A 55,895-nucleotide genomic window follows, 5' to 3' on the forward strand; every position below is an offset into this window, starting at 1 on the left:
GATCGCGAAGAACGGCACCCCGCGCCACAGGTCGGCGACGATCGCCGCCGGGAACACCGTCGAGGTGTCCGACAGCCAGCTGGTGCCGTAGGAGCCGATGCCGAGGTCGGCGAGGTAACGGGTGATGCCGGTCTGGGAGTTGTAGAGCAGCACCCAGATCGCCGAGGTCAGCACGCCCGACACGGCCCAGGGCGAGAAGACCAGGGCGCGGCCCACGGCCCGCCCCACGAACGTCTGGTTGACGATCAGCGCGAGCGCGAGACCGAACAGCAGTTGCAGCCCGACCTCGACGAACACCCACTTGGCGCTGAAGGTGAGCGTGGACCAGAACAGCGGGTCGTCGGTGAAGAGGTGGACGAAGTTGTCGAAGCCCGCGTATCCGTTCCGCCAGGGCTTGGTGGGGTTGTAGTTCTGCAGGCTGTAGTAGAAGACGCTGATCACCGGGTACGCGATGAAGCCCAGCATCAGCAGGGCCGCCGGCGCGATCAGCAGATAGGGAAGCCTGCGCGGCGTGGCGGAGGCACGGCGCCGCCTCGGTGGCGCGGGCGGTTTCGCCACGGCTGCGGCTTGGGCCATGACTGTTCTCCGTTCGTGTGCGTGTGAAGCGCTTGCCGGTTGCTGTTCGACATTTCGGCCAAGAAAAAATCAGCCCGCGTAGGGGTCCTGCACCCTGCCGGGTCGCGCGAGGAACTCGAAGTCGCAGCCGGTGTCCGCCTGGGTGATCTGCTGGTCGTAGAGGAAGCCGTAGCCCCGCTCGTACCGCGCGGGCGGCGGCGTCCACTCGGCGCGCCGACGCGCCAACTCCTCGTCGTCGACATGGAGATGAAGGGACCGGGCCTCGACGTCGAGGGTGATGGGATCGCCGGTCCTGACCAGCGCGAGCGGCCCCCCGATGTACGACTCGGGCGCCACATGCAGGACGCACGCCCCGTAACTGGTCCCGCTCATCCGCGCGTCGGAGATCCGCACCATGTCCCGCACCCCCTGCTTCAGCAGGTGGTCGGGGATGGGCAGCATCCCGTACTCCGGCATGCCCGGCCCGCCCTTGGGCCCGGCGTTGCGCAGCACCAGCACACTGTCGGCGGTGATGCCCAGTCCAGGGTCGTTGATGGTGCGCTGCATGGTCCTGTAGTCGTCGAAGACCACGGCGGGCCCGGTGTGCTTCAGCAACCGCGGCTCGGCGGCGATGTGCTTGATGACAGCACCGTCCGGACACAGATTCCCGCGCAGCACCGCCACGCCGCCCTCGCGCGCGACGGGGTCGCTCCGCAGCCGGATCACATCGTCGTTGTGCACCTGAGCACCGGCGATCTGCTCGCGCAGGCTGTCGTACGAGACGGTCGGCCGGTCCAGATGCAGCAGATCAGGGATCCGGGACAGGAACCCGGGCAGCCCGCCGGCGAAGTGGAAGTCCTCCATCAGATACGTCTGTCCGCCGGGCCGCACATTGGCCAGCACCGGCACGGTCCGCGCGATCCGGTCGAAGTCGTCCAGCGTCAGCCGCACCCCGGCCCGCCCCGCCATGGCGATCAGATGGATCACGGCGTTGGTGGACCCGCCGAGCCCCAGCACGGTCGTGACGGCGTCCTCGAACGCCTCCCGCGTGAGCACCTGGGAGAGCCGCCGGTCCTTGCGCACCAGCTCCACCGCGACCATCCCGGCCCTGGCGGCCATCCGGTCGTGCCCGGAGTCGACGGCCGGAATGCTGGACGCCCCCGGCACGGTGACCCCGAGCGCCTCGGCGGCGGCGGTGAGCGTGGAGGCGGTCCCCATGGTCATGCAGTGCCCGGGGGACCGGGCGAGCCCGTTCTCCAGCTCCGCCATCTCGCAGTCGCCGATGAGCCCGGCCCGCCGGTCGTCCCAGTACTTCCACATGTCCGTACCGGAGCCGAGCACCTCGTTGCGCCAGTGCCCGGGAAGCATCGGCCCCGCGGGCACGAAGACCGCGGGCAGATCGGCCGAGGCCGCCCCCATGAGCAGCGCGGGCGTGGACTTGTCGCACCCGCCCATCAGCACGGCCCCGTCCACCGGATAGGACCGCAGCAGCTCCTCGGTCTCCATGGCGAGCATGTTCCGGTAGAGCATCGGCGTCGGCTTCTGGAAGGTCTCGCTCAGCGTCGACACGGGAAACTCCAGCGGAAACCCGCCGGCCTGCCACACACCCCGCTTCACGGCCTGCGCACGGTCCCGCAGATGCACATGGCAGGGATTGATGTCGGACCACGTGTTGAGAATCGCGATGACCGGCTTGCCGAGATGCTCCTCGGGCAGATACCCGAGCTGCCGGGTCCGCGCCCGGTGCGAGAACGACCGCAACCCGTCGGTCCCGTACCACTGATGACTGCGTAGCTCCTCCGGCCGCTTCATATGGACCACCCGGAAGCGATGGCGGCGACCTCGGCCCGCTCCCCCTCCGGCAACGGCCGGCTGGGCGGACGCACCTCCCGGCGGCACAGCCCCAGCGAGGCCAGGGCCTCCTTCACCACGGTGACGTTGTTGGCGGAGGCGTCGGCGGCCCGCAGCTCCTCGAAGCGCCGGATCTGCTCCCACACCTTCATGGCGGCCGCGTAGTCACCGGCCCGCAGCGCCTCCAGCATGTTCAGCGAGACAGCGGGAGCGACATTCACCAGCCCGGAGGTGAACCCGGTCGCGCCCGCCGAGAAATACGAGGGCGCGTACGGCTCGGCCAGCCCGGCCACCCACACGAACCGCTCAAGCCCCGCGTCCCGCGCGAACCCGGCGAACCGAGCGGCATCGGCGACGGCGTACTTCACGCCCACCACGTTCGGACAGGCATCGGCCAGCTCGGCCAGCCGCGCCCCCTCCAGCCGCGGATTGCGGATGTACGGCACGACGCCCAGCTCGGGCACGGCCTCGGCGATGGCGCGGTGGTAGTCGACCCACCCGTTCTGCGAGACATACGGATGCACGGGCTGATGCACCATCACCATCGCCGCCCCCACCTCCCGAGCGTGCCGCGCGGAGGCGACGGCCGTGGGCACGTCATGCCCGACGCCCACCAGCACCACGGCCCGATCCCCGCCCTCCTCCATGGTCAGCTCGGTGACGAGCCGGCGCTCCTCGGGGGTGAGGGCGTAGAACTCCCCGGTGTTGCCATTGGGAGTGAGGGTCCTGACACCCCCGTCCAGGAGCCGACGCAGCAGAGCCCGATAGGTGCCCTGGTCGACGGAGCCGTCCTCGGCGAACGGGGTCACCGGGATCGCGACCACGTCGGCCAGGGCGGCCCGCTGGGTCTCGAACGTCGTTGTCATGCCTGACCGTCCTCTCCCTGGGCCTCGGCCGATGCCGGGTAGGCCCGTAGCACGAAGGACGCGATGTGGTCGTGCAGCGCACGCGCGGCGCCGTCGGCGTCGCCCTCCGACGCGAGACGCAGAATCTCCCGGTGCTCGTCGGCCTCGCGCTCCCACGAGGGAGAGGAGGCCCACGCCACGGCCGACACCAGAGCGGCCTGGTCGCGCACCTCGTCGAGCAGCCGCCCGAGCAGCGGATTGCCGCACGGCAGATACAGCGCCCGATGGAACTCCCGGTTCGCCAGCGACCGTTCTGCGGTGTCGTCGGCCGCGTCGGCCCGCTCCAGCGCGTCCCGCGCCGCGTCCAGCGACGCCCCGCGCAGCACGGCCCGCCGCAGCGCCTCCGGCTCCAGCAGCAGCCGTACGTCGTACACCTCGCGCGCCATGTCCGCGTCGACCATGCGCACCGTGACGCCCTTGTACTGGCTCATCACCACCAGCCCGGTCCCGGCCAGCGTCTTGAGCGCCTCCCGCACCGGGGTCTTCGACACCCCGAACTGCGCGGCGAGCTCGGTCTCGACGAGCGCCTGGCCAGGCGTCAACTGCCCGGTGAGAATGCGGCGTTTGATCTCCTCCAGCACGAACTGCGTGCGCGAGGGGATCGGCGTGGGCACAGAGGTCATGCGCGCCTCTCGGATCTGACGTATCGCGTCTCATATATGACGTACGAAGTACGACGCGATGAAGCTAGAAGCGCACCCGTGTTTCGTCAATGCTTCTGACAAAACAAACGTCAGACCGTCCGGCTCTCGCCCTCCACCGCCAGCGAGGTCGGCCCGCCGAACACCGCAGCGGCCCGCTCCCTCGCCGCCTCCCGCGTCAACGAGGGCCCCACATGCGTGATCACCAGCTCGCCCGCACCCTTCGCCCACGCGCCGGCGTCCTCCGGCGTCAGATGCACCTGCCGTTCGCCTTCGCGAGCGGAGTCCACATCCGCCTCGCACAGAAACACATCCGCCCCCCGCGCCAACTCGCCCAGCGCGTCGCACGGCCCGCTGTCCCCCGAGTACGCCAGCACGCTCCCCTGGCACTCCGCCCGCAGCCCGTACGCCTCCACGTCGTGCGCCACCGCCCGCGCGGTCAGCGTCAGATTCCAGTGCCGCACGGAATGCCCGTCGTACAGCGTCCGAAAGTCCAGCACGCCCCTCAGGAAATCCACGTCCGCCCGCCCGAGGAACCCCGCGATCCTGCGGTCGCACCCCTCGGGCGCGTACACCGGAACCGGCCCGGCCGGCGTGACCCCGCCATAGGCGTACGCATAGAAGGCAGCCAGCAGATCCGCACAGTGGTCCGCGTGCAGATGCGAGATCCAGATCGCCGTCAACCGCGCCGGGTCCGTATGCCTCCGCAACTCCGCGAACGTCCCGAACCCGGCGTCCACCCACACCTCCGCCCCACCCCCACGCAACAGATATCCGGAACAGGGCCGGCCCGGCTCCGGGTGCGGCGAGGCGGTACCGAGAACAGTGAGGCTGAGAGGCATGCCGGGAGCGTACGGTTCCACCGGCCGGGGCGGGCGGCGCCATCCCGACGGGGTCGTTCTCGTCGTACGCGACTGCGGGTGGTCGTGGGCTGGTCGCGCAGTTCCCCGCGGCCCCTGACTACGTACACCTGCCCGGCGCCAGAAAGGACCACCCGCACCCGCCCGCGACGAGAAGCCCTCACGCCCATGGGCGCCGGCCAGCCGCCCACGGCAAGAACGCACACCACACACCGTGGGCCCGGAAAGCCGCCGACGGCGAGAAGCCACCACGCACGGTGGGCGTCGGTCAGCCGCCCACGGCGAGAACGCACCACACACCGTGGGCGCCGGCCAGCCGCCCACGGCGAGAACGCACCACACACCGTGGGCGCCGGCCAGCCGCCGACGGCGAGAAGCAGGCACAGCCGGTGGGCCCGGTCAGCCGCCCACGGCGACGAGGCACCACCCACCGCGTGCGTCGGTCAGCCGCCGACGGCGGGAAGGGGACGTGCCGGGGGGTGTCCGCCCGCAGCGGCCGGCGTCCGTCAGGCAGCCACCCTAAGTCCCGACAGAACCGCCGGACCGAGGACGGACACCCCCCGGCGCGGCCCCGACCCACAACCCACCCGGCAGCGCTACGCCCGCCCCCACCGGACACCAGCAGGCCGCCGCAGGCGCCAGACCTCAGCCCCCTACGGCCGCCACCCGGGCGACCGCCCGCTCAGCCCCACCGCCCGATCGAGCAACGACGCATCGTCCCCCACCGCCACCACCGGCCCGAACACCTCACCGCCGCCCTCCTCCGCGGAGGCCCGCAGAAATTCGTAGGCCGCCCCCAACGCCCCCGCGTCCGGCTCGTACGACTGCCCCGTCGCCCGCGCAAGATCCCACCCATGGATGACCAGCTCGTCCACGGCGACCAACCCCGCCACCTCCCCCGGCAGATCCACACCCCCCGCCCGCGTCATCCCCGTCCACGCCGCGGGATCCCGCCACGCCGCGGCCAGTTCCTCCAGCACACGCGGCACCTCCTCCCGCCACCCGTCCCCGACGTCCGGCACGACATCCCCCGGAGGGGTATCGGTCGTCACGCCCAGCTTCTTGCCCGCGGCGTCCCGAAAGGCCACCGACAGCCCGTACAGATGCCCCAGCATGTTCCGCACCGCGTACTCGGGACAGGGCGTCCGCCCCGCCAACTGCTCGTCCCGCACCCCGCCCACCAGCCGCGCCACGACCCGAGCCTGCGGTCCGAGATCGACAACCGTCATGTCACTCATCCACTCATCCACTCCTCCGGAAAAGCCACTCCGGAGAAGAGACCGTCAGCACCCCGAAAACTCATCGCCCCCACCCCAAGGCACCCCCGATCTAGGGCATCTGCCCGATCCCCCCACCCCCGCCTCAGCCCCACGATCACCAGGCATGACCGCCACCACCACCGTGACCGTCCTCAAGCACCGAGACGCGAGCCTCTTCCTCACCGCCGTGGTGATCTCCGGCTTCGGCACCTCGGCCCTCTGGCTGACCTCGGCGATCTGGACCAAGGAACTCACCGGCTCCGACACCCTCGCCGCCCTGTGCATGCTCGCGATGTGGGCCCCCACCCTCGCCGGCCCCGCCCTCGGCACCCTCGCCGACCGCCTCCCCCGCAAGCCCCTGCTGATCGTCACCAACCTGCTCCTGGGCGCGCTCCTGCTCACCCTCCTCACCATCGACACCCCGTCCGACCTGTGGCTCCTCTTCACCGTCCTGACCCTCTACGGCGCCGCAGGGGTGGTCACCGACGCGGCCGAGTCGGCCCTGGTCGCCGGCACCCTCCCCCCAGCCCTCCTCGGCGACTTCAACGGCCTGCGCATGACGGCGAACGAGGGCATGAAACTCCTGGCGCCCCTGGCCGGAGCGGCGCTGTACACCGCACACGGCGCAGAGGCGGTCGCCCTCCTCGACACGGCGAGCTTCATCCTGGCCGCGGCGCTCTACGCCGCACTACGCACGACGCCACCCCACCCACGCACAGCACACCCCCACCCGACGGCAGCCCCTAGCTCCCCCAGCTCCCCCAAGTCCCCCACCTCCCCCAGCTCAGCCAGCTCACCCAGCTCCACCAGGCCCACCAGCTCCGCCCCCGACTCCCCCTGGCGCACCCAGCTCAAAGAAGGCACCCGCCACCTACGCGAGCACCCGGACCTCCGCCACCTCACCCTCGCCGCCGGCTTCACCATGCTGATCGCCGGCGTCAACGGCGCCCTGACGTACGCGGTCGTGGAGTCCCTGGGCCACACCCCCGCCTACGCCGGCACCCTCGCCGCGGCCCAGGGCGCCGGCACGGTCCTCACCGGCCTCGTCTCCGGCCGGGCCCTGCGCCGACTCGGCCCGCACCGCTTCGCCGCGGCCGGCATCGCCCTCACCGCGACGGCCGTCGCCGCGCGCGCGATCCCGTCCGACCCCGTCGCACTGGCCGCCGCGGCGGCCACCGGCGCGGGCCTGCCCTGTGCGCTGATCGCCGCGTTCACCATGGTGCAGCGGGAGACCCCGGACGCCCTGCTCGGCCGTGTGTCGGCGACGGCGAGCACGCTGATGTTCGCCCCGAACGTGGTCGGCCTGGCCGCGGGGGCCGCGCTCGTCGGAGTGCTCCCCCTCGGCCCGCTTCTCGTGGCCCTGGGCCTGACCCTGCTGGGGGCCCTGTCTCAGAGCCCTCTGATCGCCCGGCGCACCGCGTCGAGGTCCCCGTCGGACGCCAACCCGGCGTGATACAGCCGGATCTCGTTCGCCCCCGCCGCTCGCGCCCGCGCCAGGTCACCGGCGAGCCCGGCCGGCCGGCCGCCCATCCCCGCGACGACGGTGAAGTTGGCGGCGACGACCGCCCCCTCCACCCCCTGCTCGACGAACGGCGTCAGCAGTCCGGCCCCCTCCGTGCACGGCACGACGACCCCGTCGGCGACCCGCAGCACATGCCCGGGGTCGACGCCGGCGTTGGCGCCGCAGTGGTAGGACACGGGGTCGGCGTGCAGCAGGACCTGGAACCCCTCGGGCGCGGCGGCCCGGACGGCCGCGACGGCCGTCTCCTGAAGGGTCCGCGCGGTCTCGTCGCGCCACGCGCGCGTGCCCTGCGCCTCGGTCTCCCCGAGGAGTTTCACGACCCCGGCCCAGCCCCCGTCGGAGGGCGCTCCCCGCCACACCGGTTCCAGCGCCTCCCGCACCCGGGCGGCCAGGGCGTCCGGGTCCAGCCCGCGCCCGGCGTACCCGTCGCGGCAGTCGCCGCAGAAGCACAGGGACATCAGGTACTGACCGGCGTCCCCGAGCCCGACGCCGCCGGTCTTGTCGTGCGCGTGCAGATGCGCGAGCCCGTACCAGCCGAGGGACTCCAGCTCCGTACCGGCCGCACCGGGCCGTACGGCGGCCTCGGCGGCGAGATCGACGAGGTACGCGCGGGTGGCGGGCTGGGCGATACAGGGGGCCCACGGGTAGCGGTCGCCGTAGGCGTTGACGACGGACGTCCCCGGATGCTCCGCCCCGAGCCGGGAGTTGTGCGCGAGGACGACCCAGCTGTGCACCTCCAGGCCCGCGTCGGACAGCGCGGCCGCGGCCTCGCCGAAGGCGTCGCCGGGCGCCCAGTCCCCGGCGGGGTGGGGCCGCAGCGCGCGCCCCTCCCACCGGTCGCCGGGGGGATACAGCACGGCGGCGTGCTCGGCGGTGACGACCCGGTGGCGCGGGTGCCGGGGCGTCAGGGCCCGCGTCGAGTGGTACGCGGAGGCGAGCGTGACCTGCCCGACCCCGAGCCCGGCGATCCACCCGGGCGCCTCCGGGTCCCCGTTGACGTCCCAGGGATAGACGAAAGCCGAAGCCTTCACCCGCCCCTCTGCCTCAGCATCCGACGCCTTCATCTGCCCCTCTGCCTCAGTATCCGAAGCCTTCACACGCCCCTCCCCCTCAGCAGTCGACGCCCTCACCCGCCTCTCGCCCCCGGCCCCGGACACCTCCACGCGCCCCTCGCCCCCGGCCGCCGGCCCCGTCACGCGCCCTCCTCCTTCACCAGCGCGTACCCCCGCTCGATCAACTCCGCGAGCCGCCCCACGTGTTCCCCCGTCGGCTCCTGCAACGGCGGCCGCACCTCCCCCACGTCCAGCCCCCTCAGCCGTACCCCGGCCTTGACGAGCGAGACGGCGTATCCGCGCCCCTGGGCGCGCAGTTCGACGAAGGGCCGGAAGAACCCGTCCAGCAGCCGCCGCAGGACCTCCTCGTCGCCCACGCGGAGCGCACGGTGGAACGCCTGGGCGATCTCCGGGGCGAAGCAGAACACGGCGGAGGAGTACAGCGGAACCCCGATGCCCCGGTAGGCGAGCTGCGTCTGCTCGGCCGTCGGCAGCCCGTTGAAGTACAGGAAGTCCCCCGCCGCCTCCTCCCGCACCGCGCTCACGATCCGCTGCATCAGATCGAGGTCCCCGAGCCCGTCCTTGAGCCCGATGATCCCTTCCGTGCGGGCCAGCTCGACGACCGTCTCCGGGGTGAACACGGCGTTGTCCCGCTGGTAGACGACGACGGGCAGGGGCGTGGCGCCCGCGATCTCCCGGTAGTGCCGCAGCAGCCCTTTCTGCCCGGCGACCACGAGGTACGGCGGCATGGCGAGCAGCCCGTCCGCCCCGGCCTCGGCGGCGAGCCGCGCGTACCGGACGGCGAGCGCGGTCCCGTACCCGGCGCCGGCCACGACGGGCACCCGCCCGGCGGTCTCCTCCACCGCGGCCCGGACGCACACGGCGTACTCCTCGGGCGTGAGCGCGTGGAACTCGCCGGTGCCGCAGCAGGCGAACACGGCGGCGGCACCGGCCTCGACACCGGCGCGGACGTGCGCGCGGTAGACGTCGAGGGCGACGGCGCCGTCGGGACCGTAGGCCGTGACGGGGAAGAACAGCGGCCCGCTGGGGATGCCGAGGCGAGCGGCGAGGTCGGCAGGCGTCACAGGCTCTCCCTGGTAAGAGGCGGTCAGTGCAAGCCGTACAGATTCCTGACCGAAGTTTATGGTTATGAACGCAGCTTACGCCACCCTTGACGAGGCGCGTCGATGATCCCTAGCTTGTCCATGGATGTGAATACCGTGCAGCCATACGGCCGTCGACCCCAAGGAGAACCGAGGATGCCAGTGCCTCGCACCGTCCTGCTCACCGGCGCCGCCGGCGGCCTCGGCACCCTCATGCGGGGCCTGCTCCCTGCCTACGGCTACGACCTGCGGCTGATGGACCTGCGCCCGATCGAGGACGCGCCGGAGGCGATCGTCGCGGACCTCGCCGACCGGGACGCCGTGCGCGAGGCCGTCCGGGGCGTCGACGCGATCATCCATCTCGCGGGCATCTCCCTGGAAGCCTCCTTCGACAAGATCCTCAAGGCGAACATCGAGGGCACCTACCACCTCTACGAGGCCGCCCGCGAGGAGGGCGTCGGCCGGATCGTCTTCGCCTCCTCCAACCACGCGGTGGGCTTCACCCCCTGCCCGCGGGGCGACGACCCGCTCATCCCGATCGAGACCCCGCACCGCCCCGACACCTTCTACGGCCTGTCCAAGGCGTTCGGCGAGGACCTCGCCCAGTTCTACTGGGACAAGCACGGCCTGGAGACCGTCTCGGTCCGCATCGGCTCCTGCTTCCCGGAGCCGACCAGCGTGCGCATGCTCTCCCTCTGGATGAGCCCCGCCGACGGCGCCCGCCTCTTCCACGCGGCCCTCACCGCCGAGAACGTCGGCCACACGATCGTCCACGGCTCCTCCGCCAACACCCGCCTGTGGTGGGACCTCACCACCGCCCGCGCCCTCGGCTACGACCCCCAGGACGACTCCGAGCCCTACGCCGAGAAACTCATCGCCGAGCAGGGCGACCTGGACCCCGTCAACGAGGACCACGCCTACCTGGGCGGCCACTTCGTCACGGACCCCCCGATCTGGCCGCACTGACCGACCGGCCCCACGTCACGGGAAGGGGCGGCGGGGGAAAACCGGTAGGCCCCTGCCGCCACGTCCCCTACGCTCCCGCCATGCCCACCCCTCAAGGCTTCGCCTACACGACCGGACAGGACGGCACCGTCCAGATCACCCACCACGGACGCCCCGCCACCACCCTGCGCGGCGCCCGAGCCGCCCGCTTCCTCCAGGAGGTCACCGGGAACCCCCAGCTGACCATGGCCCGCTGGACCGGCAACTACAAGCGCGGCAACGAACGCACCGCCCGCAACCACCCCCGCAACCACCGCTGACCCGATCGGCCCCCGGGTAAGGGAACGGCAAAACCCTCTCGCTCGTTCACCGGGCATGACAGCTATGACCCCCGGCTCGAACATCCCCCTGACCGCCCCCCGCGTGACGGTCGACGTCACCGCCCCGGTGCGGCTGGACGTCTCGGGCCTGCTGCTCACCGCCGACGGCAAGGTGCGCTCCGACGACGACTTCATCTTCTACAACCAGCCGGCCGGCCCCGGCGTGACGTACCGCTCCGGCGGCGGCACCGCCCCCGACGCGATCACGGTCGACACCGCCGCCCTCCCCCCGGGCATCGAGAAGATCGTCGTCACCGCGAGCCCTGACGCGGCCGGCCAGACCTTCCAGGGCATCGAGCCGACGGCCACCATCCGCAACGCCGACGACAACAGCGTCCTGGCGACCTTCACCCCGCCGCAGCTCGGCACCGAGACGGCCCTGGTGATCGTCGAGATCTACCTGCGCAACGGCCAGTGGAAGGCCCGCGCGGTCGGCCAGGGCTACGCCAACGGCCTGGCCGGCATCGCCACGGACTTCGGCGTCTCGGTGGAGGAACCGGCGGCCCCGGCCCAGCCGGCCGCGCCCCCGGCCCCCGCCATGCAGCCCCCGGTCGCCCCGCCGGCCCCGCCGCTGAGCACACCGCCCGCCCCGCAGGCCCCCGCCGCGCCTCCCGCCCCTCCCGCGGCCGCCCCCGGCGCCGGGAAGATCAACCTCGACAAGGGCCGCGTCAGCCTCCAGAAGAACCAGACGGTGTCCCTGGTCAAGGGCGGCCGCCCGCTGCTGTCCCAGGTCAAGATGGGCCTCGGCTGGGAGCCGGCGTACCGCGGCCGGGACATCGACCTCGACGCGTCGGTCATCGCCTACGGCCCGCAGCGCAACCACATCGACAGCTGCTACTTCGGCAAGCTGACCATCGTGGGCGGCGCGATCCGTCACTCCGGCGACAACCTCACCGGTGAGGGCGGCGGCGACGACGAGGTGATCACCGTCGACCTCGGACGGCTGCCGCAGGAGGTCACCGGCCTGGTCTTCACCGTGAACTCCTTCTCCGGCCAGAAGTTCACCGAGGTCGCCAAGGCGTACTGCCGGCTGATGGACGCCGCGACCGGCGAGGAGCTGGTCCGCTTCGACCTCACCAACGCCGAACCGCAGACCGGCGTGATGATGGCCAAGCTGATCCGCCAGTTCTCCGGCGAGTGGGAGATGACGGCGATGGGCGACTTCGTGAAGGCCCGCACCGTCCGCAACATGGTCAAGCCGGCCGCCCAGGCCCTCTAGGCGCACGCACGAGAAGGGCGCCCCTCCGGGGGGCGCCCCTCGCGCGAAACACCTCCACGAAAGCAGCCGCCCACCACGAGAACCGCCCGCCCCGCGGGATGCGCCCCACAGAACGCGCCCCTCGGCGGAGTCACCCAGCAACCCAGAGGACCCGCCCGCAGGAGAGTCACCCCAGCCCCGCGGGAGGCCGACCCACAGCGGAGCCGCCCCAGCGCCCCGCAGGAGGCGGCCCACACGAGAGCCACCCAGCACCCCTCAGGACGCCCGCAGGGAACCCGCCCGCAAGTGAGCCCGGCTCCCCACCCCCTCACCCCCGCGGCCGCAGCCCTTCGCTCAGCAGGCCCACGTACCGCCCGACCAGTTCCTCCTCGCGCTCGGCGAGATCCGAGGCGGTGGCCAGCCCATGGGCCAGTCGCAGGACGTCCAGCGGCTCGACGTCCCGGCGCAGGGTTCCCTCCCGCCGGGCCGCCTCGACCAGCCGCTCGGCCGCGCCGAGCAGCGTGGTGCCGCAGACGGTGGCCGCCGTACCGCCCTCGGTGACGGCGGCCCCCAGCAGCGCCCGCAGTCCGCGGATGCGGATGGTGCCGAGGGCGAGTTCCCGCATCCACTCCGCGAGCGCCTCACCCGGCGGCAGCCGTCCGGCGATCTCGTCGGCGCGGGCCGCGAGCGCCTCGACGCGGTCGACGTAGGCCGCCTCCAGCAGCGCCCGGCGGGTCGGGAAGTGCCGGTAGAGCGTTCCCGAGCCCACCCCGGCCCGCTTGGCGATCTCGTCCAGTGACGCTCCCTCGCCGTGTTCGGCGAAGAGCTCGGCCGCCACCTGGAGCAGCCGCTGATGGTTGCGGCGGGCGTCGGCCCGCTTCGGCACGGCGGCGGTCCCCTCCCGGCCGGTCGGCCGGCCGCCCGCTCCAGGCTGCGACATGTCGGATGCTCCTCACGGACCGGGGACCGTCTCCGCATCCTAGGGGGTGTCCCGCCCCCTGGTCCGTGACCGGCCGGGGTCCCCGGCCGCACGGGCTCAGACCCGCTTGGGCCACCTGGTGTCGTCCACCGCGGCAGCCGCCCCGGAGCACGGAGCGAGGCCCTGACCCGGGCCGACGAAGGTGCGATCGATTCCAGCGATGTACGCCATGATGAATTCCCCCGAATTCGCAGTCGTTTCGCTGGGAGAGACGCGTCGGCGACGGAATTGGCTGCACACTTTCCGGGCCGGACGAAACAGGCCGGATCCGAATGCCGCCGCCGCTCCCCCACCGGGGGCACCGGCTTTCCGCGGCGCCCCCCGAGTTCTCACTCTAGGAGGGCGCCGGCCTCACGGGCGAGCCATTAACGCGGCGTCAGTTCCCTTGCTGGGAACGGGCCTTGAACGCGGCCTTCCGGGCTTCCTTGGCGACCTTCTTGTCCGGGTGCAGCCGGCCCATGGCCTCCAGCACGTCCGCCGTGGCCGGATGGCCGACGCGCCAGGCGGCCGTGAAGAACCCGCTGTGCTGCTCGGCGAGCCCGGCCACGAGCGCCCGCAGCTCCTCGGAGTTGCCCTCGGCGGCGAGCTGCGCGGCGACGGTGTCGATGGTCAGCCAGAGCACCATCGCCTCGGACGGCGGCGGCACGTCCGGCGCGCCGCGCTCGGTCAGCCAGACGCGGGCGAGGCCGCCCAGCTCGGGGTCGTCGAGCACCTCACGCAGCGCGGCCTCGGCCTCCAGGCCGACCAGGGACAGCGCCTGCTGGCAGCGCAGCCGGCGCAGCGGCCCGTCGGCGTCGGCGCCGCGGGCGGCGGCGAGCAGTTCGCGGGCCGCGTCCAGGGGCGCGCGGCGGGCCAGCCACTGCTCGGTCTCGGCCTGCGCGGCCCGCGGCCCGAAGGCGGCGGTGCCGTCGAGGAGCGCGTCGGCGCCCTTGTCGGCGAGTTCTCCGACGGCCGGCGCGCCGTGTCCCGCCTCCAGCAGCCGGTTGCGCAGCCCGTACAGGCCGAGCGGGGTGAGCCGGACCATGCCGTAGCGGGAGACGTCGGTGTCGTCCAGCTGCTCGGCGGCCACCGCCGGGTCGGTGTCGTCGATGTCGGCCATCAGCGCCTCGTCGACCGGCCGGTACTCCACCAGTCCGACGGGGGCGAGGGTCCGGAACTGGTCGTCGAGGCGCATCATCGCGTCGGAGACCTGTTCCAGGACGTCGTCGGTGGGTTCGCCCATGTCGCTGGGGACGATGGCGGAGGCGGCGAGCGCGGGCAGCGGTACGGGCGCCTCGCCGGGGCCGTCCTCGCTGACGGTGAGCAGATAGAGGTTGGCGAGCACGCCGTCGAGGAAGTCGGCCTCGGCCTGCGGGTCCCAGTCGAGCTGGGAGAAGTCGACGGTGCCGCCCTCGTCGAGCGCGTCGACCAGGTCGTCGAGGTCGGGCACGCTCGCGTCGGCGAGCAGGGTCTCCAGGGCGTCCTGCCAGACGGTGAGGACGTCGTGCGGGGAGCCGGAGGTGAGCAGGGCGAGCTCCGCGCCCGCGGCGACGGTGCCGGCCTCCTCGTCGACGATCTCGACGAGCCCGGTGTCGACGGCGACCCGCCATGCCTCGCTGGCGAGGGCCGCGGCGTCGTCGCCGGTGAGCCCGAGCACCTCGGCGGCGGCCGGGAGCTGTGCGTCGGCCAGACCGCCGCCGGCGTCGACGCGGGTGTCGGGGCCGGCCCAGCGGGCGAGCCGGGCGGCCCGGGACAGCACCGGGGTGGTCAGCGCGTCGCGCGCCAGCTCCGCTTCGGACGCGAGCCGCGCCGGGGGCAGGGGGGAGCTGTCTGACATGGGCCTGTTTCTCCTAGGGGCGCCTTGGACGACGTACGACCGCCGGGACGACGTGCGACCGCGGGGACGGCGTACGGCAGTGAGACGGCTGTAACCCGCTCAGCCTAGACGGATTTCCACCCATGCCGCCCGGTTCATCTCCTGGTCAGCTGCCGTACATGGCCGAAACCTTGACAACCGGCGGGCGCAGGCAGGACATTGACGCGCGTAGAAATGGGGGGAACACCTGTACACCGACGCGTTACCCGCGTCACGGTCCAGCCATCGACCCACCCTCGTCCCGGCGCTTCACCACGTCCCCGGAGGGATCCCTTGCCGAGCAAGTCTTCCGCGCGCCTCGCCGCGCTCACCGTCGCCGCCGTGTGCTCCGCGGCGTCCACGGTCGTCCTCACCTCCCCCGCCCACGCCGACGCCGTGCGCATCCACGACATCCAGGGCAGCACCCGCATATCCCCGTACGCGGGCAAGCAGGTCACGGACGTGACCGGAATCGTCACCGGCGTGCGGACCTACGGTTCCTCGAAGGGCTTCTGGATCCAGGACACCCAGGCGGACGCCGACCCGGCCACCAGCGAGGGCGTGTTCGTCTTCACCAGCTCGACGCCCAAGGGGGTGGCGGTCGGCGACCTGGTGAAGGTCTCCGGCACCGTCACCGAGTACGTCCCCGGCGGCACCTCCTCGGGCAACCAGTCGCTGACCGAGATCACCCGCCCCGCCTTCACGGTCCTCTCCAGCGGCAACGCCGTCCCGGCCGCCGTGACGCTGGACGAGGAGTCGGTGCCCGACGCGTACGCCCCGGAGGGCGACCCGGCCGCCAAGGGCTCGGTCAACGGCCTCACGCTGCAGCCGTCGTCGTACGCCCTGGACCTGTACGAGTCCGTGGAGGGCATGAACGTGCGGGTCGCCGACGCCCGCGTGGTGGGCGCCACCGACCCCTACACCGAGCTGTGGGTCACGGTGAAGCCGGAGGAGAACGACAACCGCCGCGGCGGCACGGTCTACGGCTCCTACACCTCCCAGAACGGCGGCCGGATCATGATCCAGTCGCTCGGCAAGCCCGCCGACTTCCCCGTCGCGAACGTCGGCGACACCCTCGCCGGCACCACCGCGGGCCCGCTGGACTACAACCAGTTCGGCGGCTACACCCTCGTCGCGAGCGAGCTCGGCACCCTGGAGAGCGCCGGCCTGGAGCGCGAGACCACGCGCAAGCAGCGCCGCGGCGAGCTGGCGGTGGCGACGTACAACGTCGAGAACCTCGACCCGTCCGACGACACCTTCGCCGCGCACGCCGCCGCGATCGTGAACAACCTCCAGTCGCCCGACATCGTGTCCCTGGAGGAGATCCAGGACAACAACGGCGCGGTCAAGGACGGCACGGTCGCCGCCGACCAGACCATGCAGAAGCTGATCGACGCGATCGTGGCGGCGGGCGGCCCCGCCTACGACTGGCGCTCGATCGACCCGGTGGACCTCGCCGACGGCGGCGAGCCGGGCGGCAACATCCGCCAGGTGTTCCTGTTCAACCCCCAGCGGGTGTCCTTCACCGACCGCGCGGGCGGCGACGCCACCACCGCCGTCGGTGTCGCCGAGGAGCGCGGCAAGGCGGCGCTGACCGTCTCCCCCGGCCGCATCGACCCGGCGAACGCGGCCTGGAGCAACAGCCGCAAGCCGCTGGCCGGCGAGTTCGTCTTCCGCGGCCGCACCGTGATCGTGGTCGCCAACCACTTCAACTCCAAGGGCGGCGACCAGGGCTTCACCTCGCAGTACCAGCCGCCCGCGCGCAGCTCGGAGGTCCAGCGCCACGCGCAGGCGACGGCCGTCAACGCCTTCGTCAAGGACGTCCTCTCCGTGCAGAAGAACGCGAACGTCGTCGTCCTCGGCGACATCAACGACTTCGAGTTCTCCGGCACCACCCGGATCCTCGAGGGCGACGGCGAGCTGTGGTCGGCGATCAAGTCGCTGCCGCGCAGCGAGCGTTACTCGTACGTCTACCAGGGCAACAGCCAGGTGCTGGACCAGATCCTGATCAGCCCCGGCATCAAGCGCGGCTGCGACTTCGAGTACGACAGCGTGCACATCAACGCCGAGTTCAACGACCAGATCAGCGACCACGACCCGCAGGTGCTGCGCTTCCACCCGTAGGTCTCAGCGCGGCACCAGGCCGAGTGCGTGGGTGAAGCGGTCGGCGGTGAACCCGGTCACCCCGGAGTACGTCCGCACCCGCTCCCACTGGTCCGTGGGTGAGCCCACGCCCTCGCCCGGTGCCGCCAGGGCCTCGTCGTAGGCCCGATCGCTCTCCCACTCGGCGTAGTTGAGGACATGGGTGCCGTCGGTGGAGAGATGGAAGTGGGCGGAGATCAGCCCGCGGTGGCCGGCCGGGTCGTCCTGGAGCGCCTTGACGACGGTGTCGATCCAGTCCGGCCGCCGCTCGGCGGCGTGCGGCGCGAAGCCGATCCGCACGACGACGATCAGGCCCGGCACCCGCTCGTCGCCGGCGGCCCGCTCCCGGCTGCGGTGGCGCCGGTAGCGGCCGAGGCCGAGCCGCCGGATGCCGGGTACGGCCGTGTCGATCTCGTCGACGCGCTCCTGCCGGTGCGTCTTCACGAATGCCTCGTACCCGGCCTCGCTCGTCCACGGGGAGTGGTGCAGCAGGGTCGTGCCGTCGTGCCCGGTGTAGACGTGGTAGCCGAGCAGCCCGTCGGCGGGCCAGGGGCGCCGCTCCCAGGTCGCCCCGATGGCCTCGACGGTCCTGCGCTGTTCCTCGGGTCCGCCGACCCGCCAGGTGCTGAAGAAGGGTGCGCCGGCCTCGGCGCGGGTGAGGTCGGGGAGTTCGTCGGTACGGCGGGTCATCGCTGCCTCCGTGGCGGGTCGATCGTCGGGGACGAGACCCAGCCAACAACCTGAAGCGAACGTGAGGTCAAGTCCCGCCGGGCTCCCCCAGCCGCGCCAGCTGCGTCTGGAACCAGTCGAGCCGCGCCTGCAACAGGGCCGCCTCGGCGACGAGTTCGGGCACACCGAGCACATCCGGCGCCCCGGCCCCCGCACCTCCGCCCGCGACCACCCGCAGCCCTTCCCCGGCCAGCCGGGCGAACGCGGCGAGCGACACCGCCGTACGCCCCCGCAGGCACCCCGCGCACGAGGGCGCGAGCGCCCGCCAGCCCGGCCGGCCCCAGCCCGCGTCGGCCAGCGCGACCGCCGCCGCGCCGCAACCGCAGGGACCGGCCGTCGCCGTGCGCACCCGCTGGCGGGCATAGCGGAAGCCGAGCTCGAAGCGGATGTAGCGGCCGAGGACGGCGACCTCCAGCAGGACGGCGGACCGGTGCTCGCCGGTGCACAGCAGCGCCTCGGCGGCGGCGCGGTCGTGCACGCAGTGGAACCCGCAGTCGCAGCGGCGGTGCGGCGGGCGGTGGCGCAGACCGTAGACACAGGAGGCGTCGGCCACGACCCCGTACGGCAGCGCGCCGCCGAGCGACACCCCGGTGAAGGCGGCCCGGGTCCCGTCCTGCGAGAGCACCGGGTGGGCGATCTTGTAGCCGGTCGGCGGCAGCGCCGGACGTTCCTCCGGGAGCCGCAGCCTCATCGAACGGCGGGCACCTCGACGGGTGCCGGACCGTCGGCGTCGACGATCTCCTCGGGCCGCACGATCTCGTCCTCGACGGGGACCGGGTGCTCCTCCGCGACTCCCGTGGCGAGTGCCTTGCCGAGCTTCATGACGCCTCCCATGACCGTTGGCTGCACGGACCGTCCCGGCCATGGTGGCCCATGAGGGGGCGAGTTGGACATAGGGCCTCGACGATTCCACAGCATCGCTTACCCGTACCTCGTAGGAGATTTAAGTGGAGCTTCATCGAGTGCGCGGCCGAGACTACCTCCATGACCCACGCACTCCCTCCCTTCGGCCGCGCCCTCTGCGCGATGATCACCCCCTTCACCGCGTCCGGCGCACTCGACCTGGACGGCGCGCAGCAGCTCGCCGACCGGCTGGTGGCCGAGGGCTGCGACGGCCTCGTCCTGTCCGGCACGACGGGTGAGTCGCCGACCACGTCGGACGCCGAGAAGGCGGCACTGATCGGCGCGGTACGGGAGGCGGTGGGCGACCGGGCGGCCCTGCTGGCGGGCGTCGGCACCTTCGACACCCGCCACAGCGTCGACCTGGCCCTCCAGGCCGAGAAGGCGGGCGCCGACGGCCTGCTCGTGGTCTCGCCGTACTACAGCAAGCCCCCGCAGGACGCCCTGGAGGCCCACTTCCGCGAGATCGCCGACGCCTGCGGCCTCCCGGCCCTGCTCTACGACATCCCCGGCCGCACCGGCACCCGGATCGAGCCGGACACCCTGCTGCGCCTCGCCGAGCATCCGCGCGTCGTCGGCGTCAAGGACTGCTCGTACGACTTCCTGGCGGCCCAGAAGGTGCTGGCCCGCACGGAGTTGGCGTACTACGCGGGCTGCGACGAGCACAACCTCGCCCTGTACGCGGTGGGCGGCGCCGGTTACGTCAGTACGGTGGCCAATGTGATCCCCCGCCATCTGCGCGCCGTCCTGGACACCTTCGACGCGGGCGACACGGCAGGCGCGGCCCGCCTCCAGCAACAGGCCACCGAACTGGTGGAGTTGATGATGTCGGCGGGCCTGCCCGGCGCGGTGACGGCCAAGTCCCTGCTGAACGGCCTGGGTCTCCCGGCAGGCGCCCTGCGCGCCCCGCTGCGCCCCGCCGGCGACGAGGCGGCCACCGGACTGCGCACGGCGTACGACCGCCTGACGAACGCCTGACAGCCCCGCCGGTGGTCAGCCCCCGAACTTCCCCGGCCCGATGAGCAGCACGTGCTCCAGCACATCCTCCAGCGGATCATCCACCTGCCCGATGTTCACCAGCCCCACCCGAGGCCCGTTGTGCGAGGCCGTGTTGTACTCGTCGGCCCAGGCCACCCCCGCCGTCGAGCAGCCCCACACCATCAGGCCGCCCGCGACCACCGCCACCCTCGCCCGCACGTCCGCCATCACTCGACCCCTCGACTCGACACCCAGCCCTGACGCCCTGCCATCCGCCGAACCACCCCCGAGGTCACGCCAAGTAACCCGATCGAGCCAGTACGCTGCGCCACGGCGACGAGAGGAAACGTTCGCCCCGGCAATGGATCCGCCCCTGACCCCACCGGAGATCCGGTGGGGTCAGGGGCGGTCGAGCGATCAGTTGTGGCTGTGCAGGATCTCGTTCAGGCCGCCCCACTCCGCGTTGTTCGGGACCGCCTGGACGGCGCCGGTGACGGAGTTGCGGCGGAAGAGGATGTTGTCGGCGCCGGACAGCTCGCGGGCCTTGACGATCTGGCCGTCGGGGAGGGTGACCTTGGTGCCGGCGGTGAGGTACAGGCCGGCCTCGACGACGCAGTCGTTGCCGAGGGCGATGCCGACGCCGGCCTCGGCGCCGACCAGGGAGCGCTCGCCGATGCGGACGCGCTCCTTGCCGCCGCCGGACAGGGTGCCCATGGTGGAGGCGCCGCCGCCGATGTCCGAGCCGTCGCCGACGACGACACCCTGCGAGATACGGCCCTCGACCATGGAGGTGCCGAGAGTGCCGGCGTTGAAGTTGACGAAGCCCTCGTGCATGACGGTCGTACCCGAGGCGAGGTGGGCGCCCAGGCGCACGCGGTCGGCGTCGGCGATGCGGACGCCCGCCGGGGCGACGTAGTCCGTCATGCGCGGGAACTTGTCCACGCCGAAGACGCTGAGGTGCAGGCCCCGGGCGCGGGCGGCCAGCCGGACCGTCTCCAGGGTGTCGACGGCGACCGGGCCGAGCGAGGTCCAGGCGACGTTGGCCAGCAGGCCGAAGATGCCGTCCAGGTTCTGCTCGTTCGGCTTCACCAGCCGGTGCGAGAGCAGGTGGAGCCGCAGGTAGGCGTCGTGCGTGTCCAGCGGCTTGTCGTCCAGCGAGGAGATGACCGTACGGACCGCCACGACCTCCACGCCGCGGACCTCGTCCTTGCCGAGGGCTTCCACGCCGTGCTCGCCGAGCAGCTCACGGGTGCGCTCGGCGTCCAGACGCTCGGAGCCGGCGGGGCCGGGCTCGGCGCTGAGCTCGGGCGCGGGGAACCAGGTGTCGAGAACGGTGCCGTCGGCGGCGATCGTGGCGAGGCCGGCGGCCACGGCGCCGGTGGTACGAGGAGCAGTCATGAGGGCAACCTAACGTGACGCCCCCCGCCCAGGCGAACCGACCACCCCCCGTCTCACGTGCCGAGCGGCGGACCCACCAGGGAATGCCGCTCACCCCTGTCTCACGAGCCGCGCCACGACGGCGAGAGAGCCGCCGTCCGGCAGGAGCGGGGCGTGGGGGGTGCGGCGCAGCCCGGCGCTTACGCAGTCACCAGCAGACAACAACACACCAACCTGCCGAGCCCCGGACCCGCGCCGGGCTCGCCGCACCCCCCACGCCCCCGACCCACCCACGCACCCCCGCCCCGCACGGCGCCGACGAACGACCCGGAACACCCCACACACGCCCCCAAACCGTTTCACCCCCCACGCAGCACCCGCCCCAGCATCTCCCGCGCGTACTCCTCCTCGTACGGCACCCCGGTCAGCAGAACCTGAAGACACACCCCGTCCATCAGCGCCAGCACCGCACGCGCCGTCACCGGATCGGTCCGCCGGGCCAGCACGTCGATCACGCGCTGCGCCCACTCCGCCGCGACCGGACGCAACGCGGGCCGGCGCAGGGCGGCGAGGTACAGCTCGTACTCCAGCTCCACCCCCGCCCGGTCCCCCCGGAGCCAGTCGCCCATCACGGCCGCGAGGCGCGCGGCCGGATCGGCGTCGGGGTCGTCGAGCCCGGCGCACCCGGCGACCAGCGCGGCGAAGCCCTCCCCGGTCATCTGCCGCAGGGCGGCGACGAGGAGGTCGTCGAGGGTGGCGAAGTGGTACGTCGTGGAGCCGAGCGGCACGTCCGCCTCGGCCGCGACGCTGCGGTGGCTCAGACCGGCGATGCCTTTGGCGCCGACGACCCGGATCGCCGCGTCGATGATCCGCTGCCGCCGCTCGGGGTCGTACCGCCGGGGCATCAGTGGGCACCTCCCGCGTTGAGCACCACGACCCCGACGATGATCAGCGCGATCCCGGCGGCCTTGGCGGTGTTCATCCCCTCCCCGAGGAACAGCATCCCGATGGTGGCGATCGCCGCGGTGCCCACCCCGGACCAGATGGCGTAGGCGGTGCCCACGGAGACGCTCTTGAGCGTCTGGGCGAGCAGCGCGAACGACACCACGTACCCGAGCACCGTCAGCACGGAAGGCAGCATCCTGCTGAAGCCCTCGCTGTACTTCATGGCGGTCGTGGCGGCGACCTCGGCGGCGATGGCCGCGGCAAGCAGCAGATACCCCATGTGTACAAGCGTACCCATCGATGCGTACAGCCGTACACAACGCGTCCGTACCCCTCTACCGGGGCACAGGAAAGGGGCGGCACCCCGAAAGGTGCCGCCCCTGTTCCACGCCGCTCGCGCGTCAGCGCGTCTCAGACGTTGAAGCCCAGCGCCCGCAGCTGCTCACGGCCGTCGTCCGTGATCTTGTCGGGACCCCACGGCGGCATCCAGACCCAGTTGATGCGCAGCTCGTTGACGAGGCCGTCGGTGGCGGACTTGGCCTGGTCCTCGATGACGTCCGTCAGCGGACAGGCCGCCGAGGTCAGGGTCATGTCCACGGTGGCCACGTTCGAGTCGTCGATGTGGATGCCGTAGATCAGCCCGAGGTTGACGACGTCGATGCCCAGCTCGGGGTCGACGACGTCCATCAGGGCCTCGCGGAGCTCCTCCTCCGAGGCCGGCTTCATCTCAGCGGTGTCGCTCATGCCGTCTTCCTTTCGGCGTCGGCCCCGCCCAGGACCTGGGCCGTCGCGTCCTTCCACGCCATCCAGCTCAGGAGGGCGCACTTGACCCGGGCCGGGTACTTGGAGACACCGGCGAACGCGACCGCGTCCTCCAGCACCTCCTCCATCGCGTCGTCGGGCTCGATCTTCCCCTTGGACTGCATCAGCTCCAGGAAGGTCTCCTGGATCCGCTGCGCCTCGGAGAGGTCCTTGCCGACCAGCAGTTCGTTCAGCACGGAGGCCGATGCCTGGCTGATCGAGCAGCCCTGGCCCTCGTACGAGACGTCCTCGATCGTGGTGCCGGCGTACTTCACGCGGAGCGTGATCTCGTCACCGCACGTCGGGTTCACATGGTGCACCTCGGCGTCGCCGTCCCTCAGACCACGCCCGTGCGGGTTCTTGTAGTGGTCCAGGATGACGTCCTGGTACATCGAGTCCAGCTTCACACCCGCTCCTAGCCGAAGAAGTTCCGTACGTGCTCCAGGCCGTCGACCAGTGCGTCGATCTCGGCCGGCGTGGAGTACAGATAGAACGACGCTCGCGTGGTCGCAGGAATTCCGTAGCGGAGGCAGACCGGGCGCGCGCAGTGGTGGCCGACGCGGACCGCGATGCCCTGCTCGTCGAGGACCTGGCCCACGTCGTGCGGGTGGATGTCCCCGAGGGTGAAGGAGATCGCGGCGCCGCGGTCCTCGGCCGTGGTGGGGCCGATGATCCGCAGGTCGGGCACCTCGGCGAGGCGCTTCACCGCGTACTCGGTGAGCGCGTGCTCATGGGCGAGGATCTTGTCCATGCCGATCGAGTTCAGGTAGTCGATCGCCGCGCCCAGGCCCACGGCCTGCGCGATCGGCGGCGTACCCGCCTCGAACTTGTGGGGAGCCGGCGCGTATGTCGAGGAGTGCATCGACACCGTCTCGATCATCTCGCCGCCGCCCAGGAACGGAGGCAGGTCCTCCAGCAGTTCCTGGCGGCCCCACAGCACGCCGATGCCGGTCGGGCCGCACATCTTGTGGCCGGTGAAGGCCACGAAGTCGGCCTGGAGGGCCTGCACGTCCAGCGGCATGTGCGGCGCGGCCTGGGAGGCGTCGACGCAGACCAGCGCGCCGACCTCCTGGGCGCGGCGCACGATCGCCTCGACCGGGTTGAGGGTGCCCAGGATGTTGGAGACCAGCACGAAGGAGACGATCTTCGTCTTCTCGGTGATGATCTCGTCGATGTTGGACAGGTCGAGGCGGCCGTCGTCGGTGAGACCGAACCACTTCAGCTTCGCGCCCGTGCGCTGCGCGAGCAGCTGCCACGGCACGATGTTGGAGTGGTGCTCCATCTCCGTGATGACGATCTCGGTCTCGGAGTCCACCCGGTAGGGCTCGTCGGCCCAGCCGAGCATGTTGGCCACGAGGTTGAGCGACTCGGAGGCGTTCTTGGTGAAGATCACCTCGTCGCGCGAGGGCGCGTTGATGAACTCCGCGACCTTGTCGCGCGCACCCTCGTACAGCGCCGTGGCCTCCTCGGCGAGCACATGCACACCGCGGTGGACGTTGGCGTTGTGCTGCTCGTAGTACTCGGAGAGCACGTCGAGCACCTGGCGCGGCGTCTGCGAGGTCGCCGCGTTGTCCAGGTACACGAGCTTCTTGCCGTCGTGCAGCACCCGGTCGAGGATCGGGAAGTCCTTGCGGAGCGCCTCGGTGTCGAGGAGGCCCGGCAGCTGTGTCACGCGGATACGCCACCCTTCGTGTATGCCTCGTAGCCCTCGGCCTCGAGCTTGTCGGCGAGCTCCGGACCACCGGACTCGACGATCCTGCCGCCCGCGAAGACGTGGACGTGGTCGGGCTTGATGTAGCGGAGGATGCGCGTGTAGTGCGTGATCAGCAGGGTGCCGACCTCACCGGTCTCGCGGACGCGGTTGACGCCCTCGGAGACGATGCGCAGCGCGTCGACGTCCAGGCCGGAGTCGGTCTCGTCGAGGATCGCGATCTTCGGCTTGAGCAGCTCCAGCTGGAGGATCTCGTGGCGCTTCTTCTCACCGCCGGAGAAGCCCTCGTTGACGTTGCGCTCGGCGAAGGAGGGGTCCATGTTGAGGCGCTCCATGGCCTCCTTGACCTCCTTCACCCAGGTGCGCAGCTTGGGGGCCTCGCCGCGGATGGCGGTGGCGGAGGTGCGCAGGAAGTTGGAGACCGAGACGCCGGGGACCTCGACCGGGTACTGCATCGCCAGGAAGACACCCGCGCGGGCGCGCTCGTCGACGGACATCTCCAGGACGTCCTCGCCGTCGAGGGTGACGGTGCCGCCGGTGATCGTGTACTTCGGGTGACCCGCGAGGGAGTAGGCGAGGGTCGACTTGCCGGAGCCGTTGGGGCCCATGATGGCGTGCGTCTCGCCCTGCTTCACGGTGAGGTCGACGCCCTTGAGGATCTCCTTCGTGGCGTTGTCGGCCTCGACGGTGACGTGCAGGTCTCGGATTTCAAGCGTTGCCATGGGTGCCTCAGGACTCCTGGGTGAGGGAGACGAGCACGTCGTCCCCTTCGATCTTTACGGGGTATACGGGGACGGGGCGCGTCGCGGGAAGGCCGGACGGCTTGCCGGTGCGCAGGTCGAAGCTGGAGCCGTGCAGCCAGCACTCGATCTGGCAGTCCTCCACCTCGCCCTCGGACAGCGAGACGTTCGCGTGGGAGCAGATGTCGTGGATCGCGAACACCTCGCCCTCGGTCTGCACGATGGACACGGGCGTGCCGTCGAGTTCCACCCGCTTCGGGGTGTCCTCCTCCAGCTCGCTCAGCCCACAGGCTCGTACGAAGGTCATGCGACCGACGCCTCCAGCTCCTCCTCGATCTTGGCGAGCAGGCGCTCCTCGATGTCGGCGACACCGATCTGCTGGACCAGTTCGGCGAAGAAGCCGCGGACCACCAGGCGGCGGGCCTCGTGCTCCGGGATGCCGCGGGCCATCAGGTAGAAGAGCTGCTCGTCGTCGAAGCGGCCGGTGGCGGAGGCGTGGCCGGCGCCCACGATCTCGCCGGTCTCGATCTCCAGGTTGGGCACCGAGTCGACGCGGGCGCCGTCGGTGAGCACCAGGTTGCGGTTCATCTCGTAGGTGTCGGTGCCCTCGGCCGCGGCCTCGATGAGCACGTCACCGATCCACACCGCGTGCGCGTTGTCGCCCTGGAGCGCGCCCTTGTAGACGACGTTGGACGTGCAGTGCGGGACGTTGTGGGTGACCAGCAGGCGGTGCTCCTGGTGCTGGCCGGCGTCGGTGAAGTACAGACCGAACAGCTCGGCCTCGCCGCCGGGGCCGGCGTAGGTCACGCGCGGGTGCAGGCGCACGACGTCGCCGCCGAAGGTGACGACGACCGACTTGAAGGAGGCGTCGCGGCCGATCAGCGCGTTGTGCTGGGCCACGTGGACGGTCTTGTCGTCCCAGTCCTGCACGGAGACGACGGTCAGCTTGGCGCCGTCCCCGAGGACGTAGTCGACGTTGGCGGCGAGCACGGCGTCACCGGTGTGGTCGATGACGACGACGGCCTCGGCGAACGCGCCCAGCTCGATGACCTGGTGGCCGAAGCGGGTGCCGCCCTCGCCGTGCACGGAGATGCGGATCGGCTCGGTGAGCACGGTCTCCTTGGGCACGGTCACGACCGACGCCTTCTCGAAGGACGTGTACGCCTGGGCGGCGATCCGGTCCACCGGGGTGCCCGCCTTGCCGAGGCGCGCGTCGTCGCGGCCGACGGTCTCGACCGTGACGCCCTCGGGCGCCTGGACGTCGACCTTCACACCGTCGCCGGTGGCGACGGCGGAGCCGTCGTGCAGTCCGCGCAGCCGCTCCAGCGGGGTGAAGCGCCACTCCTCCTCACGGCCGTGCGGGACGGGGAAGTCCGCCACGTCGAAGGACGGGGGCGCGCTCATGCGCGAGACGACGGTCGACTCGGCGGCGACCGCGATCGAGCCGGCGGTGGTGGAGCCCACCGGGATGTTCTGAGCCTCAGCCATGGCTGTCGTTGTGCTCTCTTTCCTACGTCTAGAAATCGGGAGGCTGCTCGAAGGGCGGTCCTTAGCCGACCGCGCCCTCCATCTGCAGCTCGATCAGCCGGTTGAGCTCAAGGGCGTACTCCATGGGCAGCTCCTTGGCGATCGGCTCGACGAAGCCGCGCACGATCATCGCCATCGCCTCGTCCTCGGAGAGACCGCGGCTCATCAGGTAGAAGAGCTGGTCCTCGGAGACCTTGGAGACGGTCGCCTCGTGGCCCATGGACACGTCGTCCTCGCGGACGTCGACGTACGGGTAGGTGTCGGACCGGGAGATGGTGTCGACGAGCAGCGCGTCGCACAGCACGTTCGACTTCGAGCCCGGGGCGCCCTCACCGATCTCGATGAGACCGCGGTAGGAGGTGCGGCCACCGCCGCGCGCCACCGACTTGGAGACGATGTTGGACGAGGTGTTAGGCGCCATGTGGACCATCTTGGCGCCGGCGTCCTGGTGCTGGCCCTCGCCCGCGAAGGCGATGGACAGGGTCTCGCCCTTGGCGTGCTCGCCCATCAGGTAGACGGCCGGGTACTTCATCGTCACCTTGGAGCCGATGTTGCCGTCGATCCACTCCATGGTCGCGCCCTCGTACGCCACGGCGCGCTTGGTGACCAGGTTGTAGACGTTGTTCGACCAGTTCTGGATGGTCGTGTAGCGGCAGCGGGCGTTCTTCTTGACGATGATCTCGACGACCGCGGAGTGCAGCGAGTCCGACTTGTAGATCGGGGCGGTGCAGCCCTCGACGTAGTGCACGTAGGCACCCTCGTCGACGATGATCAGGGTCCGCTCGAACTGGCCCATGTTCTCGGTGTTGATCCGGAAGTAGGCCTGGAGCGGGATCTCCACGTGGACGCCCGGCGGGACGTAGATGAAGGAGCCGCCCGACCACACGGCGGTGTTCAGCGCGGCGAACTTGTTGTCGCCGGCCGGGATGACGGTGCCGAAGTACTCCTTGAAGAGCTCCGGGTGCTCCTTCAGCGCGGTGTCGGTGTCGAGGAAGATGACGCCCTGCTCCTCCAGGTCCTCGCGGATCTGGTGGTAGACGACCTCCGACTCGTACTGGGCGGCGACACCGGCGACGAGGCGCTGCTTCTCGGCCTCCGGGATGCCCAGCTTGTCGTAGGTGTTCTTGATGTCCTCGGGCAGGTCCTCCCAGGACTCCGCCTGCTTCTCCGTGGAGCGCACGAAGTACTTGATGTTGTCGAAGTCGATGCCGGACAGGTCCGAGCCCCAGTTCGGCATGGGCTTCTTCTCGAAGAGCTTCAGGCCCTTGAGGCGCAGCTTGGTCATCCACTCCGGCTCGGACTTCTTGCCCGAGATGTCGCGGACGACGTCCTCGTTCAGACCGCGCCGTGCAGCGGCACCGGCCTCGTCGGAGTCGGCCCAGCCGTACTCGTACTTGCCCAGACCCTCGAGCTCAGGGTGAGCAGTCTCCGTGGGCAGAGTCATGCGGGGTTCCTCCCGGCCGTGCTTGCAGGTGCGTTGTGGGAAATCTTGGGGATGAACGTCGTGCACACGCCGTCACCGTGGGCGATGGTGGCGAGCCGCTGGACGTGGGTCCCGAGCAGCTCGGCGAAGAACTCCGTCTCCGCCTCGCACAGCTGGGGGAACTGCTCCGCGACATGGGCCACCGGGCAGTGGTGCTGGCACAGCTGCTCGCCCTGCTGCCGACCGGGTGCGCTGCGCGCCGTAGCAGCGTACCCGTCGGCGCTGAGGGCCTTGGCCAGGGCTTCGGCCCGCCGGTCGGGGGCCACGCCCTCGACGGCCTTGCGGTAGCTGTCGGCCTGGGCGGCGATGCGGGCGCGGGCGAAGGCGGCGACCGCCTCGCTGCCGCCCTCCTGCTCGGCGATCCAGCGCAGGGCGTCCGCGGCGAGCTTGTCGTACGACTGGTCGAAGGCGTCGCGGCCGCAGTCGGTCAGCGCGAAGACCTTGGCCGGTCGGCCGCGGGTGCGCGTGCCGTAGACCCGCTGTTCACGGGCTTCCACGACGTCGTCGGCGACCAGTGCGTCGAGGTGGCGGCGGACGGCGGCCTGGGTCAGGCCCAGCCGGGAGGCCAGCTCGGCGACGGTCGACGGCCCGTGGTCCAGGATGGACCGCGCGACCCGGTTGCGCGTCGAACGCTCACCGGTCGCTAGCTCCTCCTGAGGGGACCCCGTGGGGGTCTCCCGAGCCTCGCCGACGTTTTTCACAACGTCATTGTTGCGTAATTCGTCAGAGCGGGGCAAGCGGCGTCCGCGCCCGCCGACGGTGCCCTACGTCACTTAGGCATACCTAATCTGACCTGCGAAAACGATCTTTGATCGATCAGAGCCGGGGGTGCCGGACGCGACGAGTTCGCGCACCCCCGCGCCTGAGGGCCGTCGGGCGAACCTAGACTCTGGACCCATGCGAACCGATCCCGTCCTCCAGGTCCAGGCCCTGGTGAAGCGGTACGGCGGCACGACCGCGGTGGACGGCCTCGATCTGGTGGCCCGGCCCGGAGTCACCGCCGTACTCGGACCCAACGGCGCCGGCAAGACGACCACCGTCGAGATGTGCGAGGGCTACCGCAGACCGGACTCCGGGGCGGTGCGCGTGCTGGGTCTCGATCCGGTGCGGCAGGCCCGTGAGCTGCACCCGAGGATCGGGGTGATGCTCCAGTCCGGCGGCGTCTACTCCGGCGCCCGCGCCGAGGAGATGCTGCGCCATGTCGCCCGGCTGCACGCCCACCCGCTGGACGTGGACGCGCTGATCGAGCGCCTCGGCCTCGGCTCCTGCGGCCGCACCTCCTACCGGCGGCTGTCCGGCGGCCAGCAGCAGCGGCTCGCGCTGGCGATGGCGGTCGTGGGCCGCCCCGAACTGGTCTTCCTCGACGAGCCCACCGCCGGCCTCGACCCCCAGGCCCGCCGCGCCACCTGGGACCTCGTGCGCGACCTGCGCTCCGACGGCGTCTCGGTGATCCTCACGACCCACTACATGGACGAGGCCGAGCAGCTCGCCGACGACGTCGCCATCATCGACGCCGGCAAAGTCATCGCCCAGGGCTCCCCCGAGGAGCTGTGCCGCGGCGGCGCCGAGAACACCCTGCGCTTCACCGGCCGCCCCGGCCTCGACGTCGGCTCGCTGCTCAAGGCGCTCCCCGCCGACAGCGCCGCCGCCGAGCTGACCCCGGGCTCCTACCGGGTCACCGGCAAGGTCGACCCCCAGCTGCTGGCCACCGTCACCTCCTGGTGCGCCCAGCACGGTGTGATGCCGGACCGCATCTCGGTCGAGCGGCACACGCTGGAAGACGTCTTCTTGGAGCTGACCGGCAAGGAGCTGCGCTCATGACCACCTACGCGCCCAAGCCGGGAGCCGCGCCCCTGGGCCGCATGATCGCCGCTCAGGCCGCGCTGGAGACGAAGATGCTCCTGCGCAACGGGGAGCAGCTGCTGCTGACGGTGGTGATCCCGACGCTGCTGCTGGTGCTGTTCAGCACGGTGGACATCGTCGACACCGGCGACGGCGAGGCCGTGGACTTCCTCACGCCCGGCGTCCTGGCGCTCGCGGTGATGTCGACCGCGTTCACCGGCCAGGCCATCGCCACCGGCTTCGAGCGCCGCTACGGCGTGCTCAAGCGGCTGGCGTCCTCCCCGCTGCCGCGCTGGGGCCTGATGGCCGCGAAGACGGCGTCCGTGCTGGTCACCGAGGTCCTCCAGGTGCTGCTGGTGACGGCGATCGCCTTCGCGCTGGGCTGGGACCCCCAGGGCAACCCGTTCGCCGTGCTGCTGCTCCTGGTCCTCGGCACGGCCGCCTTCTCCGGGCTCGGCCTGCTGATGGCGGGCACGCTGAAGGCGGAGGCGACGCTGGCGGCCGCCAATCTGGTGTTCCTGCTGCTGCTGGTCGGCGGCGGGGTCGTCGTCCCGCTGGACAAGTTCCCCTCCGGCGTGCAGGACGCGCTCGCCCTGCTGCCCATCTCGGCGCTGTCGGACGGGCTGCGCGACGTGCTCCGGGACGGGGCCGGGATGCCGTGGGCCGACCTGGGGATCCTCGCCGTGTGGTCGGTCGTGGGGCTCGCCGCGGCGGGCCGGTTCTTCCGCTGGGAGTAGGACGTACCGGACCCTCGTGAAAGCGTGCACAAGCGCGCCTTCTACGATGGGGCCGTGCCAAACCTGACCCGCGCCGACGCGGCCGCCGCCGTGCGCAACCCGCTTGCCTTCATCGCCGCGCGCTGGACCCCCACACCCCGGACGGTTCAGCGGGCGGCCCTCGCCGCACTCGTGATGGCGGTCGTCATCGTCGTCACCGGCGGCGCCGTCCGCCTCACCGGCTCCGGCCTGGGCTGCCCCACCTGGCCCAAGTGCACGGAGGACTCGCTGACCGCCACCAGCGAGATGGGCGTGCACGGCGTCATCGAGTTCGGCAACCGCATGCTGACCTACGTCCTGTGCGCCGCCGTCGGCTGGGCGATCATCGCCGCCCGCTCCGCGAAGCCGTACCGGCGCAGCCTGACCCGCCTCGGCTGGGCCCAGTTCTGGATCGTGATGAGCAACGCCGTCCTCGGCGGCATCGTGGTGCTCGTCGGTCTGAACCCGTACACGGTCGCCGCCCACTTCCTTCTCTCCAGCGCGCTGATCGCGGTGGCGACGGTGATGTGGCAGCGCACCCGCGAGGGCGACGCCGGGCCCCGGCCGCTGGTCGGCAAGTCGGTGCAGCAGCTGGTGTGGGCGCTGGTCGCGGTCTCCGCCGTACTGATCGCGGTCGGCACGGTCGTCACCGGCGCGGGCCCGCACGCGGGCGACTCCAGCGAGGTCGAGCGCATGCCGGTGGACTGGGACAACGTCACGGAGATGCACGCCGTCCTGGCCTGGATCACGGTGACGCTGACCTTCGCCCTGTGGTTCGTGCTCAAGGCGGTCGACGCCCCGAAGGGACCGCTGGACCGTACCCGCGAGCTGTTCCTGGTCCTGCTCGCCCAGGGCCTCATCGGCTACGTCCAGTACCTCACCGACCTCCCCGAGATCCTGGTCGGCACCCATATGTTCGGTTCCTGCCTGGTGTGGATCGGCGTACTGCGGGTCCTGCTGTCGCTGCGCGAGCGCCCGGAGTCGGAGGTCCCCGACCTTCCGGTCCAGCCGTACGCCACGACCAGCGCATCGATCGCCGGCCCCAGGTAGCCCCGGGTCAGCTCCGCCCTGCGTGCCGTCCACCCCTCGGCGGGCGGCACGGGCGTGTCGTAGCGGCGTCCGCGGATGTCCTCGACGACCTCGCGGGGCGCCCCGAGGCCGGGCAGCAGGTCCAGCGCCTCCCGCTTGGAGATCAGCCGCCCGTCGCGCAGGGTCGCGCTCGCACGGGCGAAGGTGAGCAGGCCGAGGTCGACCCACACGTCCCGGGTCCACAGCGCCGCGTCGCCGAGCGCGGGACGCCAGTAGTCCCGCTGGTCGCCTACGACGAACTCCGCGAGCTGCCGCCGCGGCACGGGCGGCAGCAGACCGGCGGGCGGCCGCCCCGCGAGCACCCGTCCGAAGGTGTGCAGCTCGCTTCGGGTCACCGGGCTGACGGGCCGCTTGTACAGCTCCTCGTGCGCCCAGGTCAGATGGCTGCGCGCGGGGTCGTCCGCGGTGGCCGGGGTCAGATACGTGCAGTGCAGCAGCGGCGCCAGCGGCTCGGCCCGCAGCCTGGCGTGCAGCAGCGCCAGCCGCCAGACGGTGGCGGGGGTGATCCCGTCGAGTACGGCGATCAGATCCAGGTCGCTGCGGCCCTCCTGGTAGTCGCCGCCCGCGAGGGACCCGTGGGCCCACACGGCGACGGGGCGCAGGGGTGCCAGGCCGTCGAGGAAGCGGTCGAGTAACGCGTCGGTCTGCATGCGCCCCAGTCTGTACAGCTCACTCCAGCCCGTACACCCTGCGCGCGTTCCCCGCCGCGATCATCCCCGCGACCCGCTGGGCGTCCGACAGCGACCAGGCGCCCTCCGCGACCCAGGCGCCCAGCACCCGGCCCAGCGCCTCGCGGAACAGCCGGGCGCCGACCACGTGCAGTTCGGGCAGCCCGTGGGCGCCGCTGGAGAAGAGGACCTTGCCGAAGGGGGCCAGCTCCAGGATCTCGGCGAGCACGGTGGCCGCGCGGGCGCCGGTGCGGGCCAGGGCGGCGCCGGAGTCGGCGTACACATGCGGGAAGACACCGGCGAGATGGGCGGCGTGCCGGTGGTACGGGTAGCCGTGCAGCAGCACCAGGTCGGTGCCGAGGCCGGCCGTCGCCCGGACGAAGTCGGTGAGCAGCACGGGGTCGGTGCGGTCGATGCGCAGACCGGGCTCGCCGAGGCCCGCGTGCAGCTGCAGCGGGCGGCCCGAGGCGACGGCGATCCACAGCAGGTGGCGCAGCAGCACCGGGTCGGTCAGCTCGCCGCCGACCCTGCGGCCGGCCAGCCAGCGGCCCGCCGCGCCCCGCACCTCGCCGGGCCCCGGCGGTTCGGGCGCCAGCGCGAGGCCGTGCCGGACCCCGGCGACGGAGGTGAAGGCGACGGCGTGCGTGGCGGCGCCGTGCACGGACTCGGCGAGGTTGGCGAGGAAGGACTCGACCGTGCCGGAGGTGTCGGCGACCTGCTCCGCGAGCAGCTCCAGCCGGACGATCTCGCGGGCCTCGGCGTCGGAGGCGGTGGCCATCTCGTCCGGTCCGGTGAGGTCTCCGGGCAGACCGGTGTCCATCAGATACGTGGTGACGCCGCTGCCGCGCAGCAGCCGCCGGGCCGCCTCCAGCACGCCGAGTTCTCTGCGCCGGGCGAGATAGCGGGCGGGTGGGCAGTGCGGTTCCAGGCCGAGCAGCGGTGGACACCAGCGCCGTACCGCGAAACCGGTCTGGGTGTCGAAGAGCGTGGTGCCCGTCGCCGGTGGCCCCTCGGTGTGGGCGAGGCATGCCTCGAAGGTCCCGAGGCCCAGCTCGGTGCGCAGTACCCCGTGGCAGTACTGGTCCACGAGGGACGGCATCTCGATCATCCGGTCTCCCCGTGAGTTGACCCCTTTTACAGGGCTTAACGGGTGAACCGAGGTCGAGGTTTGGGTGTGCGCCCCTGGAGTTCCGCCGGAGGTCCGGGCGTACGCCCCTGGAGTCGCGCTAGGAGTTCTTCGGACCGCCGAGCTGCAGGCCCGCCATCCGCTGCCACTCGTAGCGGCCCGTCCTCACCTTCGAGGCGAACTCTCCGTCGAAGTCCTCGTGCGTGGTGATGCCGGACTTGGCCACGGCCTGCCGGGCGATCTCCATGGTCGGCGCGACCAGGTTGCCCCACTCGCCGTCCTCGCCGACGAGGGCGATGCGGGCGCCGCGCTCGCCGAGGTACGCGACCTGGCCCTCGGCGCCGCCGTGGGCCTTGGCGAAGGTGCTGATGTGCTTGGCGAGGCGAGCGGCCTTGCGCTCGGCCTTCGCGTCGACCTGCTGGGTGTCTGCCATGGACAGGATGCTACCGAGCGGTAGATCTTTCGGCGACGTGACGCCCGCCTCAGCGTTCTAGCGCAGGAACGGGTCGACGGCCACCGCGACGAAGAGCAGCGACACATAGGTGATGGACCAGTGGAACAGGCGCATCTCCTTCAGCTTCGCGCCCGTCACCTCGGCCTTGGCCCGGTTCTGCAGGGCGTGCGCCTCCCACAGCCACCAGCCGCCCGCGGCCAGCGCGACGGCGGTGTAGAACCAGCCGGTGTAGCCGAGGGGGGTGAGCAGCAGGGAGACGGCGACCATGACCCAGCTGTAGATCACGATCTGCTTGGCGACGACCTTGTTGGAGGCGATCACCGGCAGCATGGGCACACCCACGCGCGCGTAGTCCTCCTTGACCTTCATGGACAGCGGCCAGTAGTGCGGCGGCGTCCAGAAGAAGATCACCAGGAAGAGGATGACGGGGGCCCAGGACAGGGAGTCCTTCACCGCCGTCCAGCCGATGAGCACCGGCATGCAGCCGGCGATGCCGCCCCACACGATGTTCTGCGAGGTGCGGCGCTTGAGGATCATCGTGTAGACGACGACGTAGAAGAGGAGAGCGCCGAGGGAGAGCCAGGCGCTCAGCCAGTTGACGGTGAGGCCGAACAGCAGGGTGGAGACCACCGCGAGGGTGATGCCGAAGACCAGGCTCTCGCGCGGGCTGACCATCCCGGTGACGAGGGGCCGCTGCGAGGTGCGGTCCATCAGCGCGTCGATGTCGCGGTCGATGTACATGTTGAGCGCGTTGGCACCGCCGGCGGAGAGGTAACCGCCGATGCAGGTGAGCAGCACCAGACCGAGGTCCGGCACACCCTGCTCGGCGAGGAACATCACCGGAACGGTGGTGATCAGCAGCAGCTCGATGATCCGCGGCTTGGTCAGCGCCACGAAGCCCTTGACCCGGGCCCCGAACGGCCGCCGAGTCGGGCTCTCGCTCGTCCCGATAAGCCCCGCAGGACGGGATTCAACGGCCGTCACGCACACCCCTGACAGAGACATCCCAGCAAGCCGCCCCGTGTGAAGCAGGGGTAAAGGCTCGCGCGTACCACGCCACTGTAGACGTTGCCCAGACCCGGACATTCGCGGGGGTCGGGTCGTGTCCGGGAGAGCCTTCCGAGCCGCCTCCCGGAGGCCCTTCCGAGCCGCCCCCCGAAGGGCCTTCGGAAGAGCCGCCCGGCACTCGGTTGAGCACTCGTTCGAGCGGCCGCGTATTCACTTGCCGAAAAGGGCCACAGCCCAGTCGGGAGGCGGATGTCCGAGAGTCCCGGCAGTCTGGAATGACCCGAAAAAATGCACGTCCCCACGGGGGTAGGCTCAACACGGCCGGTGTGCGTCGAGCGCACCGGCGGCCGGTGGGCGCGAGCCCGGATGACCGGCTACCCGACATGTGGAGAGGAGCCCTGACTCAGGGTGAGCACCAAGCCGACCACCACAGACCTCGAGTGGACCGAGTTGGACCAGCGGGCCGTCGACACCGCCCGCGTCCTGGCCGCCGATGCCGTACAGAAGGTCGGCAACGGCCATCCGGGTACGGCGATGAGCCTGGCGCCTGCCGCCTACACCCTCTTCCAGAAGGTGATGCGGCACGACCCCGCCGATGCCGACTGGGTCGGCCGCGACCGCTTCGTGCTGTCCGCCGGCCACTCGTCCCTGACCCTCTACACCCAGCTGTACCTGGCCGGCTTCGGCCTGGAGCTGGACGACCTGAAGGCGTTCCGCACCTGGGGCTCCAAGACCCCGGGCCACCCCGAGTACGGGCACACCGTCGGCGTGGAGACGACGACCGGTCCGCTGGGCCAGGGTGTCGCCAACGCGGTGGGCATGGCGATGGCCGCCCGCTACGAGCGCGGTCTGTTCGACCCGGAGGCCCCCGCCGGGGAGTCGCCGTTCGACCACTTCGTCTACTGCATCGCCGGTGACGGCTGCCTCCAGGAGGGCATCGCCGCCGAGGCGTCCTCGCTGGCGGGCCACCAGAAGCTGGGCAACCTGGTCCTGCTGTGGGACGACAACCACATCTCGATCGAGGGCGACACCGAGACGGCCGTCTCCGAGGACACCGTCAAGCGCTACGAGTCCTACGGCTGGCATGTGCAGCGCGTGGCGCCGCAGGCCAACGGCGACCTCGACCCGAAGGCGATCTACGAGGCGATCCAGCAGGCCAAGGCGGTCACCGACAAGCCGTCCTTCATCGCGATGCGCTCGATCATCGCCTGGCCCGCCCCGAACGCGCAGAACACCGAGGCCGCGCACGGCTCGGCGCTCGGCGACGACGAGGTCGCGGCGACCAAGCGCGTCCTGGGCTTCGACCCGGAGCGGTCCTTCGAGGTCTCTGACGAGGTCATCGGCCACACCCGGCAGGCGATCGACCGGGGCCAGGCCGCCCGCGCCGTGTGGGAGAAGTCCTTCCAGCAGTGGCGGGACAACAACCCCGAGCGCGCCGCCGAGTTCGACCGCATCAGCAAGGGCGAGCTGCCCACCGGCTGGGAGGAGAAGCTCCCGGTCTTCGAGCCCGGCAAGGGTGTGGCCACGCGTGCCGCGTCCGGCAAGGTGCTCCAGGCGCTCGGCGCGGTCATCCCGGAGCTGTGGGGCGGCTCGGCCGACCTCGCCGGGTCGAACAACACCACGATCGACAAGACCAGCTCCTTCCTGCCCGAGGGCAACCCGCTGCCGGAGGCCGACCCGTACGGCCGGACGATCCACTTCGGCATCCGTGAGCACTCCATGGCCGCGGAGATGAACGGCATCGCGCTGCACGGCAACACCCGCATCTACGGCGGCACCTTCCTGGTGTTCTCCGACTACATGCGCAACGCGGTGCGGCTGTCGGCGCTGATGCACCTGCCGGTGACGTACGTGTGGACGCACGACTCCATCGGCCTCGGCGAGGACGGCCCGACCCACCAGCCGGTCGAGCACCTGGCCTCGCTGCGCGCGATCCCGGGCCTGAACATCGTCCGCCCGGCCGACGCCAACGAGACCGCCATCGCCTGGCGCGAGATCCTCAAGCGCTACACCAAGGTCTTCGGCAAGGGCCAGCCGCACGGTCTGGTGCTGACCCGCCAGGGTGTGCCGACGTACGAGCCGAACGAGGACGCGGCCCGCGGTGGCTATGTCCTGGCCGAGGCGTCGAACGGCTCCCCCGAGGTGATCCTGATCGCCACGGGTTCCGAGGTGCACGTGGCCGTCGAGGCGCGCGAGCAGCTGGAGGCGTCCGGGGTGCCGACCCGTGTGGTGTCGATGCCGTCCGTGGAGTGGTTCGAGGAGCAGGACCAGGGGTACCGGGACAGCGTCCTGCCGCCGGCGGTGAAGGCGCGTGTCGCGGTCGAGGCCGGGATCGGTCTGACCTGGCACAAGTACGTCGGGGACGCGGGCCGCATCGTTTCCCTGGAGCACTTCGGTGCGTCCGCCGACGGCAAGGTCCTCTTCCGGGAGTACGGCTTCACTCCGGAGAACGTGGCCGACAAGGCGCGGGAATCCCTCGCCGCCGCCCAGCGCTGACGCTCGTATACGACACGTAGGAGATGCATTTTCCATGACAGACGCACTCAAGCGCCTCTCCGAGGAAGGCGTCGCGATCTGGCTGGACGACCTGTCCCGCAAGCGGATCACCTCCGGCAACCTCGCCGAACTGATCGACCAGAGCTACGTCGTGGGCGTCACCACCAACCCGACGATCTTCCAGAAGGCGATTTCGTCCGGTGACGGCTACGAGCAGCAGCTGGCCGACCTCGCCGCCCGCAAGGTGACCGTCGACGAGGCCGTCCGCATGATCACCACGGCGGACGTCCGCGACGCGGCCGACATCCTCCGGCCGGTCTACGACGCCACCAACGGCCAGGACGGCCGGGTGTCCATCGAGGTCGACCCGCGCCTGGCCCACAACACGGCGGCGACGATCGCCGAGGCCAAGCAGCTGGCCTGGCTGGTCGACCGGCCCAACACCCTGATCAAGATCCCGGCCACCAAGGCGGGTCTGCCGGCGATCACCGAGGTGATCGGCAACGGCATCAGCGTCAACGTCACGCTGATCTTCTCGCTGGAGCGCTACCGCGAGGTGATGGACGCCTACCTGGCAGGCCTGGAGAAGGCGAAGGAGAAGGGCCTGGACCTCTCCCTCATCCACTCCGTGGCGTCCTTCTTCGTGTCCCGTGTGGACACCGAGATCGACAAGCGGATCGACGCGCTGGGCACCGACGAGGCCAAGGCGCTGCGCGGCAAGGCCGCCGTCGCCAACGCCCGGCTCGCCTACCAGGCGTACGAGGAGGTCTTCTCCTCCGACCGCTGGAGCACGCTGGAGAACGCCGGCGCCAACAAGCAGCGTCCGCTGTGGGCGTCGACCGGTGTGAAGGACCCGGCGTACAAGGACACGCTGTACGTGGACGACCTGGTCGCCCCGAACACCGTGAACACCATGCCGGAGGCCACGCTGCTGGCCACCGAGGACCACGGCCAGATCACCGGCAACACGGTCGCCGGCACGTACGAGCAGGCCCGCGCCGACCTCGACGCCGTCGAGAAGCTCGGGATCTCCTACGACGACGTGGTCCAGCTCCTGGAGGACGAGGGCGTCGAGAAGTTCGAGGCGTCCTGGAACGATCTGCTGACCTCGACCGAGGCTGAGCTGAAGCGCCTCGCTCCCTCGGAGGGCTGATCACTTGTCAAGCAGCAACCCGCTGCGTGACCCCGCAGACCGACGGCTCCCGCGTATCGCGGGGCCGTCGGGTCTGGTCATCTTCGGCGTCACCGGCGATCTGTCGCGCAAGAAGCTGATGCCCGCCGTGTACGACCTCGCCAACCGGGGTCTGCTGCCGCCGGGCTTCTCGCTGGTGGGCTTCGCCCGCCGCGAGTGGCAGAACGAGGACTTCGCGCAGGAGGTCCACGACGCCGTCAAGGAGCACGCCCGCACCCCCTTCCGCGAGGAGGTCTGGCAGCAGCTCATCCAGGGCATGCGCTTCGTGCAGGGCACGTTCGACGACGACGAGGCGTTCGAGAAGCTGCGCGCCACCATCGAGGAGCTGGACAAGGCCCAGGGCACGGGCGGCAACTTCGCCTTCTACCTGTCGGTGCCGCCGCGCTCCTTCCCGGTGGTCATCCAGCAGCTGAAGAAGCACGGCCTCGCCGACCAGACCGGTGGCTCGTGGCGCCGCGCGGTCATCGAGAAGCCCTTCGGCCACGACCTGAAGTCGGCCGAGGAGCTCAACAAGGTCGTCCACGAGGTCTTCGCCCCGGACCAGGTCTTCCGTATCGACCACTACCTGGGCAAGGAGACCGTCCAGAACATCCTGGCGCTGCGCTTCGCCAACACGATGTTCGAGCCGATCTGGAACCGGTCCTACGTCGACCATGTGCAGATCACCATGGCCGAGGACATCGGCATCGGCGGCCGGGCCGGCTACTACGACGGCATCGGCGCCGCCCGCGACGTCATCCAGAACCACCTGCTCCAGCTGCTCGCGCTGACCGCGATGGAGGAGCCCGCCTCCTTCGACGCGGACGCGCTGGCCGCGGAGAAGACCAAGGTGCTCGGCGCGGTCCGGCTGCCCAAGGACCTGGGCCGGGACACCGTACGCGCCCAGTACTCGTCCGGCTGGCAGGGCGGCGCGAAGGCCGTCGGCTATCTGGAGGAGGAGGGCATCGACCCCGACTCCAAGACCGACACCTACGCGGCGATCAAGCTGGGCATCGACAACCGCCGCTGGGCGGGCGTCCCCTTCTACCTGCGCACCGGCAAGCGGCTGGGCCGCCGGGTGACGGAGATCGCGGTCGTCTTCCAGCGCGCGCCCCACTCCCCCTTCGACACCACGGCGACGGAGGAGCTCGGCCAGAACGCGATCGTCATCCGCGTCCAGCCCGACGAGGGCGTCACCGTCCGCTTCGGCTCCAAGGTGCCGGGCACCTCGATGGAGATCCGGGACGTGTCCATGGACTTCGCCTACGGCGAGTCCTTCACGGAGTCGAGCCCCGAGGCGTACGAGCGGCTCATCCTCGACGTGCTGCTCGGCGACTCCAACCTCTTCCCGCGCACGGAGGAGGTCGAGCTGTCCTGGAAGATCCTCGACCCGATCGAGGAGTACTGGGACACGCACGGCAGGCCCGCGCAGTACCCGGCCGGAACCTGGGGTCCCGTCGAGGCGGACGAGATGCTCGAACGAGACGGACGGAGCTGGCGCCGGCCATGAAGATAGACCTCACCGACACCACGGCCAGCAAGATCAACAAGGCTCTGGTGCAGGGCCGCCGCGCGATCGGCACCCCGGCCGTCGGCATGGTCCTCACCCTCGTCATCGTCACCGACGAGGAGAACGCGTACGACGCCCTGAGGGCCGCCAACGACGCCTCGCGCGAGCACCCCTCGCGCACCCTGCTCGTCATCAAGCGCGTCTCGCGCTCCCCGCGCGACCGCACCCAGTCCCGGCTCGACGCCGAGGTCCGGGTGGGCGCCGACGCGGGCACCGGCGAGACGGTCGTGCTGCGGCTGTACGGCGAGGCGGTCGACCACGCCCAGTCGGTGGTGCTGCCGCTGCTGCTGCCCGACGCCCCGGTGGTCGTGTGGTGGCCGGTCAACGCGCCGCTGGACCCGGCGAACGACCCGCTGGGCGCGCTCGCCCAGCGCCGGGTGACCGACAGCTACGCCGCCGAGCACCCGGTGCGGGACCTGACCGCCCGCGCGGCCACCTACACCCCCGGCGACACGGACCTGTCGTGGACCCGCATCACGCCCTGGCGTTCGATGCTGGCCGCGGCCCTGGACCAGGTCGTCTGCACGGTGCAGTCCGTGGAGGTCGAGGGCGAGGAGTTCAACCCGAGCTGCGAGCTGCTGGCGATGTGGCTCGCGGACCGGCTGGGCGTCCCCGTCCGGCGGTCGGTGTCGGCCGGGCCCGGGCTGACCGGGGTGCGCATGGACACCGACTGCGGGCCGATCGTCCTGGACCGCGCCGACGGCACGCTCGCGACGCTGTCCATCCAGGGTCAGCCCGACCGTGCGGTGGCGCTCAAGCGGCGGGAGACGGCCGAGCTGATCGCGGAGGAGCTGCGGCGGCTGGACCCGGACGACACCTATGCGTCCGCGCTGCGGTTCGGCGTGGAGCGGCTGGCTTCGGCGGATGCCGCCGGGGCGGATGGGGCGGCTGGGGCCGGTGCTTCCGGGGCGGATGGTGCCGGTGCGGCCGCTGAGGCCCCTGAGGCAGAGGCAGGTGTCGGTACCGGTGCCGGTCAGGCCGCCGAGGCGGCTGGGGCCGGGGTCGGCGCTGCCCCGGCCGACCTGATCGGCTCCGACGAGCCCGTCGCGGTCCCCACCCCCGAGGAGGCCGCCGCCAAGGCCCCGGCGAAGAAGGCCGCCAAGAAGGCCCCGGCGAAGAAGACGACGCGAAAGGCGGCCGCGAAGTGACCCCTCCTCAGCTCGTCGTCCACCGCGACAAGGATCTGATGGCGCAGGCCGCCGCGGCCCGGCTGATCACGAAGATCGTGGACGCGCAGACCTCGCGCGGCTCCGCGTCCGTCGTGCTCACCGGCGGCCGCAACGGCAACGGCCTGCTCGCGGCCCTCGCCGCCGCCCCGGCCCGCGACGCCATCGACTGGGCCCGGCTGGACCTGTGGTGGGGGGACGAGCGCTTCCTGCCCGAGGGCGACCCGGAGCGCAATGTCACCCAGGCCCGCGAGGCCCTGCTGGACTCGGTGCCGCTGGACCCGAAGCGCGTGCACGCCATGCCCGCCTCGGACGGCCCGTACGGCGCCGACGCGGACGCGGCAGCCGCCGCCTACGCCGAGGAACTGGCCCGCGCGGCCGGTCCCGAGAACCATGGCGCGGTGCCCACCTTCGACGTCCTGATGCTGGGCGTCGGCCCGGACACCCACATCGCCTCGCTCTTCCCGGAGCTGCCCGCGGTGCGCGAGACCGAGCGCACGGTGGTCGGCGTCCACGGCGCGCCCAAGCCGCCGCCCACGCGCATCACCCTCACCCTCCCGGCGATCCGGGCGGCCCGTGAGGTGTGGCTGCTCGCGGCCGGCGAGGACAAGGCGCAGGCCGCGGCGATCGCCCTGTCCGGCGCCGGGGAGATCCAGGCCCCGGCGGCGGGCGCCTACGGCCGTGCCCGCACCCTGTGGCTGCTGGACGCCGCGGCGGCCTCGCAGCTGCCGCGCTCGCTGTACCCGCCTGCGTCGCCGTAACTCCCGTCGGCACCACGGCACTTCGACGCCGGGTCCCACCCCTCGGGGCGGGGCCCGGCGTCGTCGTGTCCGGTCACTTCAAGTCCCCTGGCCTCAGCCGCCGTAGGGGTGCGAGGGTCCCGGAGCATAGGGGTTGCCCTGGGGATACGGACTGCCGGGCCGGTACGGGCTTCCCGCACCCGGCGCGTAGGGGTTCCCGTACGGCTGCCCGTACGACGGCTGCCCGTACGGCTGACCGTACGGGTTGCCCTGCGGCGGCACGTACGGCGGCACATGCGGGGGTGTGTGCGGCGGAGCCGTCGGCGGCATCGGCGGGGGCGGGCCGGGGATCTGCGGCAGGGTCGCCGGGTGGGCGCCCAGCCGGATGCCGTAGCGGCGGTTCAGCCGGCGCATCTCCAGCCAGGCGATGCCCGTGACCGTGACCGGAGCGCCGAGGATGAACACGATGCCCATCGCGAGGCTCAGCCCGTGCAGATCGCCCGTGGCCAGGTCGAACAGGGCCATCAGCCAGGACGTGACCGAGGCGAGCAGCGGCGGCAGGCAGCGGTGCACGACGGCCGTGCCGAAGAAGTTGCCCGTGATCCGCACCGCCCCGGCCATCGCGAACACGGCCAGCCACAGCGCCCCGAGTGTGACGATCAGCCTGACGAAGAGGCCCAGCGATTCGGCCATGGTGAACATCAGGACCGTACCGATCACCGACCCGACGAACAGCAGCAGCAGCTTCAGCGCGTTCATCAGCGGGCCGCGCAGCTGCCCCACCGTGCCCCCGCCGGAGCGCCGCCACACCAGGAGCATGATCCCGACGGTCAGCGGGGTGAGGAACAGCAGCACCACGGACGCGGTCGCGGCGTTGTCGAGCATCTCGGTGAAGGCGAAGCCGCCCTCGACGTAGGTGTAGACGCCGAGGGCGGCGACGGCTCCGGCGATGACCCGAAGGCGCTTGAGCGTCTCCACCGACGGATCCACCGAGTCGGGGATCCACGCCGGGTGGAACATCACCCACGCCACCTTGTAGGGCTTCAGGAAGGCCCTGGCGGTCAGCGCACCACCGGTCCAACTCCGCTGCGGCTGTGTCAACTTGCACTCCCCCGAGTGTTCGTGCTCATGATCGCCGCAGGAGTCTAACCGCCCGTCAGACCCGCCCGTGCCGTCAGGCCCGGCCGCGCAGCTCCCGGTACCTGGCGACCAGGGCCTTCGTCGAACCGTCCAGGCCCGGCACCTCCGCGCCTTCGGTCAGGGCGGGTTCGACGCGCTTGGCGAGGACCTTGCCGAGCTCCACGCCCCACTGGTCGAAGGAGTCGATGTTCCACACCGCGCCCTGCACGAACACCTTGTGCTCGTACAGCGCGACCAGCTGACCCAGCACCGACGGCGTCAGCTCACGCGCGAGGATCGTGGTCGTCGGACGGTCGCCCCGGAACGTCTTGTGCGTCACCAGCTCCTCCGGCACTCCCTCGGCCCGTACCTCCTCGGCGGTCTTGCCGAAGGCCAGCGCCTGTGTCTGCGCGAAGAAGTTCGCCATCAGCAGGTCGTGCTGCGCCTTGAGTTCGTCGCTCAGCTCGCCGACCGGGCGGGCGAAGCCGATGAAGTCCGCCGGGATCAGCTTGGTGCCCTGGTGGATCAGCTGGTAGTAGGCGTGCTGTCCGTTGGTGCCGGGCGTGCCCCACACCACCGGACCGGTCTGCCACGCCACCGGGTTGCCCTCACGGTCCACCGACTTGCCGTTGGACTCCATGTCCAGCTGCTGGAGGTAGGCGGTGAACTTCGACAGGTAGTGGCTGTAGGGCAGCACCGCGTGCGACTGGGCGTCGTGGAAGTTGCCGTACCAGATGCCCAGCAGGCCCAGCAGCAGCGGGGCGTTGGCCTCGGCGGGAGCGGTCCTGAAGTGCTCGTCGACGATCCGGAAGCCGTCCAGCATCTCCCGGAAGTTCTCCGGGCCGATCGCGATCATCAGGGACAGGCCGATGGCCGAGTCGTAGGAGTAGCGTCCGCCGACCCAGTCCCAGAACTCGAACATGTTCGCCGTGTCGATGCCGAACTCGGTGACCTTCTCCGCGTTCGTCGACAGCGCCACGAAGTGCCGGGCGACCGCCTTCTCGTCGCCGCCGACGCCCTTCAGCAGCCAGGAGCGGGCCGAGGTGGCGTTGGTGATCGTCTCGATCGTGGTGAACGTCTTGGAGGCGACGATGAACAGCGTCTCCTCCGGGTCGAGGTCCCGCACCGCCTCGTGCAGGTCGGCACCGTCCACGTTGGACACGAAACGCAGCGTCAGATCGCGGTCGGTGAAGGCGCGCAGCACCTCGTAGGCCATCGCCGGGCCGAGGTCGGAGCCACCGATGCCGATGTTGACGACATTGCGGATCCGCCTGCCGGTGTGGCCGGTCCACTCGCCGGAGCGCACCCGCCGGGCGAAGTCGGCCATCTTGTCGAGCACGGCGTGCACGCGCGGGACGACGTTCTCGCCGTCCACCTCGATCACCGCATCGCGCGGGGCGCGCAGCGCGGTGTGCAGCACCGCCCGCCGCTCGGTGATGTTGATCCGCTCACCGCGGAACATGGCGTCCCGCAGCCCGAACACGTCCGTGGCGGCGGCCAGCTCGCGCAGCAGCCTCAGGGTGTCGTCGGTGACGAGGTGCTTGGAGTAGTCGACGTACAGGTCGCCGACCTGGAGGGTGTACGAGGAGCCGCGCCCGGGGTCGGCGGCGAACAACTCGCGCAACCGCACCGCGCCCAGTTCCTCGCGGTGCTTGGTCAGGGCGGTCCATTCGGGCATCTGGTTGAGCCGGGTACGGCCGTCTGCGTTCATCTCGGACTTCAGCCTCTTTCCTACCTGTCCCTGCGTACCTTGCCCCGCTGCCGGTCCCAACCTAATTGATCAGCGCGCGACATGAGTTGTCGTGGGAGCGTCACCGGGCGCAACGGCGGATACGTCCGGCCGACGCAGGGGTATCAGCGCGGTGACCGCCAGGAGGAAGAACACGGCCACGAGCAGCGGCACGGTGTGCGGACCCCCTATGTCGGCGGCGGCTCCGCCGAGCAGGGCGCCCAGGGGTGCCCCGGCGACGGCGAGGGTGCGGAAGGCGGAACTGACGCGGCCCAGCGCGGCGGTGGGGGTGCGCCGCTGCATGAGGGTGGTGGTGTTGACGTTCCACAGCATGCCCATGAACCCGAAGACGGCCATGGCGGCGACCAGGGCGGCCAGGGTGGGCACGAGCCCCATCACCAGCAGTGCCGTGATCTGTACGGCCCCGGCGAGCAGCACCACGCGCGGGCGCCCGATGCGGGCCACCGCTCTGCCGTTGCACACTCCTCCGGCCAGGCCGCCCGCCGCGTACGCCGTCCCCGCCGCCGCGTATCCGGCGCTGCCCGCGTGCAGCCCGTCGGTGACCAGCACGACCAGGGTGGCGATGAGGCCGCCCATGCCGATGTTGCACAGCGCGGTCGCGGTGCACAGGGCGCGCAGGGCCCGGTCGCGGCCCAGGGTGCGCAGCCCTTCGGCGATCTCCCGGCGCAGGGTGCTGCCCGCCGCTCTGGGCGGCCGGTCGGGAGCGGTGACCCGCAGCGAGGCCACCAGCGCGGCTGCGAGCAGGAAGGTGGCGGCGTCGGCGGCGAAGGGCACGGCGGCGCCCGCGGCGGCCAGCAGCGGCATCGCCGGGGCGCCGAGCAGCCCGCCCGCGAGCTGCTGGCCGGTCATCAGCCGGGCGTTCGCCCTGCCGAGGTCGTCGCCGGCGACCACGGCCGGCAACAGCGCGGTGGCGGCGTTGTCGAAGAGGGTCTGGAGCGTGGTGAGGGTGAAGGCCAGGGCGATCAGCAGGCCGATGGAAGCGTGCCCCAGACCGACGGCGACGGCGAACGCGGCGAGCAGCAGTCCCCGTACGACATCCACCGTCCACATCGCCCGCCGCTGGTCGACCCGGTCGGCGACGGCCCCGCCGAGCAGCCCGAAGAGCAGCCAGGGGAGGTAGGAACAGGCGGTGACGGAAGCGATGAGCAGGGGCGCATCGGTCAACGAGACGGCGAGCAGCGGCAACGCGGCCGTGCGCAGGGCATCGCCGAAACTGGAGAGCACCGCGGCACTCCAGAGCCGCCCGAACCCGCCTCGCACCACATGTCCCCCCGACGGTTCTCCACTTCACGAAGCCGATGGAGAAAACCGTAGAGGCAGCCACTGACAATCGAGGGCGAGGAGACGTCCCCCAGGGGCGCGGGCTAGATCTCGCCCCGCAGCTTGGCGAGCGCCTCCGCGAGGATCGCCTCCCCGTCGGCGTCACTGCGCCGCTCCCGCACATACGCGAGATGCGTCTTGTACGGCTCGGTCCGCGGCGGCGCCGGCGGATTGTCCCGGTCCTGCCCCGCCGGGAACCCGCAGCGCGGACAGTCCCAGGTGTCAGGAACCTGCGCGTCGCTGGCGAAGCTGGGCTGCGTCTCGTGCCCGTTGGAGCACCAGAAGGAGATGCGCAGACGCGGCGCGGACTCACCGCGCTCGGCCTCGCCCATCGGCCCCGCCCCGACCCGGCTTCCTCGGATCGCGTTGCCACTTGCCACGGTGTAACTCCCTGCGTGATGGTGCCGCGAAGCGAGTCGGCGTGTCGCTTCGTTGCGAGCGCCTCAGTCTACGTAAGGCCCAACGCGCGTCCAGTGATTGGAGTTACAAGGGCCCCGCTCCTAGACGCAAGCCCCATGATAGGCCGCGCTTCGGAGCGCGTACCGAACATGGGGCCTTACGTATCGGATTGTGCTGGCGTGCGAACCCGTAGGTCAGTTGTTCACCTTCATCAGGATGCCGAGCACGACAATGCACGCGAACCAGAGCAGACCGACCACCACGGTGATGCGGTCGAGGTTGCGCTCGGCGACCGAGGAGCCGCCGACGGAGGACTGCATGCCGCCACCGAACATGTCGGAGAGGCCGCCGCCCTTGCCCTTGTGCATCAGCACCAGCAGCATCAGCAGCAGGCTGAAGACGATCAGGGCGATCGAGAACCCCATAACCACGGCTGGACCAACTTCCTCGGATTCTGATGGACGACGGGGCCCAGCAGTCACTGCTGGACCCCGCAAGGGTACGACGGATCGCCGCTACCGCATACTCACTGGTCGCGGAAGCGCACGATCTTGACGAACTCGTCCGCGTCCAGCGAGGCGCCGCCGACCAGGGCGCCGTCGATGTCGGCCTGGGCCATGATCTCGGCGACGTTGCCGGCCTTGACGGAGCCGCCGTACTGGATGCGGACCTTGTCGGCCAGCTCCTGGCTGTACAGCTCGGCCAGCTTGCCGCGGATGGCGGCGCAGACCTCCTGCGCGTCCTCGGCGCCGCAGACCTTGCCGGTGCCGATGGCCCAGACGGGCTCGTAGGCGATCACGATGGACTCGGCCTGCTCGGCCGGGAGGTCCTTCAGACCGCCCTCGACCTGGGCGAGGGTGTGCGCGACGGCGTTGCCCGCCTCGCGCACCTCCAGCTCCTCGCCGACGCACATGATCGGGGTGAGGCCGTGCTTGTAGGCGGCCTTGACCTTGGCGTTGACGATCTCGTCGGTCTCGTTGTGGTACTGGCGGCGCTCGGAGTGGCCGATCGCCACGTACGTGCACTTCAGCTTGGCCAGCATCGGGCCGGAGATCTCGCCGGTGTAGGCGCCGGAGTCATGGGCCGAGATGTCCTGGGCGCCGTACTTGATCTTCAGCTTGTCGCCGTCGACCAGGGTCTGCACGGAGCGCAGGTCGGTGAAGGGCGGCAGGACGGCGACCTCGACGGCGTCGTAGTCCTTGTCCGCGAGGGCGAAGGCGAGCTTCTGGACGTGGGCGATGGCCTCAAGGTGGTTGAGGTTCATCTTCCAGTTGCCCGCCATCAGGGGCGTACGGGTGGTCATTGAGGGTCAGTCCTCCAGTGCGGCGAGGCCGGGGAGCGTCTTGCCCTCAAGGTATTCGAGGGAGGCGCCGCCGCCGGTCGAGATGTGGCCGAATGCGTTCTCGTCGAAGCCCAGGGTGCGCACGGCCGCGGCGGAGTCGCCGCCGCCGACCACGGTGAAGCCCGGGGAGTCGATGAGGGCCTGGGCGACCGCCTTGGTGCCCTCGGCGTAGTCGGGGTGCTCGAAGACGCCCATGGGGCCGTTCCAGAAGACGGTGGCCGCGTCGGCGAGCTTCGAGGCGTACAGCTTGCGGGTCTCCGGGCCGATGTCCAGGCCCTCCTGGTCGGCCGGGATGGCGTCCGCGGCGACGGTGGTGGGGTTGCTCGGGGCCTTGGTCTTCAGGTCCGGGAACTCCGGGGAGACCAGGACGTCCACCGGCAGCACCAGCTCGACGCCGTTCTTCTCGGCGCGTTCCATGTACTCCTTGACGGCCGGGATCTGGTCCTCCTGGAGGAGGGAGATGCCGACCTCGTGGCCCTTGGCCTTGAGGAACGTGTAGGCCATGCCGCCGCCGATGAGGAGACGGTCGGCCTTGCCGAGCAGCTGGTCGATGACGGCCAGCTTGTCGGAGACCTTGGCGCCGCCGAGGACGACGACGTAGGGGCGCTGGACGTCCTCGCTGAGCTTCTTCAGGACGCCGACCTCGGTGGCGATGAGGAAGCCCGCGTAGTGCGGCAGGCGGGCCGGCAGGTCGTACACCGAGGCGTGCTTGCGGTGCACGGCGCCGAAGCCGTCGCCCACGTACACCTCGGCGAGGGCGGCGAGCTGGTCGGCGAAGGCGCCGCGCTCGGCGTCGTCCTTGCTGGTCTCACCGGCGTTGAAGCGGAGGTTCTCGATGACGGCGACCTGGCCGTCGGCGAGGCCGGCGACGGTGGCCTGCGCCGACTCGCCGACCGTGTCGGCGGCGAAGGCGACGTCCGCGCCGAGGAGTTCGCCCAGGCGCGCGGCGGCGGGGGCGAGCGAGAAGGCGGGGTCCGGGGCGCCCTTGGGGCGGCCCAGGTGCGAGGCGACGACGACCCGCGCGCCCGCGTCGGCGAGCGCCTTGACGGTGGGCAGCACCGCGCGGATGCGGCCGTCGTCGGTGATGGTGGTGCCGTCCAGCGGCACGTTGAGGTCGGCGCGGACGAAGACCCGCTTGCCCGTGACTCCTTCGGCGAGGAGTTCGTCGATCGTCTTCATTTTCGGGGGACTCCTAGTGGAGGTCGTGGCTCGTACTGCTCGGTGACCGGATGACCAGGCCCGATCCTAGAGAGGAGGGCCGGTCGCGACGTGAGTCAGGGCCCGGGCCGCGCGTCCCTGCGCCTGGCCCGAGCCCTGCTCTCGTTTCAAGGTGCCTGCTTCAGCCGATCAGCAGCCGGTCAGAGCTGGCCGCCGACGAAGACCGTGAGGTCGACGAGGCGGTTGGAGTAGCCCCACTCGTTGTCGTACCAGCCGATGACCTTCACGTTCTTGCCCTCCTGGACCATGGTCAGGGAGGAGTCGAAGGTGCAGGACGCCGGGGCGTTGACGATGTCGGAGGACACGATCTGGTCCTCGGTGTAGTCGAGGAGGCCCTTCAGCTCGCCCTCGGCGGCCTTCTGGAAGGCGGCGTTGACCTCTTCCTTGGTGACCTCGCGGCCGAGCTCGACGACCAGGTCGGTGACCGAGCCGGTCGGGACCGGGACGCGCATGGCGATGCCGTCCAGCTTGCCCTTGAGCTGCGGCAGGACCAGGGCGGTGGCCTTGGCGGCACCCGTGGTCGTCGGGATGATGTTCTCCGCGGCGGCACGCGCGCGACGCAGGTCCTTGTGCGGGAAGTCCAGGATCCGCTGGTCGTTGGTGTACGCGTGGACCGTCGTCATCAGGCCCTTGACGATGCCGAAGTTCTCGTCCAGGACCTTCGCCATCGGCGCCACACAGTTGGTGGTGCAGGAGGCGTTGGAGATGACGTGGTGGTTCGCCGGGTCGTACTTGTCCTGGTTGACGCCCATCACGATGGTGATGTCCTCGTCCTTGGCCGGAGCCGAGATGAGGACCTTCTTGGCGCCACCGGCGAGGTGCTTGGCGGCGTCTTCCTTCTTGGTGAAGATGCCGGTCGACTCGATGACGATGTCGACGCCCAGCTCGCCCCACGGGATGTCGGCGGGGTTGCGCTCGGACAGCACCTTGATGGTGTGGCCGTCGACGGTGATGGTGTCCTCGGTGTGGGAGACCTCCTGCTTGAGGCGGCCGAGGATGGTGTCGTACTTCAGCAGGTGAGCGGTGGTCGCGGTGTCACCCAGGTCGTTGACAGCCACGATCTCGATGTCTGCACCCTGCTCCAGCAGCGCGCGGAAGTAATTACGACCGATGCGGCCGAAGCCGTTGATGCCTACGCGGATCGTCACGAACCGATCTCCTCGTTGGTACGCCGGCCATGCGGTGCCGGCGAGCTGTATTTGGGATGTCCCCGACCGCCTACGACCCTACCTCTCTGAAGCGCCTGAGGTGACATCGAGACGGCCCATACACGGCACTGCCATCCTTACCCACCAGTAGGGGTACGGACCGCCCGGACCGAAGGCTTCTCGTCACTCGAGAGGACCGGGAAACGTCATGGCACACGGCCCCCTTCGGCACCTTCGGGCGGCAGGTGGGTGCCAGGCTCATGCCACTCGAAGATCGTTTCAAGACCGCCTGCCCGGACACGCGAACGCGCCGGCGCCCGGGAAGAGCGGGCGCCGGCGCGTTCGTGTCCGTACGGCGCGAGGGTCAGCCGGCGAGGTTGTCGGCCAGCTCCTCGGAGAGGTTGGCCTCCGTGCCCGGGATCCCCAGGTCGGCGGCGCGCTTGTCGGCCATGGCCAGCAGGCGGCGGATACGGCCCGCCACCGCGTCCTTGGTGAGCGGCGGGTCGGCGAGCGCGCCCAGCTCCTCCAGGGACGCCTGCTTGTGCTCCATGCGCAGCCGGCCGGCGGCGGCCAGGTGCTCGGGGACCTCGTCGCCGAGGATCTCCAGCGCGCGGGCCACCCGGGCACCGGCGGCGACCGCCGCGCGGGCGGAGCGGCGCAGGTTCGCGTCGTCGAAGTTGGCGAGACGGTTCGCCGTGGCCCGCACCTCGCGGCGCATCCGGCGCTCCTCCCAGGCCAGCACCGACTCATGGGCGCCGAGCCGGGTGAGCAGCGCGCCGATCGCGTCGCCGTCGCGGACCACGACCCGGTCCACGCCGCGCACCTCGCGGGCCTTCGCCGCGATCGACAGCCGGCGGGCGGCGCCGACCAGCGCGAGCGCGGCCTCGGGGCCGGGGCAGGTGACCTCCAGGGAGGAGGAGCGGCCGGGCTCGGTGAGCGAGCCGTGCGCCAGGAAGGCGCCCCGCCAGGCGGCCTCGGCGTCACAGGTGGCGCCGGAGACCACCTGCGGGGGCAGGCCGCGGATCGGGCGGCCCCGCCCGTCGACCAGGCCGGTCTGCCGGGCCAGCTGGTCGCCGCCCGCCACCACGCGCACCACGTAGCGCGAACCGCGGCGCAGTCCGCCCGGCGCCATCACGATCAGCTCGGAGCTGTGGCCGAAGATCTCCAGGATGTCCCGCTTGAGGCGGCGGGCCGCCATCGCGGTGTCCAGCTCCGCCTCGATCACGATGCGCCCGCTGACCAGGTGGAGGCCGCCGGCGAACCGCAGAATGGCGGAGACCTCCGCCTTCCTGCAGCAGGTCCGGGTGACGGGGAGCCGGGAGATCTCGTCCTTCACCGCTGCCGTCATCGCCATGGGCCGATCCTTCCATGCATCCGAAAAATACGGTCGTACGCGGCGGCCAGGAGCTCCGCGTCGTGCCGCGGGGTCCCGTCGGGCCGCGCGACCGGCGCCAGCTCGACCGCGGCCCCGAACCGTTTGGCGGCGTCGGTCAGCGAGTCGCGGTCGGGCACGGCGGCCTCGTCGGCCAGCACCACGTCCAGGGCGAGTTTAGGGGCGTGTCGTCCCAAAACCTCCAAATGACGCTGCGGGGAGAAACCGTCGGTTTCCCCGGGCTGCGGAGCGAGGTTCAGGGAGAGGACCCGGCGGGCCTTGGTCTCCATGAGGGCGTCGAGGAGGTCGGGCACCAGGAGGTGCGGGATGACCGAGGAGAACCAGGAGCCTGGGCCCAGTACCACCCAGTCCGCGTCCAGCACGGCGGCGACGGCCTCCGGGACGGCGGGCGGGTCGTGCGGCACCAGGTGCACCGACTGGACCTCGCCCGGCGTGAGGGCGACGGTGGCCTGGCCGCGGACGATGTCCACGTCCTCCGGCCGGTCCGGGTCGTGCCCCTTGACCAGGGCCTGGAGCTCCAGCGGCACGGCGGACATGGGCAGCACGCGCCCGTGCGCGCCGAGCAGCTTGCCGACCAGGTCGAGGGCCTGGACATGGTCGCCGAGCTGCTCCCACAGGGCGACGATCAGCAGATTGCCGACCGCGTGCTCATGCAGGTCGCCCTTGGACTGGAAGCGGTGCTGGATGACCCTGGCCCAGGTCTGGCCCCAGTCGTCGTCGCCGCACAGCGCGGCCAGCGCCTTGCGCAGATCGCCGGGCGGCAGGACGCCCAGCTCGTCGCGCAGGCGCCCGCTGGAGCCGCCGTCGTCGGCCACGGTGACGACGGCGGTGAGGTCACCGGTGATCCGGCGCAGCGCGGCGAGCGAGGCGGACAGGCCCATGCCGCCGCCGAGGGCGACCACCTTGGGCTGGCGGCGGCGTGCCCGGCCGCCGCGGGCCTCGGCGGGCCGGCCGGCGCGCGCCTCGGGCACCGCCCGGCGCAGCCGGCCCAGCCGTGGAGTACGTCGCGTCATTCCCGTCCCATGTCCCGGTGCACGACCACCGTCTCCACGCCCTCCGCCGCCAGACGCGCGGCGAGCTTCTCCGACATGGCCACCGAGCGGTGCTTGCCGCCCGTACAGCCGATGGCGATGGTCACGTACCGCTTGCCCTCGCGGCGGTACCCGGCCGCGATCAGCCGCAGCAGTTCGGCGTAGCGGTCGAGGAACTCCTTGGCGCCGGGCTGGTTGAAGACGTACGCCGCGACCTCCTCGTTGACGCCGGTGTACGGGCGCAGCTCCGGGACCCAGTGCGGGTTGGGCAGGAAGCGCATGTCGGCGACGAGGTCGGCGTCGACCGGCAGGCCGTACTTGAAGCCGAACGACATCACGGTGGCCCGCAGCTCGGGCTCCTCCTCGCCGGCGAACTGGGCGTCCATCTTGGCGCGCAGCTCGTGCACGTTGAGGCTGGAGGTGTCGATCACCAGGTCGGCGTCGCCGCGCAGCTCGCGCAGCAGTTCGCGCTCGGCGGCGATGCCGTCGACGATGCGGCCGTCGCCCTGGAGGGGGTGCGGGCGGCGCACGGACTCGAAGCGGCGCACCAGGGCCTCGTCGGAGGACTCCAGGAAGACGATCCGCCGGGTGACGTGCTTGGCCTCCAGGTCGGCGAGGGACTCGCGGAGGTTGTCGAAGAACCGGCGGCCGCGCACGTCGACGACGACCGCGATCCGCGCCACGTTGCCCTGGGAGCGGGCGCCCAGCTCCACCATGGTGGGGATCAGGGCGGGCGGGAGGTTGTCGACGACGAACCAGCCGAGGTCCTCCAGGCACTTCGCGGCCGTGGAGCGGCCCGCTCCGGACATGCCGGAGATGATCACCAGCTCGGGGATGGCCGCGTCCGGGATCCCGGCCGCCGTGATGTCCTGGCTCACCTGTGCTCCGTTGTCGGGGAGGGCCTGCCGGTCGTCGGCGGCCTCCTGGTGCTCACGGCCCGCGGCGGGCCGTGGTTCCTGCTCTCGATCGCCTGTCGGCTGCGTCTCGTGGTCGGTCATGTCTCCTGCCCCCGTCGCTCCTGTGGGGCGCCCGTGGGCACGGGCTCCCCCGGGGTGTCCGCCGTCGTCTCGGGCACCCCGTCGTCCATGTCTTCCATGATCTCTCCAGTCGCCGTGTTCACGGCGGGTGCGGCCGGGGCCGCCTGGGCGAGGGCCACGGCGATGGTCTCGGCGGTCTTGCGGCCGATGCCCGGAACCTCACAGATCTGATCGATTGTCGCGGATCGGAGCTTCTTCACCGAACCGAAGTGCTTGATCAGCGCCTGTCTGCGTGTCTCGCCCAGTCCCGGTACGTCGTCCAGGGGGCTCGACCGCAGGCGCTTGGACCGCTTGCTGCGCTGGTAGGTGATGGCGAAGCGGTGGGCCTCGTCCCGGACCCGTTGCAGCAGGTAGAGACCCTCGCTGGTGCGGGGCAGCACCACGGGGTCGTCGTCGCCGGGCAGCCAGACCTCTTCCAGCCGCTTGGCCAGGCCGCACACCGCGATGTCGTCGATGCCGAGCTCGTCCAGGGCGCGCTGGGCGGCCGCGACCTGGGGCTGTCCGCCGTCGACGACGACGAGCTGCGGCGGGTAGGCGAACTTCTTGGGGCGGCCGTCGTCCTCGGTGAGGGTGCTGAGGGCGGCGGCCTCGCCCGGGCTGACCGGGGAGCCGGGCTCCTCGGAGCCGCTGTCCTGGTCTCCCGCGAGGGTTCCGTCGGCCTCGGCCCACTCCCCCGTGCGCTCCTTCTCGGCCAGGTAGCGCCGGAAGCGGCGGGTGATCACCTCGTGCATGGACCGGACGTCGTCCTGGCCGGCGAAGCCCTTGATCTGGAAGCGGCGGTACTCGCTCTTGCGCTGGAGACCGTCCTCGAAGACGACCATGGAGGCCACGACGTCGTCGCCCTGGAGGTGGGAGATGTCGTAGCACTCGATGCGCAGCGGGGCGCTGTCCAGACCGAGGGCGTCGGCGATCTCCTCCAGCGCGCGCGAGCGGGTGGTGAGGTCGGAGGCGCGCTTGGTCTTGTGCAGGGCGAGCGCCTGCTGGGCGTTGCGCTGCACGGTCTCCATCAGAGCCTTCTTGTCGCCGCGCTGCGGGATGCGCAGCGAGACGGCCGACCCGCGCCGCTGGGTGAGCCACTGCTGGACCGGCTCCACCGGGTCGGGCAGGGCGGGGACCAGGACCTCCTTGGGGACGCTGTCGCCGGTCTCCTCGCCGTAGAGCTGCTGGAGGGCGTGCTCGACGAGGGCGCCGGTGGTGATCTCCTCGACCTTGTCGGTGACCCACCCGCGCTGGCCGCGCACGCGTCCGCCCCGCACGTGGAAGATCTGCACGGCCGCCTCCAGCTCGTCCTCGGCGACGGCGATCAGATCGGCGTCGGTCGCGTCGGCGAGCACGACCGCGTTCTTCTCCATGGCCTTGCGCAGGGCCTCTATGTCGTCGCGCAGCCGGGCGGCCCGCTCGTACTCCATGTCCTCGGCCGCCTCCATCATCTGCTTCTCCAGGCGGCGGAGGTAGGTGCCGGTGCGGCCGGTCATGAAGTCGCAGAACTCGTCGGCGAGTTCGCGGTGGTCCTCGGGGTCGATCCGGCCGACGCAGGGGGCGGAGCACTTGCCGATGTAGCCGAGCAGACAGGGGCGGCCGGTGCGGGCGGCGTTCTTGAACACCCCGGCCGAGCAGGTGCGCACCGGGAAGACGC

General features: G+C 71.3%; 54 protein-coding genes and 1 pseudogene (2 of these 55 running past the window's edge). 14 read left to right on the top strand and 41 right to left on the bottom strand.

The window, feature by feature from the left end:
• The 6 genes from ACSU6M_RS07990 to ACSU6M_RS08015 all read right to left on the bottom strand — a co-directional run.
• A protein-coding gene (locus ACSU6M_RS07990) for a carbohydrate ABC transporter permease (RefSeq protein WP_437068241.1) crosses the window boundary here: on the bottom strand, positions 1-576 show its 5' portion. 360 nt of this gene lie to the left of the window's left edge; only the first 576 of its 936 coding nucleotides appear in the window; it begins with the start codon at positions 574-576; the stop codon falls past the left edge of the window.
• A 69-nt stretch (positions 577-645) separates the two neighbouring features.
• Positions 646-2,367 carry an L-arabinonate dehydratase gene (araD, locus tag ACSU6M_RS07995; protein WP_437068243.1) on the bottom strand — a complete coding sequence of 574 codons (1,722 nt, stop codon included), beginning with the start codon at positions 2,365-2,367 and terminating at the stop codon, positions 646-648.
• Positions 2,364-3,272 carry a dihydrodipicolinate synthase family protein gene (locus ACSU6M_RS08000; RefSeq protein ID WP_437068245.1) on the bottom strand — a complete coding sequence of 303 codons (909 nt, stop codon included), beginning with the start codon at positions 3,270-3,272 and terminating at the stop codon, positions 2,364-2,366. Before ACSU6M_RS08000 ends, araD begins: the two co-directional genes overlap by 4 nt.
• Positions 3,269-3,934 (bottom strand): GntR family transcriptional regulator, encoded by a 666-nt coding sequence (locus tag ACSU6M_RS08005; RefSeq protein ID WP_437068247.1) that lies wholly within the window; start codon positions 3,932-3,934, stop codon positions 3,269-3,271. Before ACSU6M_RS08005 ends, ACSU6M_RS08000 begins: the two co-directional genes overlap by 4 nt.
• Before the next feature lie 110 nt (positions 3,935-4,044).
• Complete coding sequence (locus ACSU6M_RS08010; RefSeq protein WP_437068249.1) at positions 4,045-4,794, bottom strand: MBL fold metallo-hydrolase; 750 nt, start codon at positions 4,792-4,794, stop codon at positions 4,045-4,047.
• Between the two features lie 671 nt (positions 4,795-5,465).
• Positions 5,466-6,041 (bottom strand): TIGR03086 family metal-binding protein, encoded by a 576-nt coding sequence (locus tag ACSU6M_RS08015; RefSeq protein ID WP_437068251.1) that lies wholly within the window; start codon positions 6,039-6,041, stop codon positions 5,466-5,468.
• 154 nt (positions 6,042-6,195) lie between these two features.
• On the opposite strand from ACSU6M_RS08015, the gene ACSU6M_RS08020 reads away from it, so the two are divergent.
• Positions 6,196-7,524 carry an MFS transporter gene (locus ACSU6M_RS08020; protein WP_437068253.1) on the top strand — a complete coding sequence of 443 codons (1,329 nt, stop codon included), beginning with the start codon at positions 6,196-6,198 and terminating at the stop codon, positions 7,522-7,524.
• Here the strand turns inward: ACSU6M_RS08020 and ACSU6M_RS08025 are convergent.
• Both ACSU6M_RS08025 and ACSU6M_RS08030 read right to left on the bottom strand, forming a co-directional pair.
• Positions 7,461-8,624, bottom strand: a complete 1,164-nt coding sequence (locus ACSU6M_RS08025; RefSeq protein WP_437068255.1) for a hypothetical protein — start codon at positions 8,622-8,624, stop codon at positions 7,461-7,463. The two genes, ACSU6M_RS08020 and ACSU6M_RS08025, sit on opposite strands and share 64 nt — an antisense overlap.
• Before the next feature lie 161 nt (positions 8,625-8,785).
• Entirely contained in the window at positions 8,786-9,730 is a 945-nt protein-coding gene (locus ACSU6M_RS08030) for a 5-dehydro-4-deoxyglucarate dehydratase (protein ID WP_437068257.1), read from the bottom strand.
• A 174-nt stretch (positions 9,731-9,904) separates the two neighbouring features.
• On the opposite strand from ACSU6M_RS08030, the gene ACSU6M_RS08035 reads away from it, so the two are divergent.
• The 3 genes from ACSU6M_RS08035 to ACSU6M_RS08045 all read left to right on the top strand — a co-directional run bounded on the left by ACSU6M_RS08035 (position 9,905) and on the right by ACSU6M_RS08045 (position 12,292).
• Entirely contained in the window at positions 9,905-10,714 is an 810-nt protein-coding gene (locus ACSU6M_RS08035) for an NAD-dependent epimerase/dehydratase family protein (RefSeq protein ID WP_437068259.1), read from the top strand.
• Positions 10,715-10,794: 80 nt separating this feature from the next.
• A complete protein-coding gene (locus ACSU6M_RS08040) occupies positions 10,795-11,013 on the top strand; it encodes a hypothetical protein (RefSeq protein ID WP_437068260.1) in 219 nt (72 codons plus the stop codon).
• A 64-nt stretch (positions 11,014-11,077) separates the two neighbouring features.
• Positions 11,078-12,292, top strand: coding sequence for a TerD family protein (locus tag ACSU6M_RS08045; RefSeq protein WP_437075046.1), 1,215 nt, complete (start codon positions 11,078-11,080; stop codon positions 12,290-12,292).
• Between the two features lie 307 nt (positions 12,293-12,599).
• Here ACSU6M_RS08045 and ACSU6M_RS08050 read toward each other — a convergent pair whose 3' ends face one another.
• Both ACSU6M_RS08050 and ACSU6M_RS08055 read right to left on the bottom strand, forming a co-directional pair.
• A complete protein-coding gene (locus tag ACSU6M_RS08050) occupies positions 12,600-13,211 on the bottom strand; it encodes a TetR/AcrR family transcriptional regulator (RefSeq protein WP_437068262.1) in 612 nt (203 codons plus the stop codon).
• Between the two features lie 415 nt (positions 13,212-13,626).
• Entirely contained in the window at positions 13,627-15,066 is a 1,440-nt protein-coding gene (locus tag ACSU6M_RS08055) for a hypothetical protein (protein WP_437068264.1), read from the bottom strand.
• A 312-nt stretch (positions 15,067-15,378) separates the two neighbouring features.
• Here ACSU6M_RS08055 and ACSU6M_RS08060 point away from each other — a divergent pair, with 312 nt between their 5' ends.
• Positions 15,379-17,208, top strand: a complete 1,830-nt coding sequence (locus tag ACSU6M_RS08060; RefSeq protein ID WP_437068265.1) for an endonuclease/exonuclease/phosphatase family protein — start codon at positions 15,379-15,381, stop codon at positions 17,206-17,208.
• 3 nt (positions 17,209-17,211) lie between these two features.
• Here the strand turns inward: ACSU6M_RS08060 and ACSU6M_RS08065 are convergent, their stop codons facing one another.
• From ACSU6M_RS08065 to ACSU6M_RS08075, 3 genes are all read right to left on the bottom strand, one after another.
• On the bottom strand, positions 17,212-17,916 hold the full coding sequence (locus tag ACSU6M_RS08065; protein ID WP_437068266.1) for an antibiotic biosynthesis monooxygenase: 705 nt from the start codon (positions 17,914-17,916) through the stop codon (positions 17,212-17,214).
• A gap of 67 nt (positions 17,917-17,983) precedes the next feature.
• Positions 17,984-18,646 carry a hypothetical protein gene (locus ACSU6M_RS08070; protein WP_437068268.1) on the bottom strand — a complete coding sequence of 221 codons (663 nt, stop codon included), beginning with the start codon at positions 18,644-18,646 and terminating at the stop codon, positions 17,984-17,986.
• Positions 18,643-18,777, bottom strand: a complete 135-nt coding sequence (locus tag ACSU6M_RS08075) for a hypothetical protein (protein WP_437068269.1) — start codon at positions 18,775-18,777, stop codon at positions 18,643-18,645. The genes ACSU6M_RS08070 and ACSU6M_RS08075 overlap by 4 nt, the downstream gene beginning before the upstream one ends.
• A gap of 162 nt (positions 18,778-18,939) precedes the next feature.
• Here ACSU6M_RS08075 and dapA point away from each other — a divergent pair, with 162 nt between their 5' ends.
• Positions 18,940-19,833 carry a 4-hydroxy-tetrahydrodipicolinate synthase gene (gene dapA, locus ACSU6M_RS08080; RefSeq protein ID WP_437068271.1) on the top strand — a complete coding sequence of 298 codons (894 nt, stop codon included), beginning with the start codon at positions 18,940-18,942 and terminating at the stop codon, positions 19,831-19,833.
• 15 nt (positions 19,834-19,848) lie between these two features.
• Here dapA and ACSU6M_RS08085 read toward each other — a convergent pair whose 3' ends face one another.
• The 12 genes from ACSU6M_RS08085 to ACSU6M_RS08140 form a co-directional block, all read right to left on the bottom strand.
• Positions 19,849-20,061 (bottom strand): hypothetical protein, encoded by a 213-nt coding sequence (locus ACSU6M_RS08085; RefSeq protein ID WP_437068272.1) that lies wholly within the window; start codon positions 20,059-20,061, stop codon positions 19,849-19,851.
• A gap of 189 nt (positions 20,062-20,250) precedes the next feature.
• A complete protein-coding gene (dapD, locus tag ACSU6M_RS08090; RefSeq protein ID WP_437068274.1) occupies positions 20,251-21,231 on the bottom strand; it encodes a 2,3,4,5-tetrahydropyridine-2,6-dicarboxylate N-succinyltransferase in 981 nt (326 codons plus the stop codon).
• A 338-nt stretch (positions 21,232-21,569) separates the two neighbouring features.
• Entirely contained in the window at positions 21,570-22,115 is a 546-nt protein-coding gene (locus ACSU6M_RS08095; protein WP_437068276.1) for a TetR/AcrR family transcriptional regulator, read from the bottom strand.
• Positions 22,115-22,435: a DMT family transporter gene (locus tag ACSU6M_RS08100; RefSeq protein ID WP_437068278.1), complete on the bottom strand. Its 321-nt coding sequence runs from the start codon at positions 22,433-22,435 to the stop codon at positions 22,115-22,117. The genes ACSU6M_RS08095 and ACSU6M_RS08100 overlap by 1 nt, the downstream gene beginning before the upstream one ends.
• A 131-nt stretch (positions 22,436-22,566) precedes the next feature.
• A complete protein-coding gene (locus ACSU6M_RS08105; RefSeq protein WP_437068280.1) occupies positions 22,567-22,899 on the bottom strand; it encodes a metal-sulfur cluster assembly factor in 333 nt (110 codons plus the stop codon).
• The gene (gene sufU / locus ACSU6M_RS08110; protein ID WP_437068282.1) at positions 22,896-23,363 is read right to left on the bottom strand and encodes a Fe-S cluster assembly sulfur transfer protein SufU; all 468 of its coding nucleotides are present in this window, start codon (positions 23,361-23,363) and stop codon (positions 22,896-22,898) included. Before sufU ends, ACSU6M_RS08105 begins: the two co-directional genes overlap by 4 nt.
• 8 nt (positions 23,364-23,371) lie before the next feature.
• Positions 23,372-24,628 (bottom strand): cysteine desulfurase, encoded by a 1,257-nt coding sequence (locus ACSU6M_RS08115; RefSeq protein ID WP_437068284.1) that lies wholly within the window; start codon positions 24,626-24,628, stop codon positions 23,372-23,374.
• On the bottom strand, positions 24,625-25,389 hold the full coding sequence (gene sufC / locus ACSU6M_RS08120) for a Fe-S cluster assembly ATPase SufC (protein WP_437068286.1): 765 nt from the start codon (positions 25,387-25,389) through the stop codon (positions 24,625-24,627). The genes ACSU6M_RS08115 and sufC overlap by 4 nt, the downstream gene beginning before the upstream one ends.
• 7 nt (positions 25,390-25,396) lie before the next feature.
• Positions 25,397-25,714 (bottom strand): non-heme iron oxygenase ferredoxin subunit, encoded by a 318-nt coding sequence (locus tag ACSU6M_RS08125; protein ID WP_094214788.1) that lies wholly within the window; start codon positions 25,712-25,714, stop codon positions 25,397-25,399.
• Entirely contained in the window at positions 25,711-26,895 is a 1,185-nt protein-coding gene (gene sufD, locus ACSU6M_RS08130) for a Fe-S cluster assembly protein SufD (protein ID WP_437068289.1), read from the bottom strand. Before sufD ends, ACSU6M_RS08125 begins: the two co-directional genes overlap by 4 nt.
• Positions 26,896-26,956: 61 nt before the next feature.
• On the bottom strand, positions 26,957-28,378 hold the full coding sequence (gene sufB, locus ACSU6M_RS08135; RefSeq protein ID WP_437068291.1) for a Fe-S cluster assembly protein SufB: 1,422 nt from the start codon (positions 28,376-28,378) through the stop codon (positions 26,957-26,959).
• Complete coding sequence (locus tag ACSU6M_RS08140) at positions 28,375-29,118, bottom strand: helix-turn-helix transcriptional regulator (RefSeq protein WP_437068293.1); 744 nt, start codon at positions 29,116-29,118, stop codon at positions 28,375-28,377. Before ACSU6M_RS08140 ends, sufB begins: the two co-directional genes overlap by 4 nt.
• A gap of 196 nt (positions 29,119-29,314) precedes the next feature.
• On the opposite strand from ACSU6M_RS08140, the gene ACSU6M_RS08145 reads away from it, so the two are divergent.
• From ACSU6M_RS08145 to ACSU6M_RS08155, 3 genes are read left to right on the top strand one after another with little or no spacing between them, the layout of a single operon-like run.
• Positions 29,315-30,238 (top strand): ABC transporter ATP-binding protein, encoded by a 924-nt coding sequence (locus tag ACSU6M_RS08145; RefSeq protein ID WP_437068295.1) that lies wholly within the window; start codon positions 29,315-29,317, stop codon positions 30,236-30,238.
• On the top strand, positions 30,235-30,996 hold the full coding sequence (locus ACSU6M_RS08150; RefSeq protein ID WP_437068297.1) for an ABC transporter permease: 762 nt from the start codon (positions 30,235-30,237) through the stop codon (positions 30,994-30,996). The genes ACSU6M_RS08145 and ACSU6M_RS08150 overlap by 4 nt, the downstream gene beginning before the upstream one ends.
• Before the next feature lie 54 nt (positions 30,997-31,050).
• A complete protein-coding gene (locus ACSU6M_RS08155; protein WP_437068299.1) occupies positions 31,051-32,064 on the top strand; it encodes a COX15/CtaA family protein in 1,014 nt (337 codons plus the stop codon).
• Here the strand turns inward: ACSU6M_RS08155 and ACSU6M_RS08160 are convergent.
• From ACSU6M_RS08160 to ACSU6M_RS08175, 4 genes and pseudogenes are all read right to left on the bottom strand, one after another.
• Positions 32,025-32,753 (bottom strand): annotated as a pseudogene (locus ACSU6M_RS08160) (nucleotidyltransferase); the annotation flags it as partial. The gene ACSU6M_RS08155 and the pseudogene ACSU6M_RS08160 overlap by 40 nt on opposite strands.
• A gap of 19 nt (positions 32,754-32,772) precedes the next feature.
• Entirely contained in the window at positions 32,773-33,879 is a 1,107-nt protein-coding gene (locus ACSU6M_RS08165) for an amidohydrolase family protein (protein WP_437068301.1), read from the bottom strand.
• A gap of 118 nt (positions 33,880-33,997) precedes the next feature.
• A complete protein-coding gene (locus tag ACSU6M_RS08170) occupies positions 33,998-34,330 on the bottom strand; it encodes a hypothetical protein (protein WP_437068303.1) in 333 nt (110 codons plus the stop codon).
• Positions 34,331-34,387: 57 nt separating this feature from the next.
• Positions 34,388-35,356 (bottom strand): heme o synthase, encoded by a 969-nt coding sequence (locus tag ACSU6M_RS08175; RefSeq protein ID WP_437068305.1) that lies wholly within the window; start codon positions 35,354-35,356, stop codon positions 34,388-34,390.
• Positions 35,357-35,767: 411 nt separating this feature from the next.
• Here ACSU6M_RS08175 and tkt point away from each other — a divergent pair, with 411 nt between their 5' ends.
• The 5 genes from tkt to pgl are packed head-to-tail and all read left to right on the top strand — an operon-like array spanning position 35,768 to position 42,523.
• Entirely contained in the window at positions 35,768-37,855 is a 2,088-nt protein-coding gene (tkt, locus tag ACSU6M_RS08180) for a transketolase (RefSeq protein ID WP_437068307.1), read from the top strand.
• A gap of 34 nt (positions 37,856-37,889) precedes the next feature.
• Positions 37,890-39,008, top strand: coding sequence for a transaldolase (gene tal, locus ACSU6M_RS08185; protein ID WP_437068309.1), 1,119 nt, complete (start codon positions 37,890-37,892; stop codon positions 39,006-39,008).
• A gap of 4 nt (positions 39,009-39,012) precedes the next feature.
• Entirely contained in the window at positions 39,013-40,536 is a 1,524-nt protein-coding gene (gene zwf / locus ACSU6M_RS08190) for a glucose-6-phosphate dehydrogenase (protein WP_437068310.1), read from the top strand.
• On the top strand, positions 40,533-41,744 hold the full coding sequence (opcA, locus tag ACSU6M_RS08195) for a glucose-6-phosphate dehydrogenase assembly protein OpcA (protein WP_437068312.1): 1,212 nt from the start codon (positions 40,533-40,535) through the stop codon (positions 41,742-41,744). The genes zwf and opcA overlap by 4 nt, the downstream gene beginning before the upstream one ends.
• On the top strand, positions 41,741-42,523 hold the full coding sequence (gene pgl, locus ACSU6M_RS08200; RefSeq protein ID WP_437068314.1) for a 6-phosphogluconolactonase: 783 nt from the start codon (positions 41,741-41,743) through the stop codon (positions 42,521-42,523). Before opcA ends, pgl begins: the two co-directional genes overlap by 4 nt.
• A 93-nt stretch (positions 42,524-42,616) precedes the next feature.
• Here the strand turns inward: pgl and ACSU6M_RS08205 are convergent, their stop codons facing one another.
• The 12 genes from ACSU6M_RS08205 to uvrC all read right to left on the bottom strand — a co-directional run.
• On the bottom strand, positions 42,617-43,603 hold the full coding sequence (locus tag ACSU6M_RS08205) for a hypothetical protein (protein ID WP_437068315.1): 987 nt from the start codon (positions 43,601-43,603) through the stop codon (positions 42,617-42,619).
• Between the two features lie 73 nt (positions 43,604-43,676).
• Positions 43,677-45,332, bottom strand: a complete 1,656-nt coding sequence (gene pgi, locus ACSU6M_RS08210) for a glucose-6-phosphate isomerase (RefSeq protein ID WP_437068317.1) — start codon at positions 45,330-45,332, stop codon at positions 43,677-43,679.
• Between the two features lie 69 nt (positions 45,333-45,401).
• On the bottom strand, positions 45,402-46,634 hold the full coding sequence (locus ACSU6M_RS08215; protein ID WP_437068318.1) for an MFS transporter: 1,233 nt from the start codon (positions 46,632-46,634) through the stop codon (positions 45,402-45,404).
• A 101-nt stretch (positions 46,635-46,735) separates the two neighbouring features.
• A complete protein-coding gene (locus tag ACSU6M_RS08220; protein WP_019885342.1) occupies positions 46,736-47,023 on the bottom strand; it encodes an RNA polymerase-binding protein RbpA in 288 nt (95 codons plus the stop codon).
• Positions 47,024-47,284: 261 nt separating this feature from the next.
• Positions 47,285-47,515, bottom strand: coding sequence for a preprotein translocase subunit SecG (secG, locus tag ACSU6M_RS08225; protein WP_009300451.1), 231 nt, complete (start codon positions 47,513-47,515; stop codon positions 47,285-47,287).
• A gap of 101 nt (positions 47,516-47,616) precedes the next feature.
• Entirely contained in the window at positions 47,617-48,393 is a 777-nt protein-coding gene (gene tpiA, locus ACSU6M_RS08230) for a triose-phosphate isomerase (RefSeq protein ID WP_437068320.1), read from the bottom strand.
• Between the two features lie 6 nt (positions 48,394-48,399).
• Positions 48,400-49,611 carry a phosphoglycerate kinase gene (locus tag ACSU6M_RS08235; RefSeq protein ID WP_437068322.1) on the bottom strand — a complete coding sequence of 404 codons (1,212 nt, stop codon included), beginning with the start codon at positions 49,609-49,611 and terminating at the stop codon, positions 48,400-48,402.
• A 179-nt stretch (positions 49,612-49,790) separates the two neighbouring features.
• Positions 49,791-50,798 (bottom strand): type I glyceraldehyde-3-phosphate dehydrogenase, encoded by a 1,008-nt coding sequence (gene gap / locus ACSU6M_RS08240; protein ID WP_437068324.1) that lies wholly within the window; start codon positions 50,796-50,798, stop codon positions 49,791-49,793.
• Between the two features lie 364 nt (positions 50,799-51,162).
• A complete protein-coding gene (whiA, locus tag ACSU6M_RS08245) occupies positions 51,163-52,152 on the bottom strand; it encodes a DNA-binding protein WhiA (protein WP_437068326.1) in 990 nt (329 codons plus the stop codon).
• Complete coding sequence (locus ACSU6M_RS08250; RefSeq protein WP_437068327.1) at positions 52,143-53,204, bottom strand: gluconeogenesis factor YvcK family protein; 1,062 nt, start codon at positions 53,202-53,204, stop codon at positions 52,143-52,145. Before ACSU6M_RS08250 ends, whiA begins: the two co-directional genes overlap by 10 nt.
• The gene (rapZ, locus tag ACSU6M_RS08255) at positions 53,201-54,220 is read right to left on the bottom strand and encodes an RNase adapter RapZ (RefSeq protein ID WP_437068329.1); all 1,020 of its coding nucleotides are present in this window, start codon (positions 54,218-54,220) and stop codon (positions 53,201-53,203) included. The genes ACSU6M_RS08250 and rapZ overlap by 4 nt, the downstream gene beginning before the upstream one ends.
• On the bottom strand, positions 54,217-55,895 hold the 3' portion of the coding sequence (gene uvrC / locus ACSU6M_RS08260; RefSeq protein ID WP_437068331.1) for an excinuclease ABC subunit UvrC. It continues 445 nt past the right edge of the window; 1,679 of the gene's 2,124 nt are visible here — the last part of the coding sequence; its start codon lies beyond the right edge, outside the window — the gene reads right to left on this strand; it ends in the stop codon at positions 54,217-54,219. Before uvrC ends, rapZ begins: the two co-directional genes overlap by 4 nt.

The organism is Streptomyces sp. enrichment culture, assembly GCF_964272895.1.
Lineage (GTDB): Bacteria > Actinomycetota > Actinomycetes > Streptomycetales > Streptomycetaceae > Streptomyces.

Bases quoted from the DNA above. Each gene is read 5' to 3' on its own strand.
- tpiA (WP_437068320.1), bottom strand. From the start codon at position 48,393: ATGACCACCCGTACGCCCCTGATGGCGGGCAACTGGAAGATGAACCTC.
- ACSU6M_RS08085 (WP_437068272.1), bottom strand. From the start codon at position 20,061: ATGGCGGACGTGCGGGCGAGGGTGGCGGTGGTCGCGGGCGGCCTGATG.
- ACSU6M_RS08235 (WP_437068322.1), bottom strand. From the start codon at position 49,611: ATGAAGACGATCGACGAACTCCTCGCCGAAGGAGTCACGGGCAAGCGG.
- ACSU6M_RS08000 (WP_437068245.1), bottom strand. From the start codon at position 3,272: ATGACAACGACGTTCGAGACCCAGCGGGCCGCCCTGGCCGACGTGGTC.
- ACSU6M_RS08010 (WP_437068249.1), bottom strand. From the start codon at position 4,794: ATGCCTCTCAGCCTCACTGTTCTCGGTACCGCCTCGCCGCACCCGGAG.
- ACSU6M_RS08095 (WP_437068276.1), bottom strand. From the start codon at position 22,115: ATGCCCCGGCGGTACGACCCCGAGCGGCGGCAGCGGATCATCGACGCG.
- ACSU6M_RS08035 (WP_437068259.1), top strand. From the start codon at position 9,905: ATGCCAGTGCCTCGCACCGTCCTGCTCACCGGCGCCGCCGGCGGCCTC.
- dapA (WP_437068271.1), top strand. From the start codon at position 18,940: ATGACCCACGCACTCCCTCCCTTCGGCCGCGCCCTCTGCGCGATGATC.
- ACSU6M_RS08005 (WP_437068247.1), bottom strand. From the start codon at position 3,934: ATGACCTCTGTGCCCACGCCGATCCCCTCGCGCACGCAGTTCGTGCTG.
- ACSU6M_RS08105 (WP_437068280.1), bottom strand. From the start codon at position 22,899: ATGAGCGACACCGCTGAGATGAAGCCGGCCTCGGAGGAGGAGCTCCGC.
- ACSU6M_RS08100 (WP_437068278.1), bottom strand. From the start codon at position 22,435: ATGGGGTATCTGCTGCTTGCCGCGGCCATCGCCGCCGAGGTCGCCGCC.
- ACSU6M_RS08170 (WP_437068303.1), bottom strand. From the start codon at position 34,330: ATGGCAGACACCCAGCAGGTCGACGCGAAGGCCGAGCGCAAGGCCGCT.
- tal (WP_437068309.1), top strand. From the start codon at position 37,890: ATGACAGACGCACTCAAGCGCCTCTCCGAGGAAGGCGTCGCGATCTGG.
- ACSU6M_RS08070 (WP_437068268.1), bottom strand. From the start codon at position 18,646: ATGAGGCTGCGGCTCCCGGAGGAACGTCCGGCGCTGCCGCCGACCGGC.
- ACSU6M_RS08220 (WP_019885342.1), bottom strand. From the start codon at position 47,023: ATGGGCGAGGCCGAGCGCGGTGAGTCCGCGCCGCGTCTGCGCATCTCC.
- sufD (WP_437068289.1), bottom strand. From the start codon at position 26,895: ATGGCTGAGGCTCAGAACATCCCGGTGGGCTCCACCACCGCCGGCTCG.
- sufB (WP_437068291.1), bottom strand. From the start codon at position 28,378: ATGACTCTGCCCACGGAGACTGCTCACCCTGAGCTCGAGGGTCTGGGC.
- ACSU6M_RS08050 (WP_437068262.1), bottom strand. From the start codon at position 13,211: ATGTCGCAGCCTGGAGCGGGCGGCCGGCCGACCGGCCGGGAGGGGACC.
- secG (WP_009300451.1), bottom strand. From the start codon at position 47,515: ATGGGGTTCTCGATCGCCCTGATCGTCTTCAGCCTGCTGCTGATGCTG.
- whiA (WP_437068326.1), bottom strand. From the start codon at position 52,152: ATGGCGATGACGGCAGCGGTGAAGGACGAGATCTCCCGGCTCCCCGTC.
- rapZ (WP_437068329.1), bottom strand. From the start codon at position 54,220: ATGACCGACCACGAGACGCAGCCGACAGGCGATCGAGAGCAGGAACCA.
- ACSU6M_RS08045 (WP_437075046.1), top strand. From the start codon at position 11,078: ATGACCCCCGGCTCGAACATCCCCCTGACCGCCCCCCGCGTGACGGTC.
- ACSU6M_RS08020 (WP_437068253.1), top strand. From the start codon at position 6,196: ATGACCGCCACCACCACCGTGACCGTCCTCAAGCACCGAGACGCGAGC.
- ACSU6M_RS08015 (WP_437068251.1), bottom strand. From the start codon at position 6,041: ATGACGGTTGTCGATCTCGGACCGCAGGCTCGGGTCGTGGCGCGGCTG.
- ACSU6M_RS08150 (WP_437068297.1), top strand. From the start codon at position 30,235: ATGACCACCTACGCGCCCAAGCCGGGAGCCGCGCCCCTGGGCCGCATG.
- ACSU6M_RS08055 (WP_437068264.1), bottom strand. From the start codon at position 15,066: ATGTCAGACAGCTCCCCCCTGCCCCCGGCGCGGCTCGCGTCCGAAGCG.
- dapD (WP_437068274.1), bottom strand. From the start codon at position 21,231: ATGACTGCTCCTCGTACCACCGGCGCCGTGGCCGCCGGCCTCGCCACG.
- ACSU6M_RS08125 (WP_094214788.1), bottom strand. From the start codon at position 25,714: ATGACCTTCGTACGAGCCTGTGGGCTGAGCGAGCTGGAGGAGGACACC.
- ACSU6M_RS08040 (WP_437068260.1), top strand. From the start codon at position 10,795: ATGCCCACCCCTCAAGGCTTCGCCTACACGACCGGACAGGACGGCACC.
- ACSU6M_RS08065 (WP_437068266.1), bottom strand. From the start codon at position 17,916: ATGACCCGCCGTACCGACGAACTCCCCGACCTCACCCGCGCCGAGGCC.
- pgi (WP_437068317.1), bottom strand. From the start codon at position 45,332: ATGAACGCAGACGGCCGTACCCGGCTCAACCAGATGCCCGAATGGACC.
- opcA (WP_437068312.1), top strand. From the start codon at position 40,533: ATGAAGATAGACCTCACCGACACCACGGCCAGCAAGATCAACAAGGCT.
- araD (WP_437068243.1), bottom strand. From the start codon at position 2,367: ATGAAGCGGCCGGAGGAGCTACGCAGTCATCAGTGGTACGGGACCGAC.
- sufC (WP_437068286.1), bottom strand. From the start codon at position 25,389: ATGGCAACGCTTGAAATCCGAGACCTGCACGTCACCGTCGAGGCCGAC.
- ACSU6M_RS08165 (WP_437068301.1), bottom strand. From the start codon at position 33,879: ATGATCGAGATGCCGTCCCTCGTGGACCAGTACTGCCACGGGGTACTG.
- ACSU6M_RS08250 (WP_437068327.1), bottom strand. From the start codon at position 53,204: ATGACGCGACGTACTCCACGGCTGGGCCGGCTGCGCCGGGCGGTGCCC.
- ACSU6M_RS08145 (WP_437068295.1), top strand. From the start codon at position 29,315: ATGCGAACCGATCCCGTCCTCCAGGTCCAGGCCCTGGTGAAGCGGTAC.
- ACSU6M_RS08075 (WP_437068269.1), bottom strand. From the start codon at position 18,777: ATGAAGCTCGGCAAGGCACTCGCCACGGGAGTCGCGGAGGAGCACCCG.
- ACSU6M_RS08175 (WP_437068305.1), bottom strand. From the start codon at position 35,356: ATGTCTCTGTCAGGGGTGTGCGTGACGGCCGTTGAATCCCGTCCTGCG.